This is a genomic window from Pseudomonadota bacterium (genome assembly GCA_039028155.1).
In the GTDB taxonomy this organism is placed as follows: domain Bacteria; phylum Pseudomonadota; class Alphaproteobacteria; order SP197; family SP197; genus JANQGO01.
This window is the reverse complement of record JBCCIS010000001.1, coordinates 1-56,497: the sequence shown is the minus strand read 5'-3', so window position 1 is coordinate 56,497 and position 56,497 is coordinate 1. Positions and strand designations below refer to the sequence as shown.

Here is a 56,497-nt window from a genome sequence, read left to right as displayed (position 1 = left end):
GAACCGAGCGATCGGAGGCGGTCGCGCGCGGCAAACCGCAGGCGACATCGCCGCGGCAAGGCGCGCCGCGACAACGGTTGACCTATAAGGATCAGCGCGAGCTTGACATGTTGCCGAGTCGCATCAGCGATCTTGAAGATCAGATCGCCCGTTGCGAGGCCGTACTGGCGGATGCCGATTTCTATCAGCGTGATCCCGGCGGGTTCGAAGCGGTCAGTGCGGAACTGGGGCGCTGCCGCGACGAACTCAATGCCGCCGAGGAACGCTGGCTGGAACTGGAAGGCCAGCGCGAGGCGTTGTCATCCGCCGATGGTCAGGGTTGAGCAGGCCGCTGCTCCATGACGATCAGGTAGAACGTCTCACCGCTTTCCAGCGCGACAACCTCATGCACCCGACGCAACAGGCCGGCGGCGGCCAGGTCTTCGGGACCGCTGCTGATTGTCGCGACAAAGCGGTGCGGAAAGACGGGTCTAAAAGCGCAGACGCCTGAGACACGGGCGACCTCGGCGCGGTGCTTGGCACGCTCGACCATCTCACCGAAGCCATGGCGTTCGGCGATAGTGACGCGCCCGACCTCGAGAACGTGCAGGTGATACTCGTTGGCCAGTTCGGCGACTTCGACAGCGGTGTCGCGATCGATGCAGGCGAACACGATCTCGCTTGCGTGTCCGGTAATGGGAACCCCCGACAACAGGGCAACGAGCGCGGGAGCGGCTAAGCGACGCGACCTTGCGGCCAATACTCGTACTCCATGCTGCGGGCGGCACGTGCCGCGACATCGGCGCCGTGCAGTCGTTCGATCACAAAAAGCGCCATATCGATGCCGGCGGAAACGCCGGACGAGCAGATGATGTCGCCGTTGTCGACATAGCGCGCGCCTTCCTGCACATCGACATCGGGCTCGATCGCGCGCAGCCAGTCATAGGTCGCCCAGTGGGTCGTCGCCTTGCGACCCTTCAGAAGACCGGCCGCGGCGAGAACCTGGGCGCCGGTGCAGACAGATAGCGTGAGGTCGGTCTCGGCGTGACGCTGCTTGAGCCAAGATGTGATGTCCTGACGTTTGGTCAGGGTGCGCGTCCCCGCGCCACCGGGCACAAGCAGGATCTCGAGGGATGGTAGATCGCCGAAGCCGTGCCGCGGTGTCATGATCAGCCCGCCGGTCGCCGTCACCGGCGCGCGGGTCTCGGCCAACAGAAATACATCGAAGAGCGCTTCTTCATCATCCGTTTCGGCGCACAGAAAGGCTTCGAACGGACCGACCGTGTCGAGCGGCTCGACGCCGTCGAAGACGAAGATGCCGACAGATTTGGTTGCTTGTGTCATCGCGTGATGATGCGCGATCGGTGGGGTTCCGTCTAGTTGTCGCGCGGGTCCAGCGCGTCGCGCAGACCATCGCCCAGGAAGTTCAGACTGAACAGGGTGGCGGTCAGGAAGAGCGCCGGGCAGACCAGCATCCACGGCGCCGTCTCCATGACATCGGCGCCTTCGCTGATCAGCACGCCCCAGCTTGTCATCGGTTCCTGAACACCCAGACCCAGAAAGCTCAGGAACGATTCGAACAAGATGACCTGTGGCACCGTCAAGGTCGCGAAGACAACGACGGGGCCGAGCGCATTGGGCACGATGTGGTGAGCCAGGATACGTAGCGGCGGCGTGCCGAGCGCGCGCGCGGCGCGGACGAAGTCCTTTTCCTTCAGACTGAGTGTCTGGCCCCGCACAATGCGCGCCATGTCGAGCCATGAGACCGCGCCGAGTGCGACGAACAGCAGGTAGATGTCGCGGCCGAAAAAAACCATCAGCAGGATGACGAAGAACATGAAGGGCAGCGCATAGAGTACGTCGACGGCACGCATCATCATGCCGTCGACCCGCCCGCCGACGTAACCGGCGACCGCACCCCAGGTAACGCCGATCAAGACGGCGACCAGGCTGGCGGCAAGGCCGATCGCGAGCGAGATCCTGCCGCCGATCAGGATCCTCACCAGGAGGTCACGCCCATTCGCGTCGGTGCCAAACGGGTGACCGGCACCGAAATCTGGCGGCGTCTGCAGATTGTCCCAGTCAACATCGTCGAGCGCAAAGGGGCTGAACCAGGGCCCGACGATGCAGGCGGCGGCTATGATCAAGAGGACCGTCGCGCCCAGCATGGCGGTGCGGTTGCGCCGCAGCCGGACCCAGGCGTAACCGGCCGGCGACCTGACCGGCTGCCGAAGCAGGGCGTCAGTCATAACGCACCCTGGGATCAATCAGCGGGTAGAGAAGGTCGACGATCAAGTTCAGGATCACGATCAAGACGGCGTAGAAGATCACAACACCCATGACCAGCGTGTAGTCGCGGTTCAAGGCGCCCTGGACGAAGTAGCGGCCCAAGCCCGGAATACCGAAGATCTGCTCGATGACGACGGAGCCGGTGATGATCGCCGCCGTCGCCGGCCCCAGATAGGACACGACAGGAAGCGCGGCGGCCTTCAAGGCATGGTGCGCGACGATACGGGCATCGGACATGCCCTTGGCGCGGGCGGTGCGGATGAAGTCGGCGCGCAAAACCTCCAGCATGCTGCCGCGCGTCAGCCGGGCGACATAGGCGATCTGGGGCAGGGCCAGCGCGATGATCGGCAAGAGAGCGTGAGCCAGGCCGCCCCAGCCGCCGACCGGCAGCCAACTCAGGTAAACGCCGAGCACGAGCGTCAACAGCGGCGCGACAACGAAATTGGGTAGCGCGATGCCGGTCATGGCCAGCGTCATGACGCCAGCATCGACCATGGTGTTGCGGCGCATGGCCGCATAGGCGCCGGCAGCGGTGCCGGCGAGGACCGCGAGGATGATCGCGGCGAGACCAAGTTGTGCGGATACCGGGAACGCGGACCACAGGAGCTCGGTAACGGTGAAGTCCTTGTAGCGAAACGACGGGCCGAGATCGCCGGTCAGAAGGTCACCGAGATAGCTGACGAACTGTTCGCTGAGTGGTGCGTCCAACTTGTAGGCAGCTTCCAAGTTGGCGGCGATTTCGGGTGGTACGCTGCGTTCGCTGTCGAAGGGTCCGCCGGGCGCCAGACGGATCATGACAAAGGCAATCACGATGACCGCGAACACGGTCGGGATGGCGCCGATCAGGCGGCGGATCGAATAGGCGTACACGCTTAGCCGGCCGCGTGGTTGCTGGGTAGGCTCAAGACTCTTCGTCGATCCACAGGAAGCGCGTCGGATGGACATCTTTGACGTTGTTCATCCAGCCCCCGACATGCGGTTTGACCATGTGCTGGGTCGTGTAGTGGTAGATCGGGATCAGGGCGGCGGCGTCCAGCAGCACGTTCTCGGCTTGCGCCAGCATTGCCGCGCGTTCCTCGACATCGGTTCGAAAAGCCGCCGCGCGCACGAGCTCGTCGAACTCAGGGTCGGCGAAGCCGGGCGTGTTCATCGGCCCGGCGTCCGACAAAAACAGCTCCAGGAAGGTGTTGGCGTCGTTGTAGTCGCCTATCCATCCGGCGCGTGCGACCTCAAAGTTCTTTTCGTCGCGCGAAGCCAGATAGACCTTCCATTCCTCGTTGCGCAGCGTTGCCTCGACGCCCAGCACCTGTTTCCACATCGCGGCGATCGCGATGGCGATCTTCTTGTGGTTGTCGCTGGTGTTGTAGAGGATCTCGACGGTCAACGGGTTATCCGACGAATAGCCGGCTTCTTGGTAGAGCGCTTTGGCCTTGGCCTCGCGCTCTTCCTTTGACAACGCGGCGACGTCGGGCACCTGGTGCGTGTAGTTCATGACGCCCGGCGGCACGAAGGCATAGGCCGGCACCTCGCCGGCGCGCGTGATCTTTTCGGTCAGAAGGTCGCGGTCGATGGCCAGGCTCAACGCCTGGCGCAGCGCCGGATTGCCGTTGAACGGCGCCGCGGCGGTGTTAAGTGCGTAATAGTAAGTGCCGAGATAGGGGAAGTTCTCGAACTCGTCGTTCAGATTGTCGATGAGCCAGGCGACCTGATCGGCGGGGACGTCGTAGGTGATGTCGAGTTCGTCCGCCCGGTAGCGTTTCAGCTCCTGGCCGACATCCTCCGTCGGGTAGTAGTAGACCGTCTCGATCTGCACCTCGTCGGCGGCGTGAAAGGCCGGGTTCTTGCTGAGCTTGATGCGATCCTGTGGCGCCCAGTCCTCCAAGACGTAGGCGCCGTTCGACACCATGTTGCCGGGCTTGGTCCATTGATCGCCGTGCGCCTCGACGCTCTCGCGATGCAGCGGGAACGCCATTTGGTGGGTCAGCATATCCAGGAAATAGGGCGTCGGCGCTTTCAAGGTGATCTCAAGCGTCAGATCGTCGACGGCGCGAACGCCGAGCTCATCCATGTCATCGATGTCGCCGCGCGTGATCGCCTCGGCGTTGTTGATGGGATAGAGAATGAAGGCGTAGTCGGCGGCCGTCGCGGGCGCCAGGCCGCGACGCAACGCGTAAACGAAGTCGTGCGCGGTCACGGGGTCATCATTCGACCAGCGGGCATCGGGACGCAGGGCGAATGTGTAGACCAGGCCGTCATCGCTGACTGTCCAGCTCTCGGCCGCTCCGGGCAGCAGACCGGCGTCAGGGCCAAGCGTCACCAAGCCTTCGAACAGATCGCGCTGGATGTTGGCTTCCGACACGCCCGACGAGCGATGAATGTCGAGGCTTTCTGGCTCGGCGCCGTTGCCGATGTGGATGGCGGACGCCAATGCCCATCCAGGCAGCAGAACCAAAAGCGCCAGTGCCGCCCCAACGAACCTACCGAACGCCAATCGCATCACCGTCTCCCGTCACCTCCGAGCCCTCGGTTCGAATCGTAACGGTAAGGCGGACTCCGCGTCCACGGATGAAGCGTCGATTGACGAGGTCCGAAGCTTATTCTTCGGTCACGTTGCCTTCGATGATGGTGAACGGGTGGGTCGCGCCGCCGTTCTCGGACTTCCAGTACAAAGTCCCGTCCATGTCGACGACGGTGTAGCAGTTCTCAGCACCGCCTCTCCATGTCGAGCAATAGTAGCCGCTGTCGTTGATGCGCCACGTGCCCCAATCGCCGGGACTGCCGTCGGCCTTGTAGAGCGTTCGGCCGGTATCGGAGAAGTATTGGATGTAGTGGGTATCGCCCCACATGCCGTCGATCGAGTTCCCGGTCAGCAGTTCCCGCAGTTCCTCACCGCTGACTTCTGCTTCGTTGGCATTGACCGGCCCCACGGCCAGAACAAACAGAACGCCTAAAGCGATCCCAGTACGCGCCCAGGGCATAGAGAATGCTCCCTTGTTCTTGTTGCTGCGTTGCGCCTTGACTATCCCACAGCGGCCAAGGCGGGCGAATCAATACTGTTTGAAATTTCTGACGGCTGACCACCACGTTTGCGGGTGCGGGCTTCGAACAGGCGTTCGCCCATCAAGGGCGGCATCATATCGAGCGCCGACAGAATTCCGACGACATGCGACCGTTGCCGTTGGTTGCGCGCCAGCATGAACCGCACGACCGCCGTCAGGCCGATCTTGATGCCGTTCGACGCGGTGACCGTCTCATCGGCGGCGGCCGTGCCAATCCGCTTCACGGCCGCCATCAAGCGGGCGTCCAGCAGCGAGCGGGCCTTCAGCAGCACCGCGAAGTCCATGGCTTCGAACCGTGAGACATAATTGTCGACCTCGCGGCCCTCCAACCGGTCGAGCCATCGGCAATCGACCGCCATGGTCCGACACAGGACATCATGAACCTTCGACCGCGTTTCCTGGTGGCGTTCAAACGTTCCCGTTTGCTCCGCCTTGAGCAGGAAATCGGTCAACTGAACATTGGCCCATTGGTGATATCGCGCCCGCGGCATCAACGACGTGACCAGCATGATTAGTACTCCAAACCCGGGCCTTAAGATGCAAGAGCTATGCCAGGGTTGGAGGCGTAATCCGGCCCGAAACTGATTCAAACCGGGACGCCAAAGCGTCAGGACGACCGGTTTCGGGCCATTTGGGCCAGATTGGCCCCTTTCGGTCTCAGTGAGACAGGATTTGACTTAAGAACAGCCGGGTGCGCTCGTTCTTCGGATTGGCGAAAAACTCGCTCGGCGGCGCCATTTCGACGATTTCGCCCTCATCCATGAAGACCATGGTATCGCCGACGGTACGGGCAAAACCCATTTCATGGGTCACGCACAGCATGGTCATGCCTTCGTTGGCCAGTTCGACCATGACATCCAGCACTTCCTTGATCATTTCAGGATCAAGGGCCGATGTCGGCTCGTCGAACAGCATGATCTGGGGCTTCATGCACAGGGATCGTGCGATCGCGACGCGCTGCTGCTGACCGCCGGAAAGCTGGCCGGGATACTTACTGGCCTGTTCGGGGATCTTGACCCGCTCCAAATACATCATGGCCGTCTCTTCGGCCTCTTTTTTGGCGATCTTGCGTACCCAAGTAGGCCCCAAGGTCAGGTTTTCCAGCACGGTAAGGTGCGGAAACAGGTTGAAATGCTGAAAAACCATGCCGACTTCGCGCCGAATCGTGTCGATATTCTTCAAATCGTTGGTCAATTCGGTGCCTTCGACCAGGATATGGCCGCGCTGATGCTCTTCCAGCCGGTTGATGCAGCGGATCATGGTCGACTTGCCCGAACCGGAGGGTCCGCAGATCACCACGCGCTCGCCCTGACGCACTTCCAGGTTGATGTCCTTGAGCACGTGAAACTCGCCATACCATTTGTGGACGTGGCGTAACTCCACGGCGTGGCTCAAATTGGGACGCTCTTCAGCACTGGCCATAACAACTCCTCCGTTAGTGCGAATGACCGCGCGTCAAGTCGCGCTCCAGCCACTGGCTGTATTTTGACATGAAGAAACAGAAACAGAAGTAGATGAGGGCGCAAAACACGTAACCCTCAACGAAGAACGGTCTCCATTCGATGTCCTGGAAGGCGACGCGCGTGGTCATCAGGAGGTCGAACAGGCCGATGATGACGACCAGCGAGGTGTCCTTGAAGCCGCCGATGAACGTGTTGACCATGGGTGGAATGGTTATCCTGAGCGCCTGGGGCAGGATGATCTTGCGCATCGACTGCCAATAGGTCAGCCCAAGCGCATCAGCCGCCTCGTACTGGCCCTTGGGGATCGCCTGCAGGCCGCCGCGGATGACCTCCGCCAGATAGGCCGCGGAAAACAGGATGATGCCGACCTGGGCGCGCAGCAATTTGTCGATGGTCAGGCCCTGGGGCAGGAACAGCGGGAACATGACGGATGCCATGAACAGGATGCTGATCAAGGGAACGCCGCGAATAAGCTCAATATATCCGATACATAGAGCCTTGATGGCGGGCATTTCCGAACGCCGCCCCAGCGCCAGCAGGATCGCGATCGGAAACGCGCCGGCGATGCCGAAGGTGGCCAGGAACAAGGTCAGCGGCAGGCCGCCCCACTGGCTCTGGTCGACATAGGTCAGGCCGAAAATGCCGCCCCACATGAGGATGGCGACCGCTGCCAGGCCGACGACCCATCCGGCGATCAGCGGTCTGCCCCAAGCCCGCCGGAAGCAGCTTGTCAGCACAAGGGCCAGGAAGATGATCATGGCGATCAGTGGCCGGTCGTGCTCCTCCCAGGGGTAAACGCCGAACAGGATGAACCGGTACTTTTCGTAGATGAACGCCCAGCAGGCGCCTTCCGCTGCTTTACAGGTGTCTGGCGAGGCATCGCCCCAGACCGAATCGACGAAGGCCCAGGTAATGATGCCGGGGATGGTCTCGATGATGATCCAGACCGCGATGCCGGTCAGGATGGTGTTGAACCAAGAGCTGAACAGGTGTGCCCGAAGCCAACCGATCGCGCCGACCGACTGCCGCGGTGGGCGTACCATTTCGGGACTTTCTATGGCCGAATCTGACACGTCAGCGCTCCACCAGCGCAATGCGCTTGTTGTACCAGTTCATGAACAGCGAGATGGACAGGCTCAAGGTCAGGTAAACCGCCATGATCACGGCGATTCCCTCAATCGCCTGGCCGGTCTGGTTGATTGTCGTGCCGGCGACCGAGACGATGTCGGGATAGCCGATGGCGACCGCCAGAGAGCTGTTCTTGGTGAGGTTGAGATACTGGCTGGTCATCGGCGGAATGATGACCCGCATGGCCTGGGGCAGGGCGATGAAACGCAGGATCTGGCCGCGCCTGAGGCCCAGCGCGCCGGCCGCTTCCCACTGTCCCTTGTTGACCGCCAGAATGCCGCTTCTGACGATCTCGGCGATGAAGGCGGCCGTGTAGAGGGTCAGGCCCAACCACAGCGCTAGGAACTCGGACGAGACATCGACACCGCCCTGGAACGAAAAGCCCTGCAGTGCCGGCGTGTCGATCGAGGTCGGGAAACCGGTCGCCGCCCAGCCCAGGAAGATGAACATCACAAAGATGCCAATCGACGGCCACATGACCGGTTTGGTCTCGCCGGTGGCGTCGTGAATGCGCTTGCTGCGCTTCAGCAGGACCCATGTCACCACGGTGGCTAACAGGATGCCGACAAGCGGACCGAGATAGGCCCAGTCGTCGGGCACAGGCACATTCAGCCCGCGATTCGACAGGTGGAACCCGAGAAACGGCCCAAGCGCGTCCTTCGCCCGTGGCAGTGTCGAGACGATCAGCGAGTACCAGAAGAACAGCTGCAGCAGCAGCGGGATGTTGCGCAGCACCTCGACGTAGATCGAGGCGATCTTGGCGATCAGCCAGTTATGCGATAGCCGCATGACACCGACGATGGTGCCGATGATCGTCGCGAAAAAGACGCCGATAACGGCGACCTTTATCGTGTTCAACAGGCCGACAATCAGCGCGCGCAGGTAGGTGTCGGTCGGCGCGAACGGGACGATCGCTTCGCCGATGGCAAATCCTGACTCAGCATCGAAGAAGCCGAAGCCGCTGGCGATGTTCTGTCGCGCAAGATTGGAAAGGGTGTTGGAGACGAGGAACGCGGCGAGCAGCACGACGCCGCCGACCACGACGATTTGCCAGAAGATCCCGCGAATGACGGGGTCGTTCCAGAAAGCAGGACGCGACGGTTTGACGTCCCCGGGATCGCCCGTATAGCTAGACATGGCGCTAAAGCGTCACCGCCGCCCTGCTTGTCGGCAGGGCGGCGGTTTGGCTTTATTGGTTAACGGATCGGCGGTGCGTACATGAGGCCGCCATCCTTCCACAACGCATTGATACCGCGCTGGAAGCCAAGCGGCGTATCAGCGCCAACATTGGCTTCAAAGATCTCGCCGTAATTGCCGACCTGGGAAACGATGTTATAGGCCCAGGCTTCGTCAAGACCCAGCGCTTCGCCCATGCCGGCGGCTGTGCCGGTCACGCGCTGCACATTGGGATCTTCGCTGTTCATCATGTCGTCGATGTTGCCGGAGTTGATACCCAGCTCTTCGGCCTGCAGGGTCGCGAAAACCGACCACCTAACGACATCGAACCATTCGCTGTCATCGTTACGCACGGCCGGGCCCAAGGGCTCCTTGGAGATGATTTCCGGCAGGATGACATAGTCAGCGGGATTCGGCGCATCGGTGGCGCGGATCGACGCCAGGCCCGACGCGTCTGTCGTATAGGCATCGCAGCGGCCTTCGAAGAAGGCGGTCTTGGATTCTTCAAGACCTTCGAACACCACCGGCTCGAACGACATGCCGGTCGCGCGGAAGAAGTCGGTCAGGTTCTTCTCGGTTGTCGTGCCGGTCTGCACGCAGACAGCGGCGCCATCCAATTCCATGGCCGATGAAACACCCAGATCGGCGGGCACCATGAAGCCCTGGCCGTCGTAGAAGGTGACGCCAACAAAGTCGAGGCCCAGCGTGGTGTCGCGGGTCAAGGTCCACGTCGTGTTACGCGACAGCAGATCGACTTCGCCCGACTGAAGGGCTGTGAAACGCTGCTGCGCGGACAGCGGTACGAACTCGACCTTTGACGCATCGCCGAGCGTGGCGGCCGCCACGACGCGGCAGAAATCGGCATCAAGGCCGGTCCAGTTGCCTTGGCTGTCGGCAATCGAAAAACCGGCAAGACCGGTGCTGACGCCGCAGCGCACGACGTCGCGTGACTTGATCTCGTCGACGGTCGCGCCGGCAAACGCCTGGCTTGCCGCCAAAACAGCCGCGGTTGCCAGTCCCAGAATTTTCAGTGAGGTCATCATTGTCTCCCCAGTTACACCCCAATTCGTGCGGCCCCTTGTTTCTAGTCCGGCCGCTTCGTGTCAGCATAGGCGTGCCTTTTACGCGAGGTCCACCACTTTCTCGGCTTTGAATGGTTCCAATTTTTACTATCTATTCCAGTGCCTTACCGCTGGCCGTCAAATGCCGGGCGGTTGTAAACAGCGCAAACAGGACGCCCGCACTGACCGTCACGGCCAGCAGGCCGTTGGGATTCCAGAGACTCATCGCAAATCCGCCGACGATCGGACCCACGAGTGTTCCCAGCTCATAAGTAAAGATGAATGTCGCGTTCGCGCCGGCCAGTTCATCCTTCGCGAAACGCTGCCCGACAAGCGCCAAGCCGCATGTGTAGATGCCGCCCATGACGCCGCCCCAAATGAAGAGCAGAACCCATCGCAAGATCACGTGATCGATGACGAAGGGCAGCGCGACGGTACCGAGCGCGACCAGAACGGCGAACACGATCAGCAGCAGGCGGCGATTGACGAGATCGACCAGGAACCCGATCGGGTACTGCATCGTGACGTGGCCGAGCGACATGACGATCAGCATGACGATCGCCGATTTTTCGTCGAAACCCAGGCGCTGCACATAGATTACGAAGAATGCGAACAGGCCGCCAAGGACGAAACCGTCGGTCAGTGCCGCGCTCATGGTGGCGGGCGCGCGCCGGATCGCGCCAAAGATGCCGAAACCTTCGGTCGCCTTGATACCCGGCGCCAGGTTGTGGGCGAACACCAGCGGAAAAACGGCTAGCGCCATGGCGGCGCAGATGATGAAAAACGGCAGGTAGCCTTCAGAGCCCACAAAGTAGAGCACGCTCAATCCGGCCAAGTAGCCGCCGGCAAGAGCGGTGACATAGATCCCCATGACCCGGCCGCGAATACGGTCTTCGACAATGGTGTTGATCCAGGTTTCGCTGACGACCCAATGAATCGCGATGCCGATGCCCATGATGAAGCGCAGCGGAAACCACGCCCAGACGTTGTTAAACACCGGGAGCAACGCGAGCGAAAAGATCATCAATACGAAGCCCAGATAGAGCGTTCGCATCGTGCCATAGCGGTTGACGATAACCGGCGCCGCCAGTGTGAAGATCAAGAGACCCAGCGACGCCGACGCCGTGTTGAGACCGATCAAAACGGTATCCGTGCCTCGGCGTTCCAGGATCAGCGCCAGTAGCGGCATGCAAATGGAGAAGGTCAGGGAGGCGGCAAAGGCACTGGCGATGACCGCCGCCAGACTGCGGTAGCGCTCGCCCTTCGACATGGGCCGAGGTGCGTCGGGCTCGCGCTCGATGGGAATGTCGAACCGATCGTCGCTCATCGGCCTGGCTTTCGCGCCTTGACCGACATGACCCGGCCGGCTTGTGGCGGTCGCGGTAGTTCGGCGTGCTGATCCATCAACGCTGCGAAGGCGTTATGAATGTCGTCGCGCATGGGCGCGACTTTTCTCGTCTCGGTGTCGACCGACAAAAACATGATCTCGTTGGTCGCGGCCAGATAACCTTTTTCCGCATGGTACATGCGGTGCAGGTAGTGAAGGCGTTTGTCGTCGATGCCCAGCATCTGACTATCGAAGCGCAGGGGATCGCCTTCGAAGAGTTCACGCTCGTAGGTCACGTGCATCTCGACGATGAAGAAACCGTCGGTGAAATGGCCGTCCTGCCAAATCTGCGGCGTGACAAGCAGGAACAGGTTGTCGGTCGCTAGGTCGAATGCCGTGACGTAACAGGCGATGTTCATATGGCCGTTGAAGTCGATCCACTCGGGTTTCACCCGAACATCGAGATCATCATGCGTGACAAGCGCCGAGCCGGTTGATGGCATGCTCAGGCTTGAACCATGATCGTATTGAAGTAGGCGAGCAGCGACTTGGCGTCCAAGGGTTGCGCGCGATAGCCGACGTAACCGTCAGGGCGGATCAGATAGAGGCAGGCACGATCCGCACCATAGCGACGGTGCAGCGCGGCCTCCGTATCGACAACCCGGATACCGTCCCACGTCGTCGGCAGGGCTTCGTCGCCGGTCGTGATCAAGATCAGGCGGAGCTCGCGAACCACGTCGTCGGGCAGGGCCGACAACACCGCGTCGCGCGCGCCTTCATCACCGTCATCCATGGTCGTACCGGCGAAGAACACCAGGGCATGCGTGGGCCCGCGCAACAGGTCGAACAGGGTGACGGCAGCACCGTCTTGCGGGTCCATGAGATCGCCGTCGGGTGCACGCTGTCCCGGCAGAGGACCATGAGCGAAGGCGCGCGTTCCGCCGCTGCGATGCTCGCTAACAATCGCGCTGTCGCGGTAGCCGACCGCAAGCTGCGAGGCATCGGTGCGCATGCGCTCCTGCACCACTTCCATGCTTGTGAGCAGACCGGCGAGCTTGTCGCGCAGGTGGCGAGCCACAGGATTGCGCAGCGTAATCGCGCGCGTGGCAAAGCCGGTGCTTCGCAGGACGGCCGCGCCGATCGGATGGCGTTCGCCGTTGTAGCTTTCGATCAGCGCATCGGTGGCGCGGCCCCGTATGGCGAGTCCCAGCTTCCAGGCCAAGTTGTAAGCATCTTGAATGCCGGTGTTCATGCCCTGGCCGCCTGCCGGGCTGTGAATGTGGGCGGCATCACCGGCGAGGAACACGTGGTCGACACGGTAGTGATCGACCTGACGCTCGCTGATGCGGAACGCCGTCATCCACGCGGGGTCGCTCACCTTGCCGGTAACCGGCGCTCTTTCATCGATGATCGTCTGCACCATGTCGAGCGTCACGTCGCTGTCCTCGTCGGCCTCATCGGCAATGATGCGGGCTCGGCCGCCGGCCAGCGGCGCGACAAAGAGGAGTCCGTGATCGGTCAAACTCGCGGTGAGCTCGTCGTCTGGCCGGTCCCAGTCCAGTTTCACATCGGCCAGCATGAAGGTCTGTGGGAAGGCATCGCCTTGGAACTCCAGGCTGAGCGCGTGGCGCGTCGTACTGTGTGCGCCGTCGCATCCGACCAGGCAGGCCGCGCGTACCGCCTCTTCGACACCATCGTGTTCGATCGTCGCGGTGACCCCGGCGTCGTCCTGATGAAAGCCGGTCATCGTGGTGACGCGCTCTACGTTGCCGCCCAGGCTCGACAAATGATCTATCAGGATCTGTTCGGTCTTGCTCTGCTCCAGGCTCAAGATATAGGGGAACGGTGAATCGAGCTCGTCCATGACCAGCGAGCTGATGCACTTTCCGTTCGAGAATATGCCGGCGCCATGAAGAATGACGCCGTTGGCGATTGCCTTTTCGGCGATGCCGATGTCTTGGAAGATCTCCATGGTCCGGGCGTGAACGGCGAGCGCCTTGGAGAGCGTGGTCGGACCGTCGGCGCTCTCGATCAGGCGGACCTTCGCGCCGTGACGAACCAGTTCGCAAGCCATGAACAGACCGACTGGTCCGGCGCCGACGACCAGCACGTCGATATCGTTTGTCACCGTCTGGACTCCACTATCCCCAATTCGCGCGCACTCTAGCTTGGTTTGTCCCTTGGATGCCAAGTGAGTCGTGCGGTCGCCGCCCGCTCTCTATCGGTGAGTAGAGCAATTCACCTGATTTGATGTCATCGCGAAGCGATTCCATTGAAACAGGATCTGCTCTATGCAGGAGTTCGGCGCCATTCCGGCGCGGGCAGATCATCCGTGGATAACATCCCTCGCGGTATCGGCTACTTTCTGCTGTCGCTGATCTTCTTCGTGTCGCTCGACACGGTGGCGAAACACCTATCGCAGATCTATCCGCCGATCGAAGTGGCCTGGGGCCGTTACATCTTCGCCCTGGCGATCCTGCCCTTGATCCTGACGCCGCGGCGCATGGTGCAGGCGGCGCGCACGACGCGGCCCGGCCTTCAGCTCTTGAGGTCGCTGCTGCTGGCGATCACGACCTATCTCTTCTTCCTGTCGGTCAAGTACATCCCGCTGGCCGATGCGGTCGCGATTGGTTTTGTCGCACCGCTTCTGACAACCGCGCTCGCCATACCGCTGCTCGGGGAAAAGGTTGGCGCGCGCCGCTGGACGGCGATCGTCGTTGGACTGGTTGGCGCCATCATCATCATGCGGCCGGGCCTGGAGATCCGCCATTGGGCCTACTTTCTGCCCATTGGAACCGCGGTCTGCATGGCGTTCTTCACCATCCTGACCCGCATCCTGGCGCGCCACGATGGCTCGGACACGACGCTCTTCTATACCGCCATCGTCGGCGCGGCGGCGCTCAGCATCGCGGTGCCGTTCGTCTGGGAAACGCCCGCGCCATGGGACTGGGCGCTGTTCGCGCTGGCCGGCATCTTCGGCACCGGCGGCCACTTCAGCCTGATCCTGGCCTACCGCTATGCGCCGGTGTCGCTGCTGGCACCCTTCACCTTCCTGCACATGGTGCTCGCGGTGATCTTCGGGCTGATCTTCTTCGGCAACTTCCCGGACGCGCTGACGCTGACCGGCGCCGCCGTGGTCGCCGGCGCCGGCATCTATGTCTTCAGGCGGGAATCACTGTTGCGGCGTAAGCCCGCCCCAACAGGCGATCAGGGCTGAGGTTCTTCGCCCATCATGCCGCCGATCATCGGCCCCATATCGTTGCCGTTCAACAGGATCTGGCCCTCGGGCGTGAAGTTGAAGGCGTAGTCGTGGACCGAACGGCCGTCGACTTCCGTGCGCGCGCCCATGGACTGCATCATGGTCAGTGTCGTCACCATGTCCTGGGCGTCGGGATCCTTGCCCGCGTCGGCCGATAGGTCCTTGACGGCCTGATCCAAACCGACGATCTGCAGATCGATCGCGCCGACGGCGCCATAGGGCGATTCCGCCGATGCGGCGACCTCACCAACCATGGTCGCGTCGAGCGCTTCGCTGTTGTAGTTGAACGCCTTTATGCGGAAGACGCTGCCGGAGCTGACGAACTGCTGCTGCATGCCCAATCCCAGGAACATCAGCGACATCTCCATCTGCTCTTCAAAGGTCGACGGATCGGCCGCCGCGCCTTCCATCATCTCCATCACCATGGTCATGGCTTGTTCAAGCGGCAGGCGGTCGAACTCTAGAGCGACCTCCATTTCGGTCGGCAGATAGGCGTCCGGCACCTCTTCGTCGGTGGCGGCTTCAAGGCCGGTGTGACCGTAGTTGATCGACATGGTCGACAGCGGTTGATCAAGGTTGGTCAGGCCGACGCCATAACCCATCTCGTCGGCGGCGAACTGAAGCACCCCGTCGCCATCGACAACACGGGTTCCGTTGGCGCCAAACGCGAAGTCGATGCTCTGGATCAGCGGCTGATGCTCAGCAATAAGGGTCCGGAACTCCGCGAAGGCCTGCTGCATCATCTGGCCAATCGCCTTCTGATCCATGGCCGCCGGGTCTTCCGCCATTTCGTACTGCAGGCGCTCGACGTGCTGTTGGAAGGTGGAGAAGAACGCGAGATCGGCGCCTTGGGTATCGGTATCGAACCAGATGTGATCGGCGGTCATGCCGCCTTCGCCCGCGATACTGACGGCCAACGATTCCAAGCCGCCGGTGTAGGGGCCCGACCACTTGCCGGGCGCCGTTTCCTCCATGTTCATCACGGCTGCCGCGCGCTCGATCGAGGCCTCAAACGCCGGCTCGCCGACCGGCTCCGCTTTGACAAGGATGTCGTCGTAAGCGGCGTCCAGCGTGACGAACTGCCCGAAATCCAAATGATAGATGCCGTTAAAACTCTGGCTGCCAAGTGTCGTGCCGCCGACGGATTGACCCTTGTTATCCAGGAACACGGTCTCCTGAGGCAGTTCGACGGTGGTGTTGTAGATGGCGTCACCAACCGGCGTCATGACGGTGCGCGAGTCGCCGATCTCCCAGGCGGCGTCTTCGCCCACCATGTTCAGGCCAAGCAGATCGAGCGTAATGGTGCCGTCGTCGGCCTCGGTGACATCAAGCTCCCAGATCAGATCGGCCTCGGCATCGGGCTGCTCACCCATGTCGACGCTGAGCAGCGCACGTTCGAACCGTTGGCGCATTTGTTCGGCAGGTGTCAGTGGCTCTGCCGGGACCGCTGCAACGGCCGGTTCGTCGGCGTCCGACGCCACATCCTTGGGCACCTGGCCGCTCTCCATCAGATAGGCGAGCAACTGCTCGGCCTCCGGATCGCCGGTATCGGCGACGGTCTGCATCAGCCGCGCTGCCTCGCCATAGTCGACCGGCGTTCCCAACCCCTCTGCATGCATCATGGCCAGGCGCTTGCGCGCGGTCATATGGTCGCGATTGGACGCACCCTGGTAGGACTCAAAGGCCCTTGTGAAGTCCTGCGGCGATCCCTGACCCTTTTCGTACATCTGGCCCATCGCGAAAAAAGCCTCCGCGCTGCCGCCGTCGGCCGCGGTGCGGTACCAGTTGAGCGCCTGCGAGAAATTCTGCGGAACGCCTTCGCCCTGATGATGCATGCGGCCCAGGTAATAGGCCGCTTCGGGGTCTCCCTGACCGTAGAGGATCTCGAACTCCTCATAGGCCGATTCGAATTGACCCGAGTTATAGGCGTTCATGGCCTCATCCATGCCGGCGAAGGCGCCGAGCGAAACCGTGGCGGTGAGGGCGAAACTGACGGAAGCGAGCAGATGTTTCATTGCGATCCCTTGGCGCTTTGATGCTGCGACATCACGGCCGGCGTCGCCTCGGAAGGCGGCGCAGGCCAGCGAGATAGTGATTACCACTACCAATCCGGCGAACGAAGCCATGACGAGTGACGCCGGTCACAAACTCTAGCCGATATCCGATTTATATGACTCCTCACAGCTCTGGCATCGCCGTTCATGGCCGGCGGTGCCGAGGCTCCACCGGATACCGGCCCTGTTCGGTGTTCGGGCTTCCTCAGGGAAGTAGCCGGTCCCGTTGCGCGCCGCTAAGGTCGGGGTCCCCCCAGGGCAGATGCTCTCCACCGATCTGGGCCGCGCGACAGGGACCGGCAACCCTGCCGCCCCCACAAGCCCCATTATCGGATCAGATAGACCTTGGCGACCGTATCGTGGACGTCACAACGTCCGCGCCAGCCCGCCGGGAACCAGGCGGTATCGCCGCCCTTGATCGCGATCTCCTCACCGTTGTCGTGGGTGTAGAGGCACGATCCCTCCAGAAAGTGGCAGAATTCGTCACGCTCGACCTCGCAGCGCCAGCTGCCCGGCGTGCAGCGCCAATAGCCGGCCTCTGGAAAGGCCCCGCCGCCACCCACGATGACCTTGCCGGAAGTACGCGATACGGCCTCGCTGAGCGGCTCGGGCACGACACCCCAGTCGGCCAGGTCGCTCTCGTTCAGGTTGGCGACGTCGGGCATCCGGGGAACTGTCGTGTCGCTCACGACGCGGTGGCCTTGAGAAGGTTATCGAGCGCCTCCGCACCCTTGCGTCGGCCGTCCTGGGCCTGCATGTGCTTGGACAGATCGGCCAGGCGGTTTGCCATCGCCTCGTCGGTCACCATGGTGTTGAGCGCGTTCTCGATATCGCTGTCGGACCAGGTATAGCGTTCCTGCTTCAGGCCGTAGCCGGTTTCCTGGATACGCGAGGCGTTGTCGTGGCCGTCCCAGCAATAGGGCATGATCAGCGCCGGTTTGCCGAAGAACAGGCACTCGTTGAAGCTGTTGTTGCCGCCGTGGTGAATGACCGCGTCGACCTGGGCGATAACCGATGGCTGGGGATACCAGCTTTCGACGTGGCAATTGTCGGGGACCGACTCATAGGCGTCACCGTAGTCGCCGACATTGACCAGCACGCGATAGGGCAGCTTGCCCAGCGTCGCGATCAGGCGCTTCATCAGATCGGTGTCGGACGAGCCCAGGCTGCCAAAGCTGACATAGATCAGCGGCTTGTCGTTGTTCTCCTTGAACGTCGGGACCTCATAGCTCTCTTCGGCGCGGATGCAGCCTTCGAGGTACTGGAACTTCTCCGGGTCCAGGGGATGGCGGCGCTGATAGGCGAGCGGTTTGGGATAGTGCAGCAGATTGAGCCAGGGCGATGATTCGAAGAACTGGCCCAGCGGGTATGGGTCTTCGCCGCATTCCGCCAGGAACTTGTTGAAGTTGTCGTGGATCGGCTTGATCTCGCGATCGAACTTCTCGCGGAACGCCGTGAAGCAGGCCTTGTCGTCGGCGAAACAGCCGGAAAGGTGCGGCGGGATATCCGGATCCTCGATCTCGTTTTCGCTGCACGAGATGATGCGAACCCAGGGCACGCCGTACTGCTTGGTCGCAGGGAACAGGATGACGTTGTCGACGCAGATCAGGTCCGGTTTGATGTCGGCAAGCGTCTGGGGCAGTTCCTTTTCCGCCCACACGGACGTCTCCAGGATCGCCTCCCAGCAGCCCTTGATATAGGTCGAGATCTGATCAATCGGCGGGGTGCGGAAGTTCGGCAGGTGGCCGTTGATGAAGTCGACCCAATACTGCGCCGAGGCCTCGGCATCCATCGGCTCGGACATATGGATCAGCCGCTCCTCGAAGCCGTAGCCGGCGAACACGCCTTCGAAGCCGACATCGGCGACGAACACACAGTTGTGCCCCATGTCGCGGCAAACCTGCGCGATGCCGACGGAGTTTAGCGCCGGGCCGAACGCGGCCTCCGGAAAGAACACGATGGTCTTGCCGTCACTCATGAAGTCCCCCTGGATCTTTAGGTATCGATTGTTGTGTCACGCGCGCAGGACGTGGGCCGCGTCGCGGTCCCAGGTACACCATATCTGGCGTCCCGAAGGCAAGTCGTCTGATGTCAGGCGCCGGCCGTCGAGGCGCGCCGCCAGCCGGTGCGCGCCGCTCTCCAACCGCACGCGCAGGCCGCCGGCGGCATATGTGACGTCGCGCACCTCCAGGCGAACGGCGATCTCAGTGTTTTCGGGCGGATAAAGGGATAGCTCCAAGAGATCGGGACGCAGGCACAAGACCGCCGGCGTACCGGTGGGCAGGTCGGCCGCATTCGCCGGCACGGTCCCCAATCCGGTGACCTCGATCGCGTTGCCATGGGCCGTCCCGTAAAGCAGGTTGACCGGGCCGGTCAGTGTCGCGACCAGGGCGTGTTCCGGGCGGTCAAAGAGTGCGTCGGGCGTGCCCACCTGCAGCAGTCGGCCTTCGCTCATGACGGCGACGCGGTCGGCAACGGCAAGTGCCGTATCGCTGTCGCGTGTCGCGATGATCATGCTGAAACCGGCGCGGCGTTGCATGTCGCGCAGCGTATACATCAGGCTGCCGGCCAGCATGGGATCGAGCGCGTCGAACGGCTGGTCCATCAACACGACCAGCGGCCGTGTCGCCAGTGCGCGGGCCAAGGCAACCTTATGGCGGTCCGACCGGCTTAAGGCATCGGGATAGTCGTTCAAGAGCGACGAGATCTCGAAAAACGCGAGGTTCTCCGCAATGCGTTCCTCGATATCGCGGGAATCAAGTCGATGGGCCTTCAAGCCATAGGCGATGTTCTTGCGCACGGTTAGGTGCGGGAACAACGCATCGCGCTCACCGAGCAGGGCGAACGGCCGCTTGCGCGGCGCGATCTTCGCGAGATTATGGCCGTTGAACGAAATGTGACCGCCGACGACGTCGCCGAAGCCCGCGATCAAACGGATAAGCGACGATTTGCCGGCGCGCTCGGGACCCAAGACAGCGAGGGTTTCGCCGGGCTCAACGTTCAGGGAAACGCCGTCAACCGGCATGCAGCCGCCTTCGGCGCCGGTCACCGACATCAATTCCAATTTGTTGGTCGAGGCCATCACCAAAACCTGCGTCAAAAAGCCGGAATGCGCAATCGAGCGTCGGTCTTCCGGCCGGTGCGCCGCGCGCGTAGACTGCGCCGCCACCATGTCAGCGCCATCGCCTTCTCAAACCATAAACTGGCTCGATCGCCTCTTCGACGGCGACCGCGCCGCACTCGCGCGCGCGATCACAGCCGTCGAGAATGACACCGGCGAAGCGGCCGATGTGTTGCGCGCCGCCCATGGCAGGACCGGCCGCGCGCTTGTCGTCGGGATCACTGGTGCGCCGGGCGCCGGTAAGTCGACCCTGGTATCGGCGGTGATCCGCGAACTGCGCCGGCGCGACAAGACCATCGGCGTCTTGGCCGTCGATCCGTCGAGCCCGTTCACCGGTGGCGCGCTGCTGGGCGACCGTGTGCGCATGCTGGACCATGCCGGCGATCCCGACGTGTTTGTCCGTTCCGTCGCCTCGCGCGGCCATCTGGGCGGATTGTCACGCAACACCGCGCGACTGGTCGACGTGATGGACGCCGGCGGCAAGGAGGTCGTCCTGGTCGAAACGGTCGGCGTCGGTCAATCGGAGATCGAGATCGCCGGCCTGGCCGACATCCGTGTCGTCGTGTGGGCACCGGGCGCCGGCGACGAAGTTCAGGCCGCGAAGGCCGGGATACTCGAGATTGCCGATGTGCTGGTCGTCAACAAGACGGATCTGCCCCAGGCCGTGCAGACAGAGGCAGCCTTGAAGGGCGCCTCGTCCTACCTGCCGGAAGAACGGCGGCCCGTGGTGCTGAAAACAATCGCGGTGCGCGGCGACGGTGTAGGCGACCTCGTCGACACTGTTACAGATCTCGGTGCGCGCAAGGCCGCCTCTGGTATCGATGGTGCGCGCCGGCGCATGGGCCAATTGCTGGTCGCGGCCGTGGCGGACCTGGCCCGCGATCGGGCCCATGGCCTCGAACAAGATGTGCTGGGAACCTTGTGCGACAGCGTGCTTTCCGGCGATGTCGCCTTCGATGATGCGGTCGAAGGGTTGTTAACCCGCCTGACGGAGGGAAGCGACCGGCCATTGTGACCGGCGTGTGTCACGGCTAATCTCGCGCCAACAGAGCGTGAGTGGGGGGACGGCCATCGTCATGGTGGTTCGATTGAGCGGCGCGCGGCGTCGTATTCCCGGTATCGGCGTGATGCTTGGTTGCGCCATTGTTGTGATCGCCGGTCTAGCCGTGTCGCCGGGCGTCCATGCCGGGTATGGCGATGCGCTGTCATGGTATGGCGAACAGGCCGAGGCCGGCGATGCCGAAGCGCAGTATCTGCTGGCCTTCGCGTTGGAGCACGGCGTCCACGACGAGATCGATCTTGAAGCCGCGCGCGCCTGGTATGGGACAGCGGCGGCCCAGGGTCACCCGCGTGCGGCTTATCGCCTGGCCTTGATGCAACTCGAGGGCCGCGGAGGAGCGGTTGACATGGCGGGCGCGGAAGCGAGCCTGACCCCCGCCGCCGATGCCGGTGACACGGCCGCGCAATCGCTGCTCGGTTATCTTCTGGCGCGCGACGGCGATGGCCGTCATGCCGAGGCCTATCAGTGGCTCAGCCTTGCCGCCGATCGCGGCGATGCCTTCGCGGCGACCAACCTGGCCTCGTTAATGAACAGCATGTCCGCGGAGGACATCGCCGACGGCGAGGCGCTGGTCGCCGCCTGGCGCGACACGCACCAGCCTTAGAGCAGATCTCTTTGATGGGATCGCTTCGCGATTCCGTCAAAGTCAGGTGAATCTCCTCTGTTCTTCGATAGGGAGCGGATTCACGCGGTTGGATGCAGCCTTCAACCAGGTCCACTCAACCACGATCCGCTCGCACTCGGCTCAACCTCCGGCGAAATCACGCGCGTTTGAGGTCAATCAGGTGCCCGGCAGGCGAAATCGGGCGTGTTTGCCGCTAGAATGAGCCGATGAAACGCGACTTCCCCTACCGATGCCTGATCCGAATATTGCTTGCCGTCGCCGCCCTGGCCGTGGTGTCGGATGGCGCGCGCGCCGAAGCGGAAACAGTCTTGATCATCGTCGATCAGGTCTATGAGTACCGCGAGCCCTCCCAGATCACCTACACAACGATCGACGATTTCGACCTGCCGGCGCTCGCGCTGGCCGAGGACATGCTGTTCGCCGCGGGCATGGACATTGTCTACCCCGAAGATGACAGTCCCCATGACGTGCTTCTGGAGATCACCATTCGGGGTCGCGCGCTGGGCAGCAGCTACTTTCAGCCGGTCAAGGCGTATCTCTATACGGGCGCGCAATTGGACGGCGCGGTCGTGTTGACATCGTCCGTTGGCGAGACGGCGCGCTCGAACTTCTTGAGCGAGACTCAGCGACAGTTCGAGTTGACGATCAATCTGGGTTACGAGGACCCGCGCAACGCGCCGTTCATCACAACACTCGAACAGCCAGGCGGGCTGGTCGAGTCACTGGCACGTGTCTTCCATCAGGTATGGGGCATGGACGCGCTCGTGCCGTCACTCTATGAGCACGAGCCGGTGATCCGATCCAGTGTCGCCAAGTTCCTTGGCGATGTCGGCGATCCCACAGTGACGCCGGACCTGATCGACGTGCTGATTTATGACGAGGACGAACGGGCACGCTGGGAAGCCGCGTGGTCGTTGGGCCGGATCGGTGACGAGCAGGCGATCCCGTCTTTGATCGACGCGTTACAGGACAGTTCCGACGACGTCCGTTGGTTTTCATCGTGGTCGTTGCGCACCATTACCGGTCAGAGCTTCGGCCCCGATTACGATGCGTGGACACAGTGGTGGTCCGGCGAGGACCTTGCCGCCGAAGGCTGACGAAACCGTAAGTCTGCGTCAGATACCAACCGCACGCGATCTGCATTATCCTGGTGTCATGAAACCGGTCCGTGGAATGCGCCTTGCGCTTGCTGTGGCGGTGACTTTCGGTATCGCACTGATCGTTATCGTGCCCGCAGGCGCGCGCGCCGCCGACGTGCTGCTGGTGATCAACCAGTCCTATGACTATCGCATTCCGCCCGAGCAGGGGTTTCATCAACTCGAGAATTTCGAACTGCCGGTTCTCGAAACCGCCGAAGACATGGTGTTCGAGGCGGGCTTCGATCTCGCCGACCCGGACGCCGGTGGCGCGGCGCCCTACACCATCGAAGTCTGGATCGAAGGCCGGGCGCTGGGCCGAACCTATTTCGAGGCAGACGGCGCCTATCTCTATACAGGCGCGTCAGTCAACGGTGCGGTTCTGCTGAATAGCTCAGGGGGCAACTCCTATTATCAGGAGTTCCAGAACGTGACGCCGATGCCGTTCACCTTGGCGACGGTCAATCTGGGTTACGACAAACCGCAGAACGCACCGTTCAACGATGCGTTCGAAAGGGCAAACGGCTTTGCCCGGGCCCTCGCCGAAGTCATGGTGTCGGCGTGGGGCATTGAATCGGTGGTGCCAAGCGTTCATGTCGCCGAGGTACCGGTGCGCGCCGACATTGCGAGCTTGCTCGGTGATCTCGACGATCCCGTCGTGGTGCCCGACTTGATCGACGTCCTGGCGCTCGATGAGGACGAGCGGGTGCGGCGCGAGGCCGCGTGGTCGTTGGGACGGCTGGGCGACCGGAGCGCGATCAAAGCGCTGATCGAGGGCCTGAAGGATCCGTCCGACGACGTCCGCTGGTTTTCGTCCTGGTCGCTAAGGGAGATCACCGGCGAGACCTTCGGCAAGGACCACGACGCCTGGTCAAGCTGGTGGGCCGCCGAGGGCGAGCAGATCGGCGGCTGAACCGTCAGTCGTTCAGGTCGACGCGTACGGGATCGCCTCCGGTATAGCTTGAAAGTGTCTGCGGCCAGCTGAGCCAGGTCGGCCACAGGTCCGTCTTGTCCGGCATGGATGCCCCGGCCGTCGCGGCCATCATCGCTTCGGCCAGGTCGTCGATACGATCGAGATGGTTCTTCAAACAACCATCATCGAGCATAAGCTGCTCCGGTTCGTCCCAATAGTCCCAGGGCAGAAGTTCGACGCCATAGAGCGAAGCGAGGTCACGGCACACGCTGGCGGCAGCGAACCACAATCCGGATATGCCGATGAACGACACACCCATGGTGTCGGGGTCGAGCTTGCCGGATCGGACGTCGCGCCACGCCTGTGGTGCCGTCATGAACCGTTCGCGCGGGACGTCATCGGCGGGAAATGTCGTGCCCATGTCCGCGATGGTCACCGCGTCCAGTTCGGCATCGACCATGCGCCAGCCGTCCGCGGACCAAACCTCGGCGACCCAGTGATCCTCCAGGAAATCCGGCGTGAAGTAATCGGCGAAGCCGCAGCGGATGCGCGCGTTGTGACCGTGATGGCGCAGGATCGAACAGGTGACCAGCGCGTAGTCGCGGCAGGTGCCGAAGAACCGGTCTTTGGCCGCGCGGCGTTGGGTCAGTGGCCGATCGTCACGTGCGAGCAGGCGGTCAAGCAGCACCGTCATGGAACGGCTCTGCCGGTCGGCATCGTGTTCGGCCGTCATGGTGACATCGCGCTGACCGGCGAGCCATGGGTGCAACACGAAACCGGAGACGATCTCCGGCAGACGCGCGGGGTCGCCGGGCAATTCGGCCAGCAGGTCGGCGTGCCGCCCAGGGTCGGTTGCCGCGCTGTGCAGGGGTTTGGTGGTCTCTATCGTCGTCATGTCGCGGATCCTCGATTGGGTTAAGCGCGACAGGACTATGACCTCAAATTTTTGGGTTTTGTCAACGCCTGCGCCGTCAGACGGTCAGGCCGTTAGATAGTCGAAGGCCGACAACGTGTGCGCCTTCACCACGTGCAGGTAGTCATCGATCGTGACGTTCTCGTCAATGCCCGCGGTACCTTCCGTCGTCGAGCCATAGGTGAAGGCGGGTATGCCGGCGTAACGCCACAGGCGCGCATCGGTCATGCCCAGGCAGACGATGGGATCGGGACGGATACCGGTCAGCGCTTCGGCATTCCTTTGCAGGATCGGCACCAGCGGATGGTCGGGGTCGCACCAGTTGGGATCCAGCATTTCGCCGTGATCGATGCTGGCCTCGGGGTAGCGTGCGACGATCGTCTCGATCGCCGGCATGACATCGGCCTTGGTCAGGCCAATTGGCAGGCGCAGGTCCAACACGATTTCGCAGCGCGCGGGGATCATGTTGTTTTTGATCCCGGCGTTCACCTGCGCGACGTTCACCGTCACCTTGTTCAGGATTTCCGACGCGCCGGCGCCATGGCTGACATCGATGCTTGCCTGGGCCCGGTCGAGGATTGCCGCGACGTTGTCGGAGAGCTGGCCCTCGATCGTCTCGATCTCTGCGAGGTCGCGGATCAGGTCGGCGCCGATGCGGCTGGCGCTCGGCGTCGTGTGACCATAAGCGCCATGATTGCCCGGCGTCTTGATGGTGATGGTCAGCCAGAAGACACCGCGTTCGGCAAAGTAGATAGCGTGAGGTCCCGTGGCTTCCGCCGACAGCAGGCAATCGCCGAGTACGGCGTCGCGATGGTTCTCGACCAGCCAGCGCGCGCCCCACGGCCCGACAGTCTCTTCGTCGGAGACACAGGTCAGGGTCAACCGCCCTTTCAGGCGATCGGCAACATCGTGCAGATAGGCGAAGGTGCGCGTGACGGCGGCGGTGCCGCATTTCATGTCAATCACGCCCCGCCCCCAGACGCGGCCGCCGTCGATATCGCCGGACCAGGGGTCGCGCGCCCACACGCTCGCGTCCTCGACCGGGAACACATCGATATGGCCGTTCAGCACCAGATGCGGTCCGGGGCCCGCGCCGCCCTCGAAACTGGCGACGATGTTCGGCATGTCGGCTTGCGGTGCGATGATCTCATAGTCGATACCGGTGGCATCGAGAAATCCGGTCAAGACGCCGGCGGCATCACGCGTGTCGCCCGGTGGATTGGGACTCCTTGCACGCACGAACTGGCTCAGAAAATCGACGAGCTCATCGCCGTCGTGATCGATCTGGTCGGCTAGGCTTTGGCGCAGCTCGTCCATCTCAGACCGTACCGAGCCCGCGCCTGATCGCATCGAGGTAGTCGTTTTCGAAACGTCTGGCGACGGCGGACTCGCGGGCCAGCGAGTAGCTGTGACAGGCGGCGGGATAGACCCGCATTTCGGTCTTCACCCCGGCCGCCAACAGGCGCCGCGCATAAGCGATGTCTTCGTCGAGAAAGAGGTCGAGCGCGGCGGTCGATACCCAGGTCGGCGGCAACCCGGCCAAGTCTTCGGCCCGCGCCGGCACGGCCGGCGCCACGGCGGGCGCGCCGCCCAGATAGGCCGCCCAGGCGTCCTGGTTGTCCTGGCGCCTCCAGATGTACTCGCCGAGAAGCGGATCACCGGGGGCATCCGGACCGCCGCTGCGTTCGTCCAGCATGGCGTTGACCAGGACCTGGAGGGCGATTGGATAGTCGCCCTGGTCGCGTGCCGTCAGCGCAAGGCATGCCGCCAGGCCGCCGCCGGCGCTCTCGCCACCGACGCCGATGCGCGCGGGATCAATGCGCAGCGCCGCGGTGTCATTATGGAGCCAGGCCAACACGGCATAGGCATCGTCGCGCGCCGCCGGGAACGGGTGCTCGGGCGCCAGCCGGTAGTCGACCGAGACGACGAGGCAGCCGCATTCGGCCGCGATCCGCGCGTTGCGCGGTTCAACACCATCCGGCGAGCCGGAGACATAACCACCGCCATGCATGTGCAGGTAGGCGGGCGCGCCGTCCGGTGTCGCGTCGTGCCGGTAGACCAGACACCGCACGTCGGGCTCGCCGTCCAAGCCCGGGATCCACCGTTCCTCTCGCGCGACGCCCGCGGGCAGTGGCGCCTGTTTCGCCATCGCGTCGTTCAACAGCGCGCGCGTCTTCAAAATGTCGTCCGGCCCGAACGACAGGTCGGGAAAGCCGTCGACCAACGCGAGCAATTCGGGATCGAGAAGATGTCGTGTGCTCATGCCATTCCTTGTTGGTCCGGTGCGCCAACCGGGATCTCCGATCCAGCTGTCGTGCGATGTAGCAGCCGCCGGTAACCGTCATAGTCGTTGACGGCCAGGTGCAGGACCGCGCGATTGTCCCACATCACAAGATCGCCGGGCTGCCAGACCTGGCGCCACGTGAAGCGCGGCTGCGTCGCGTGAGCATAAAGGTAGTCCAACAGGCCTTTGCTCTCGTCAGGCGTCATGCCGGCAAAGCGGGTCGTGTAAGTGGGATTGGCGAACAACGCGCGCCGCCCGGTGGGCTCGTGATAGCGCAGCATGGGATGCGCGCGCTCGACATCGGCGTCAGGATCGCCGGTCGCCACCTCGACGCTTCGCATGCGCCCTTGGTCACCGGTATCGGCAAGCTTGGCACCGTAGATGTGGCCGCTATGCATAACCTTGAGCCCGGCAAGCGTGTCGCGCAGGCTGGGCGAGAGGGCGTCGCAGGCGCCAATCATGTCGGCGAACAGCGTGTCACCGCCGACGGGCGGAAGTTCCAGCGCGTGCAGAATCGAATAGGTCGGCGGCTCTTCCAGATAGCTGAAGTCTGAATGCCACCAGCTGCCGAAGGTCGAGACATTGATCTCGTCGGCCTCTTTCAAGACCGCGATGACCTCCGGATGGTCGACCAGCGGTTTGACGTAGGGAACCTGAACCAACGGCCCGAACCGTTCTGAAAAACGCTTCTGATCGTCCGGTGTCAGGCGTTGATCGCGAAAGACAAGCACGCGGTACGCGTCCATCACCTGCAAGACGGTCGCCTCGCTCTCATCATCCAGGTCGCGCACGTCGAGCCCCTCGATCGTCGCACCGAAGGTTGCGGCCGCTGGCTTGATGGTGAATGCCGCCATGGCGGCGACGCTAGCACGGTTTCAATGCCGCGCCAGTAACCGGACCAAGAAGTCGGAACATACAGAAATGTCTCGCGGGCGCAGCCATCGCCGCGCACCTTCGCGACTGTTAATGAGGCGCCGCGAACAGCGCCGGTGAACCTAAAACAATATCATCCGCCGTCGGGCGAACTGTGCCGAAGCCGGCGCCGGATGATACGGCCGCCGGTCGACACGAAGCCCCAGCGGCGATCAGGCGTTCTTGCGTGTCTGGACGTCGACGCGAATATCCTGCGCCATCGCCTTCAGATCCTGCATGCCCTTGCGCACGCGCACGCCGGCGGCCTTGTTGCCTTTCTCGTAGAACGCCTCGAAATCGGCTTCCAGGCTGGCGACCAGATCGCGGACTTCCTCAAACTTGCTCATTGCTTCAATTCCCCTCCTGCGGTTCATGGATACAACCCCATGCAAGGGCAGAAGTACGGCCAAACTGCGCCGTTCCATAAGCAAAATTGGCGAAAATCCCGGAAAATCTGTGGAAAATTGCCATTTCGGCGTTGTTCTTGTCCTAATTCGGCACGTTTACCAGTGCCGGGCCCCAGACCTAACCCAAGGCGCGTGCCATGGTGTCGGCCATGCGTTTGGCGAAGGCGGCGCCGTCAAGCGGTTGTTCGCCCTCGATGATGCGGGCCTGATCGAGCAGCAGAAACGCCATTTCCTCGACGTCTTTTGAACTGCCATCCTGGCGTGCCTTATCCGCCATGGCGCGGATCAGCCGGTGTTTCGCGTTGATCTCCAGGATGCGCGCGGCATCGCCCGGAGCCTGTCCGGCGGCCTGCAGCATCTTCTGAAGCCGCATGTCCAGATCGCCTTCATCGGCGACCAAACAGCAGGCGCTGTCGGTCAGGCGCTTTGATTCGCGCACGTCCTTCACTTTGTCGCCAAGCGCCAGCTTGACCATGGCGATCAGAGCGCCCAGATCGCCGGACGGCGTCTCGTCTTTCTTGTCGTCGTCGGCCTCGTCGGTCTTCGTGCCGGCGATGGCGTCGAGATCGATGTCGCCGCGGGTCGCGCTGGTGAAGGGCTTGCCGTCGAACTCGGTCGCCGACATCGGCCAGAACTCGTCGACGGGATCGGTCAGCAGCAGCACTTCGACATCGCGGGCGCGGAACGCCTCGATCTGTGGGCTGGCTTTGAGGCTGGCCGGGTCATCGCCGGTGATGGTGAAGATCTGTGTCTGACCGTCCTTCATGCGCTCGACGTAGTCGGCGAGGCTGGTCCAGCCTTCGACCGCGGTCGAGCGGAAGCGCGCGAGCTTCAAGAGCGTATCGCGCTGGTCGGGGTCTTCGTAGACGCCTTCCTTCAGGACCTGGCCGAAGGCTTCCCAGAACGCGACATAGTCGTCGGGCGCCTTGTCGGCTTTCTTCTGCAGTTCGCCGAGGACGCGTTTGACCAGGCCCTTGCCGATCTTCGCGACCACGGGGCTTGCCTGAAGCATCTCGCGGCTGACGTTGAGCGGCAGGTCTTCTGAGTCGACGACGCCTTTGAGGAAGCGCAGCCAGGGCGGCACCAGGCCCTCGCACTCGTCGGTGATGAAGACCTTGTGGACGTAGAGTTTGACGCCGTGGCGGCGTGCCGGATCGAACAGGTCGAAGGGCGGGCGCTCAGGAATGAAGAGCAGGCTGGTATAGGCGATGACGCCTTCGACGCGGTTGTGCAGGGTCAGCCACGGCTCGTCGAAGGCATGGCCGACATGGCGATAGAACTCTTTGTACTGGTCCTCGGTGATGTCCTTCTTGGGTCGCGTCCAGAGCGCCGCCGCCTCGTTGATCTGCTCGGACTTGTCGCCCGCATGCAGCCAGACCGGCAGGCCGATGTGGTCGGAATAGGTCGTGACGATGTGGCGCACGCGACTGGCGTCGGCGAACTCCTTGGCGTCCTTTTTCAGGTGAAGTTCGATCGTCGTGCCGCGCGGCGTGTCGGCGGGCACGGCCTCGACCTCGAAGCTGCCGTGGCCGTCCGACGTCCACTGCCAGGCTTCGTCGGCGCTCGCGTGGCGGCTCGTCACGACGACTTTGTCGGCGACCATGAATGCGGCATAGAAGCCGACGCCGAACTGGCCGATCAGGTTGACGTCCGACTTCTCTTTCTTGGCCTTGTCCTTCTCGGCTTCGGCCAGCGAGGCCGCGAACTTGGCGGTGCCGGAACCGGCGATGGTGCCGAGATTGTCGATGAGCTCCTGGCGCGACATGCCGATACCGTTGTCGGTCACGCTCAGCGTCTTCGCCTTCTCGTCGGTCGCGATGGTGATCTTGAGATCGGGGTTGTCCTTCAGCAGCGCGCTATCCAACTGGGCTTCATAGCGCAGCTTGTCGCAGGCGTCGGACGCGTTCGAGATCAGCTCACGCAGAAAGATCTCGCGCTTCGAATAAAGCGAGTTGACGACGATATCGAGGACACGAGCGACTTCGGCCTGGAAGTCGTGGCGCTCGGCCGCAGCACTATCTGCCATGCGGTTCTCCTTAGAAAATGTACGGTTGCTGAGCGCTATGTAAGAAACCTGTCGGCGGCGTCAAGCAGGCGCTCGGCTGACGCCTTGCCATGTGTGTCGCTGCCGGTGCCGGCCCGCTCCCCCACCCGACCACCCATGGCAGCATCCTAGGGGTGGTCGGGTGGGGGAGCGGGCTGGTGCAGCGCTAGCCGTCATCCTTCTTCGCCAGGCTCGATTCGAGGCGGTGAGACCCCAGCATGGCGAGCACGATGGCGCCGCCGAAAACGTATAGGCCGACATGGACCTCGACGCTGGCCACCATGCCCAGCGTCAGGATGGCGACAACCAGGGCGGCCATGAAGACGTCCAGCATCGACCACTTGCCCAGCATGACGGTCCAGCGGATGGCGCGCTGCACCCCCGGTGAGGCCGGGTTCGACGCGGTCCAGATGCGGAACGACAGGATCAGTTTGACCAGCGGAAAGACCAGGGAAAAGGCCGCGACGATGATGCCGAGCAGGACGTGCCCCTCCGAGAACAGGGCCTCGATGCTGCCGGCGATCGATTTGGTGCTGTCGAAGATATAGAACTTTTCGACCGTCACAGCCGGCATGAACAGCCCGAATCCCAGCAAAACCAAGGCTGCGAGCAGCATCAGGCCGGTCACCGGGTCGCGTTTGACGCCTGTCATGACCCGTCTTTAGGCCAGGGGGCGGCGTGCGCCAAGGCCGATCTTGGCGGGGTGAATACCGCCAACGTGACGGAAGTCACCGATCCGGATTGCTGAATCCCGTAGACTTCCGCGCATGTCACCTTTCTCCCTAGCCGTTGTCTGCGGCGGCCTGATCATCGCGGTTCTTGCGCCCTTCGCCGGCGGTCGGGAACTGCTGGATACAGGCTTTTTTTTCGTGGCCGGCGTGCCGGCCGGCATGGCCATGGCGGCGGTCTTCGCCTGGCGCTGGCCCCAGCGTGGCTGGTCCTATGGCCTCGCCGTCGCCCTTGGCCAGTGCCTGATGACCTTTGTCTTCGCAGGCGCGATTTCCAGCCTTTTCCCGGTGACGCTGTTGCTCTTCCTGGTCCTGGCGCTGCCGATGGCGATCAGCGGTGCCGTGGCTGGCTGGCTGCAACGCCGACATCACGGCCAAAGCCCGGATCTCGTCTCAAACTGATTCGTTCCTGAACTGACCTGCTCTAGAGCAGATCCTGTTTCGATGGAACCGCCTCGCGGTTCCTTCAGGACGGGTGAATCCGCTCTATTCATGGATGGCGAGCGGATTCACCTGACCATGATCCGCTCTAGCAGCCACCATCCCTGGTGGTCGTGAATCAGGGCACACATTTTGTTGTGCTTTGACTTGCAAATGTCACAGTCCGTGACGATCCTATGTCCATGGAGCTCCGTCCTGAGCCCCCGCGTTTGACCGCTGTTCTGGGCCCGACAAACACGGGCAAGACACATTTGGCCGTCGAACGCATGCTGGGTCATCGCACCGGGATGATCGGGCTCCCCTTGCGTCTGCTCGCCCGCGAAATCTATGACCGCATCGTCGCTATGCGCGGCCGCGCCTGTGTCGCCTTGATCACGGGCGAGGAGCGGATCGTGCCGAAGACGGCGCGCTATTACGTCTGCACCACCGAATCGATGCCGCTTGATATGCCGGTCGCTTTTCTGGCAATCGACGAAATTCAACTCGCTGCCGATCCCGAACGCGGTCATGTCTTCACCGATCGCCTGCTCAGGGCGCGCGGGCGCGACGAGACCATGGTCATGGGCGCGGCGACGGCCCGACCGCTGATCAAGAAGCTGGTGCCGGGCGCGGAGTTCATCGTCAGACCGCGCTTCTCGAAGCTCAGTTTCGCCGGCGCCAAAAAGCTCACCCGCCTGCCGCCCAGAAGCGCGGTGGTCGCGTTCTCGGCCGCCGACGTCTACGAACTCGCCGAGACCATGCGCCGCCAGCGCGGCGGCTGCGCGGTGGTGCTGGGCGCGCTCAGCCCGCGCGCGCGCAACGCCCAGGTCGCCATGTATCAGGACGGCGAGGTCGACTATATCGTCGCGACCGATGCCATCGGCATGGGCCTCAACATGGATGTGCGCCACGTCGCTTTCGCCGCGACGCGGAAGTTCGACGGCGCCCGCCCGCGCCACCTGACGGCCGCCGAGCTGGCCCAGATTGCCGGGCGCGCCGGGCGTCACATGAACGACGGCACCTTCGGCCTGACCGGCGCCGTACAGGAACTGCCCGACGCCGATATCCAGGCGATCGAAAGCCACACCTTTCCCGATCTCAAGACCTTCATGTGGCGCAACGCGGATCTGGACATGCGTTCGATCAAGGGGCTGCTGCGCAGTCTCGAAGCGCGGCCCGAGCATCGCGGCCTGATCCGGGCGCGACAGGCCGACGACCATATGGCGCTTGCCGCGCTGGCCCACGATAAGACGATTGCCGACCTTGCGACCAACCGCGACGCGGTCCGGCTGCTGTGGGAGGTCTGCCAGATCCCGGACTTCCGCAAGGTGCTGGCCGACCATCATGTTCGCCTGTTGGCGCATATTTATCGCAGCCTGATGGGCCCCGGCCATCGTCTGGCCGACGACTGGGTGGCGCGCAGCGTCGAGCGGATCGACCGCACCGATGGCGACATCGATACGCTGATGAACCGCATCGCGCACATCCGCACCTGGACATATGTCGCGCACCGCAGCGACTGGGTCGGCGACCACGGCGAATTGCAGGAACGCACCCGTGCCATCGAGGACCGGCTGTCCGACGCGCTGCACGACCGCCTGACCCAACGTTTCGTCGACCGGCGCGCCGCGACCATCGCGCGCCGGCTCAAAGGCGACGGTTCGCTCGCCTCCCATGTCGCCGCCGACGGTGCGGTGACCGTCGAGGGCGAGGAGGTCGGTCACCTGGAGGGTTTCCGGTTTGTCGCCGACAAGGCAGCGAGCCACGGCGACGGCCGCACCCTTTGGACAGCGGCGCGACGTGCCCTGCATCCAGAAATGGCGCGCCGCGTCGCCACCTGCGAGGCGGATGACGACGCGGCATTCGGAACCGGTGCGCGGCTATACGTGCTGTGGCGGGGTTCCCGCGTCGCGCGCCTGGAACCGGGAAGCGATGTGCTGAAGCCGCGCATCGAGGTTCTGCGCAGCGAGTTCTTGGACAAGGCGCTGAAAGACCGTATCGCCGCGCGCCTGCGCGACTGGCTGGATCGCCGGATCGCGGAGACCTGCCGGCCGCTGTTGCGCATCCGCAAGGCCGATATGAAGGGACCGGCCAGAGGCTTGATCTATCAGTTGGTCGAGAATCTGGGTGTCGTCGCGACGCCGGACGTCGCGTCGCTGATCGGCGATCTGGATCGCGACGCGCGTCAGGGTTTGGCGCGGCTTGGCGTGCGTCTGGGTCTTCATGCGGTCTACCTCAAACCCTTCATGTCGTCGCGGCATCTTGATCTGCGCGCGCTGTTATGGGCGGCGCATGGAGGTGACGGCGAGATCCCCAGCGTACCGGTCAAGGGTGAGGTGGCGATTGACGCCGATCCGCGCCTGCCGGCTGCCTTCTACGGCGCGATCGGCTATCAGCGCTTGGGCCCGCGCGCGCTGCGCGTCGACATGGTTGAGCGGCTCGCGGCGCAGGCCCGCAAGGCTGTGCGCAAGGGACGGGTCCCTGTAACGCCGGACCTGATGTCGCTTGCCGCCTCGTCGCGCGAGCAGTTTCCTGCCGTTATGGCGGCGCTCGACTTCCACGTCATCGATGACAAAGACGGTCTGACGATCGCGGCGGCATCCGGTGGACGGCGCGCCCGCCGTCGCCGCCGGCCAACCGCCGCCGATCGTGCATCACCGTTCGCCAAACTCTTGGAACTGGAGAATGCCCGTTGAGCATGGACACCATCCGCATCGACAAATGGCTTTGGTACGCACGCTTCTTCAAGAGCCGCACGCTGGCATCGCGCGCGGTGGCGGCCGGACGTATTCGCGTCAACAGCGAGCGGGTGGTGAAAACCCATGGTTCCGTCAAGCCGGGCGATGTGCTGACCTTTCCCCACGGTCGCGATATCCGCGTCATACGCGTCGTCACCCTGGGCGAACGACGCGGCCCGGCGCCCGAGGCCCGCGAACTCTATGAGGACCTGGCGCCGCCGACACCGCCGACGCCCGATGAACGTTCCGCACCTGCGGGCCGTCGCGAACGTGGCGCCGGGCGGCCGACAAAACAGGAGCGCCGCGCGATCGAAGCGCTGAAGCGACGCGTCGACGGTCGCTAGGTCGTCTCGCGCTCGCGCTTAATCGGCGCTGTCAATCAGACTGACTGTCACCAGAAACCCTTAGCAAGCCTGTGGTTGAAAGGGCGCGGCCGCTCTGACATAACCCGCGCCATGATAGGCCGCGTACGAGCATTATTTGGGCTGGAAGAGGCAGGTGCTGGCGAGCCGGCGGATCCCGAAGAGGAACTGCGGCATGCCGCGGCGGTGATTCTGGTCGAAGCGGCACTGGTCGACGGATTTGCCGCGGACGAAGAGATCAGCGAAGTCCAGGCCTTGATCGCCGACCGTTTTGACCTTTCGGAAGCGCGCGCCGCCGATCTGGTCGAGCAGGCGCGCCCGATCGCGGAGAACGCGGCGGATTACGAGCGTTTCACCAGAGTGATCAAGAACCAGTTCGACGCCGAGGAGCGCATTGGCCTGATGCAGATGCTGTGGCAGGTCCTGCTGGTCGACGGCACGCTGGATGCCTATGAGGACTCGTTGGCGCGCCGCATCGCTGCGTTGCTGCACGTCACGGACCGCGATCGCGCGATCGCAAAAAGGCGTGCGCAAGCCGCTCTCGATGCGGAACCCGCTTGACCTCGTGCGCCAATTGCCTAGATAGCGCTAGCCGCTTGTTGCCGCCGGCCTTGTGTTCTTTGTGGAGGTGCCGATGACCTATGTTGTCGTCGAAGCATGCATCAAGTGCAAACTAACTGACTGTGTCGAGGTCTGCCCCGTCGATTGTTTTTACGAGGGCGAGAACATGTTGGTCATTCACCCTGATGAATGTATCGACTGTGGCGTGTGCGAGCCGGAATGCCCAATCGACGCGATCAAGCCGGATACCGATGACGGCCTGGCCGACTGGCTGGAGCTGAATCGCAAGTATGCCGAGGAATGGCCGAATATCACCCGCCAACAGGATCCGATGCCCGACTCCGACGCATGGCGCGATGTGAAGGACAAAAAGGAGCATTTCAGCCCGAATCCGGGCGGTTGAGCGATGTCGAGTCGCTCTAGCCTGCTCTACACCATAAGGGCCGAGAGCACAGCCAGTTCGGCATTAAGTATCGGAAATTATTAGGTTTTGTTGCCGCCAGCTTCCGAATGGCGACATTTTGTGCTATTCTAAATGTCTGATTAAGCGATCGGAGCGCGAATGGACGGGTCAGCTTCAGGGCTGGCCCGTATCTGTGTGGCGCGGTTGGCGCCAGCAGTAGGATATCGAGCGTTCAGACGGTTGATCGGGCGCGAACTCGGGAGGTTCGCGCAACGACGAGTTCGCGAAAAGCGACCGGTGCATAACAAAACCATTGCGTGAACAGGTGAGAAACATATGCCATCCCAGGACATCAAACTAAGCGTTGGTGATTACGTGGTCTATCCGACTCACGGAGTCGGGCTCGTTCAGTCTCTTGAGGAGCAGACCATCGGCGAAGCCAAGCTCAACATGGTGGTCGTGAACTTCGAGCAGGAGAAGATGGTCCTGCGCGTTCCCGTCCACAAAATCGCGACGTCCGGCATGCGCAAGCTGTCGACAAAGGACGTCATGAAGAGCGCGTTGACGACCCTGAAGGGCCGCGCCCGCGTGCGCCGCACCATGTGGAGTCGGCGGGCCCAGGAGTACGAAGCCAAGATCAACTCCGGCGATCCCGTGTCGATCGCCGAAGTCGTGCGCGATCTGCACACCCGTGTCGGCCAGGCCGACCAGTCCTATAGCGAACGCCAGCTTTATGAAGCCGCGCTTGATCGTTTGTCGCGCGAGCTTGCGGCGGTCGAGGGCGTCGAGCCCGACCAGGCGACGACGAAGATCGAAAAGGTTCTCGAAGCCGCTTGATCTCCCGGTTACGCTGTCGCCCCGTCATCAGTAGCCGGCGGGGCGATGGCGTTTCATGCTGGACCGTACAAAATTTGGAACACTGACCGGCTGGAACCGGGTCTGGGCCGTGCCCGCCATTCATGGCGAGGCCGAGCGGCTGGCGCGCCTGCACCACCAGATCGCTCGCCATTTCCAGCCGCGCGACCGCCTGGTCTACCTTGGGAACTACCTGGGGTACGGCGCCGCTATCCGTGAAACGCTGGACGAACTGATTACATTCCGGCGCGAGGTCATGGCGGTGCCCGGCATGATGCCCCAGGACATCGTCTTCCTGCGCGGCGCCCAGGAGGAGATGTGGCAAAAGCTGCTGCAGCTCCAGTTGGCGCTGAGTCCACACGAAGTGTTGAACTGGATGATGCAGCGCGGAGTCGCCGAGACAGTCGCCGCCTATGGCGTCGACCCTGAGACGGGAATGACGGCGGCGCGCGCCGGCGCCGCGGCCCTGACCCGATGGACTACCGCTCTGCGCGATGTCCAGCGCAGCCATCCCGGCCATGGCGAACTGATGACCCAGCTTCGCCGCGCGGCGGTCACCGAGGAAGGCTCCATCCTGTTCGTCCATGCCGGGCTCGACCCGACGCGTCCGTTGGAGACTCAGCGCGACGCCTTCTGGTGGAACCCCGGCGGTTTCGCCGCCATCCAAGAACCGTTTGGCGGTTTCCGCATGGTTGTGCGCGGCTTCGATCCCGATGGCGGCGGCGTCATGCTGGGCGATCACACGATGACGCTTGATGCCGGCTGCGGTGGTGGCGGCCCGCTGTTCGCGGTCTGCCTCGACCGCGACGCCACCGTCGTTGAGCAGGTAGAGGCCTAGAGCAGATCGCACTCCATCTGAATCACTCGCGATCCGCTCTCCTGTTTCGCCGACGCTTTCGCGTTTGAGAGGTAGTCCACCGTGGCGGTAACCCGTGAAAACACCCTCTACGGTGCGCTGCTGGTCACCTTCGCCGGCTGCTGCTTTGCGTCTGCCGGTCTGTTTGTCCAACTGGCGTCGCGTCATGCCGGCGAGTTCCTTATCTCATTCGGCAGCCTTACTCTATGCGCGGTGATCGTGGTGCCGTTCGCGCTTGCGCGGGGGCGACGTTTCCTGGTTTCCCAGCATACTGGCCTGCTGATTGTCCGGTCGGTGATCGGCGTGATCCAGGTCGTGTCGCTGTTCGTGGCGCTGCAAACCATTTCGCTGGTCGACACGGTTCTCCTGCGCGACGCCGCACCGCTCTGGATTCCGGTTCTTCTTATGCTGTTCTGGAACCAGACGATGCCGAACAAACTTTGGATCGGCATCATCCTCGGTTTCGTCGGCATGGCGCTGGTGCTTCATCCCAGCTACACGACGTTCGAATCCGGCTATCTTTTCGCCATAGGCGCCGGCGTTTTGTTCGCCTTCCAAAGCATCTTGTCGCGCCGCATCGACGAGGTCGGCGAACCGCTTCTAAGGACGACCACCTACATCTTCATCACCGGCTCTGTCCTGATGGCCGTGCCCGCGGCCATGCAGTGGCAGCCCGTGCCAATCGAGACCCTCATCCATATCGCCTTAAGCGGGGTGTGTCTTTTGGCCTCCACGACCAGCCTGGTGTTCGCCTACAACTTCGCCCCGGCCTACGTTCTGGCGCCGTTCGGTTATTCGGCTGTCGTGTTTTCGGCCCTTCTCGACTGGTTGCTCTATGACCATGTGCCGACCGGCTGGACGGTACTGGGCGCGGTTTTGGTGGTTGCAGCCAGCCTTCTCATCATCAGGATGACCCGACGGCAAAAAACAACGAAAGGGTAGACGCCATGAACGCCAAGACCAACGAAGGCCTCGCCATCAATGCTGACCGCCTGTGGGCGAGCATCATGGAAATGGCGAAGATTGCCGCGACAGAAAAGGGCGGCAACTGCCGGCTGGCGCTTTCCGATGATGACAAGGAAGGCCGCGACCTCTTTGTGCGATGGTGCGAGGAGGCGGGCATGTCTTGCACCGTCGACAAGATGGGCAACATCTTTGCCCGCCGTCCTGGCCGCAATGGCGGCGCCAAGCCGGTCTCGACCGGCAGCCACCTGGACACCCAGCCGACCGGTGGGAAGTTTGACGGCGTTTATGGCGTGCTGGCGGGCCTTGAAGTCGTGCGCTGCCTGAACGACGCCGGTATCGAGACAGAGGCACCGATGGAGGTGATCTGCTGGACCAACGAGGAGGGCGCGCGGTTCGCGCCCGCCATGATCGGCTCCGGCGTCTTCGCCGGCGAGTTCGCGCTCGACTATGCCCATGCCCAGGAGGACGCCGACGGCAACACCATGGGCGGCGAGCTCGAGCGCATCGGCTACCTTGGGCCCGAGGATCCGGGCGGTCATGCGCTGGGCCACCACTTCGAGGCCCATATCGAGCAGGGCCCTATCCTGGAGGCGGAGAAGAGGCCGGTCGGTGTCGTCACCGGCGTCCAGGGCATCCGCTGGTACGATGTCGCTGTGCGGGGCATGGAGGCGCACGCCGGCCCGACGCCGATGACCATGCGCAAGGACGCGCTGGTGGCGAGCGCGGAGCTGATCACAAGGCTCGACGCCAACGCGCGCGCCGCCGGCCCCCATGGCCGTACCACGGTCAAGATCAACCACTGCAACCCCGAGCACACGCGCAACACGATTGCCGGCGAAGTCCTGATGTCGGTCGACATCCGCCACCCCGATGCCGAGGCGTTCGCGGGTCTCGACCGGGACATGCGCGCGACCGCCGAAGCGATCGCGGTCGAACGCGGTGTGACCATCGTCGTCGAGGAAATCTGGGTGTCGCCGCCGGTCGCCTTCGACACGGGCTGCGTCGACGCGGTCCGCGGCGCGGCCCGCCTGCTGGGCTATGACCACATGGACATGGTCTCAGGCGCCGGCCACGACGCCGTCTATGTCAGCCGGGTCGCGCCGACCGCCATGATCTTCGTACCGTGCGAGGGCGGCATCAGCCATAACGAGTCCGAGAACGCGACCAAGGACGATCTTGAGGCCGGTTGCAACGTCCTGCTGCACGCCATGTTGGAGCGTGCGTCGGCTTAGAGCAGTTCGCATCCTATCTGAATCGCCTGCGATCCAGATAGAGTGCGTGAAGCCGCTCTAACCATTTGATCGAGAGCGGATTCACGCGATTAGATAAGAGCCACTCAGTGGCTCTGACTAATCGCGATCCGCTCTGGGTTTTCTGCGCTCAGCTTTCGGTGACAATCTTGACCAGCATGCCCGGCTGAAGCTGGCTGTTCGACGTGATGCCGTTCAGAACCATGAAGCGCTCGCGCCGGAAGTCGTCGAAGGCCATGCGCTGGGCGAGGCTGTCGATGGTGTCGCCGCTGCGCACTTCGACGACGCTTAGACGAAGGGGCCTAAGCGCCGCCGCCTCGGCCTGGGACAGGCGCCGGAAGCTGCCCAGCATGCGCCGCATGGGCATTTCCAGGGCCGCGGCGTACTGCGCCGGACTGACGATCATGAAGCGGTAGACGGTGGTGGCGTCCCAGCGAAGCGCGACCAGCCGCAGAGTGATCGGGCCGCTGTTGCCCTGGACCTGCAGCCAGCCGGTCGCGGCTTCCATGCCGTCCATATCGATCTTTTCGAGGTCGTTGACCTCGCGCCCACGCGCCCATTGCTGGGTTAGATAGGTGGTCATGGGCACGTTCTGCTGGGCCTGGGCGCCGTCGAAACGCACGAACGCGCCGTCCTTGTTGAGCGCAAGCACGGCATCGGGCGAGTTCAGCATGCGGAAACCTTCCGGCACGACAAAGGTCATGCGCATGATCGGGTGTGAGAAGGTGCGTCCGCGGATGAAACCCTGTTCCGGGCTGTCGCCGAAGATCATGCCGTCAAGGCGTCTTAGATACTCGTCACGCCCGTTGACCCAGTTACCGCCGCCGCTGCCACTGACCGCCTGGGCCGCCGCGGCAACACGGTCGGGCGTGCGCGGGTGGGTCGAGAACCAGTCGATCTGCGCCTCGCCGTCCTGGAACATGAGCTGGCGCGACAGATTGCTGTTCTCGCCCAGGCTGTTCAGGAAGGTCGACATGGCGATCGGATCATAACCGGCCCGACTCATATAGCGGATGCCCAGTTGGTCGGCCTCGAACTCATGGGCGCGGCTATAGCCCTGGACCCAGGCGAGCGCGCCCAGGCCCGCCATTTCGGTCAATTGCGGGTCACCCACGACGGCACCCAGCGCCACAGCGCCGAGACCGGCGAGGGTCTGCTGGGTAACGCGCTGGGCGGAGTGGCGCGCCGTGACATGGCCGATCTCATGACCGACGACTCCCGCCAGCTCAGCCTCGCTGTTGGCCAGCGCCATCAGGCCGCGGGTGATGTAGACATAACCGCCGGGCAGCGCGAAGGCGTTTACCATGTCGCTGTCCAGCAGGGTGAACGTGAACGACTGCTGGGACAGCTCCGAAACGCTGTGCAGGCGCCCACCCAGCGTCGCGACATAAGCGTTTAGCTGCGGCATCTCCTGGTAGACGCCGAACTCGTTCAGGATCTTGGGGTGCTCCTGCTGGCCGACCCGAACCTCGTCGGACGGCGACATCAAGGTGAACTGCTGTTGGCCCGTCGCCGGGTTCGTGGTGCAGGCGGCAAGCGCGCCGGCGACGGCCAGGATGCCGGCCGCAAGTGTCAGGCGGCAGTGTTTCAGCAATGTCATTCCAAAACCTCGATCTGTTCGGGATGGCTGACACTGATCGACGGCCCGTTGTGCCAGTTGACCCATCCGCGCACCCGGATTCTTTGCCCAGCGAGCGAAGCCAGGTCAATCGTCTCGGTGTCGAACAGCCGGGCATCTTCCGGTGACACGGTGGCCGTCACATCGGACTTCCAGTCGTCGCCGAAGTTCAGAAAGACCCGCCCGTTGACCTCTGCGGCGTCGACAACGTGCCCTTCGACCAGTTCATAGCTATCGACCGGCACCGCGTCGGGATCGCCGGCTTCACGCACCGCATAGAACGACAGGGCCCAGATACCGGCGTCGAGCGCTCTGGCGTCCGCTTCGCGCGCCAGGAGCTCGGACGCCATGATGCGGTTGTCGGGGAAGCTGTAGACGCGCGCCAGGGCGATATCGACCATATGGCCCTGAAGCCACAGGCCGTCGTCGCGGTAGAGATGGGCGAGCCAGCGGCCGTGGCGGTCCATCTGGGTCTGGTCGAAGGCGAGTGTCACCTGGCGGTTGAGGACCGCCTCTTCCAGCGCTGCCTTGGCTTCGTGCGCCAGGGGCTGCTCCTCGAAGTCTTCGCGGCCCAGCGCCAGTTTCGGCGTTTGAATGTTGACCAGGCGCACCTGGCTGCCGTCATCCAGTATCACGGTATCGCCGTCGACCACCTCGACGACGATCGCCGTCGGACCTTCGTGAAGACGCGGATCGACCTGCGCCAATCCCTGGGAGGCGGCGAAAAGGACGAAAATCCCAACCAGGCTGCTCACCAACACCTGTTCCATGACCGCTATTCTATACGTCCTTGGGGCTTTGACGCCTACGCCCTTATCTGTAGGATGCGCCCGCTAGAGCGCGTTCGCCCGGGGTGATAAGGGTTTTCGGGGGAATTTGCGCGCTCGACGGGGGCAACGTCACGAAGGGGTAGGGGAATGCGGTTTTTGGCGGCCGTTTGTGCGCTCGCGATGGCAGCGGTATGGGCCGGGCCCGCCGATGCTGAGGACGACCCACCTTTCCTGGCGGTCTATGGCGGTGCGTCCGACATCTTTGACGATTACACAGCGGCCATGTTCGGCGTCGAGTATCGGTCGGACTTCAAAGACCTGATCTTGACCCCCATGGTGGGTGGTTTCGTGACGACCGATGGCTCGCTCTACGGCTATGGCGGCGTTTACGTGGACTTCTTCTTCGGCAAACGGGTGGTTTTCCGTCCCAGCTTTGCCGTCGGCGCCTATGAAGAGGGCAGCGGTAAGGATCTGGGCGGGGTCGTTGAGTTCCGTTCGGCCGTCGCGCTGGACTGGCGCTTTGATGACCGCTCCAGGCTGGGTATTGAATTCACCCATATCTCGAATGCCAGCATCTATGATCGCAATCCGGGCATGGAGACGCTGACGGTGAACTACTCCATCCCGCTGGACTCGCTTTACTGAGAGCCGACGACCAGACGTCCTTTTTCGCGATTGCCCGGTCGCGCGAGATCGTCGCGCGGTCGCTGAAGGTCGGGTTCGTGGTCGGCACCATGCTGGTCGTCATCAATCAGGGCGACATCATGGTCGAAGGCGATCCCATCAATTGGTTCAAGCTGTGCCTGACCTATTGCGTGCCCTATGGCGTCGCCACCTATGCTGGCGTGCGTGCCAAGCAGGAGGCTTCACGAGCCGCTTAGAGCAGATCGCGTCAAACGGCTCTGGCTCTCAGCCCTCATCGACCAGCAGCGCCTCAAAACAAGATCGGATATCGTCTGGAATGGGCGTTTTGGCCCGCGCTTCCAGATCGAAGTGGACGGTGGTCGTGGTCGCCGTGGCGACAGGATTGCCGCCATCACCGCGATACATGCGCGAGTGATAGGTTAGCGACGAGTTGCCGATTTTGCGCACGCCGCTTTCGATCACCACGGGATCGTTGACGATCATCTCGTCGATAAAGGCGAGATCCGCGCGCACGTCGACAAATCCGCGCTTGTCGGCGCGCAGACGCTCGTTGTTGTAACCGGCGCGGGTCAGCATGTGCCAGCCCGCCTGATCAAACATGGCGTAGTACTGCACCGTGTTCATGTGGCCCTGGTGGTCGCAGTTCCAGGCGGTCACCATGCCGCGATAGGTCTCTATGTAGCCGCTCATGGTGCGAGCTTGGCGCGCGGTGGCCCCCGGCGCAAGCGCGGCTATTCGGATTCCGGCGGCGTCTGGGCGGCGGGTCCGGCGATCCGCGCGATCGATGTCATCAGCGCTTCCTGGTTACCCTGGAGCAAGATGTCCTTGCGGCGCATCTCCTCGGCATGGCGTTCTCGCGTTTCGCTGAGTTCTTTCAGCAACCGCTCGACCTCGCCTTCCAAGCGTTCGAGTTGGCGGCGCAGGTCGCGCGCCCAAGCTTCGGCCAAGTCGTCATAGGCGGCGTTGGCCTGATCGAGTTCCGTGCGGCTCACCGTAGTGTTCGGGTTGGGTGATGGTGCTTCATCGACATTTTGTATAATACGTACAGTATGGTCGAGGTCGTCGCCTTCCTGATAGCCCTCCGCCGCCACGTCGGCTTCCGTCAGGAGTACCAGAACGCGACGTCCTTTTCGCCGTGCCTCAAGAGATCCGCGGCGTATACGCTGTCTTACAGCGCCCTCGCTAATCCCCAGTTGCGCGGCCGTATCCCTGACCGAAAGCTGATATCGAACCTGAGTGTCACTCATCCTAGTGTGCATTTGTATAGTACGTATTAAACGTACTATACAGCATTTGACGCGAGCCGCAAGAAGCTATTTTGCTGCCTGATCGCAGTGGCTTCGTATCGTGCTGCGGCGCGTTGCGTTCTTATGCTGAAGAGCAACGATTAGAATGATGCCGCTTGCATATATTTCTGATGGGACCGTACTGATCTGTTGCCTTGGAACCTGCGGAACAAGACAGGTGGTCGCCGCAGGTGGCAGGATGGACGCCTTACGAGCCGACCTTGACCATGCGGTTTCCCGGAGGACCCAGTGAACCTGTGTGACCTCGACCTCGTCGCCCTCGGCGAGCTTCTCGCGCGCGACGAGGCGAGTAGCCGGGAGGTCGTTGCCGCCCATATCGACCGTCTCGATGCGGTCGAGCCGGCGATCAACGGCATGGTGCAGCAACGGCCCGATTGGTCTCGCGGCATTGCGGCGGATCGAGACCAGGCGCCCTCCTCTGGACCTTTCTGGGGGCTACCCTATGCGGTCAAGGACTGCCTGGAAGTCGAGGGCTGGGTTACGACCTTCGGCACCATGGGCCATGCCGATCACGTCTCCGCCTGCAGCGCCACCGTCGTCAATCGGCTGGACGCGGCTGGCGGTGTCCTTCTGGGTCTGACCAACACGCCGGAGCTCGGCACCTCGATCGAGACCGATAACCTGATCTACGGACGCACGAACAACCCTATCGACCTCGCCCGGTCGCCGGGCGGCAGCACCGGCGGCGGCGCGGCGCTGGTCAAGGCCGGCGCCCTTCCTTTCGTTATCGGCAGCGATTTCGGCGGCGGCAGCCGCAACACCGCCAATTGCTGCGGCCTCGTCGCCCATCGTCCTTCGCTGGGCCGCGTGTCGGCGGCCGGCTACCTGTTCGGCTGTTCCGGCATGAAGGGACAGATGTGCCGCATCGCCCCGCTTGCGCGCAGCGTCCGGGATCTGGAACTGGTGTTTCAGGTCATCGGCGGCGCCGACCCGGACGATCCCAAAACTGACGGGGTCACTGGCCGTCAAGGCGCTCCGCGCGCGGACGGTGCCAGGATCGCCTTGGTAAGCGGCAGTCCGGTAGCGCCGCCAGAGCCGGAGATCGTCGAGGCGATCGAGGCCTTTGGCGCCGCGCTCGGGCCCAAATACCACGTCGAAATGCCGGATCTTCATGCCCTGTTCGCCGAAGGCGGCGACATCGCCTATAGCCTGTTCAGCGCCGATGCCGGCCACCTGCTGCGCCAGGCGGTCGAGGCCGCGACCGGTCTCGATGCCATGTCGCCTTCCATGGCGTTCTGGCTCGAAAGCGTCGGCAAGCTGGACGAGCGACCGGCCGGCGATTTCATTGTCCTGATGAGCCGCTGGGAGGCCTTCCGTCTGACGGTCAACCGGCTGTTCGAGACCTATGACTTTCTGGTCTGTCCGGCATCGCCGACGGTCGCGCCGCATCACGGCGAGACATTCGACGAAGCATACTTTTGGCGGGCGATAGCCTACACGACGCCGTTCTCGTTGACGGCATCACCGGTCCTGGTCGTGCCGGTCGGGATCGGCAGGGACGGTATGCCGTTCTGCGTTCAGATCGTCGCGCCGTCCTGGGCCGACGAAGATCTGCTCGCCTTCGGCCGCTCGCTCCAGGAAGGCGAGGGCGAGGCCCGCGCCCTGATCGAGCGCGCACTCGCTGTTCCGGTTCAGGTCGGCTGATAGACCGGCAAGGGCCTTAAGACGCCGCAGCGACCTTGGTGTTGTAGGTATCCCACAAACCGCCGGTGTCGAGGTGCCCGTAGGACTCGTCAAGATAGGCGCGCGAGGCCTCGAGACTGCGCGCAACAGCCTTGAGGTCGGCATCCAGCAAGACGCCATGGCGTTTCAGCACCCGCCCGGCGATGAGCACCGTATCGACGTCGCGACCATTGGCCTGCAGGACGGCGATCTGTTCGGGCTCGGCGCCGGACATCATGCCGACCCGCTCGCGCGACAGCAGGATGATGTCGGCCTGCTTGCCGGGCGTCAGGCTGCCGATCCTGTCATCCAGGCGCAGCGACCGAGCGCCGCCCATGGTGGCGATCTCCAGCATGTCGCGGCTCGTGAGCGCCACATCCGTCGGCGCGATGCCCTGCTCATCTAACAGCCGCGCCCTGGAGCCGCGCCCGACTTTGAGCGTCATCTGCATGTGGCGAAACATGTCGCCCGCCAGACTACCGACCGAATCGGCGCCCAGGCTCACCGACACGCCATGCTGAAGGGCGCGCCACGTGACGGGGTCGGCGCCCTGGCCAAGCTCGCTTTCGACTGACACCACGATCTTGACGCCCGTGGCCGCCAACGTATCGAGCTCCTCGTCGGTGAAGCTCTGACCGTGGGAAAACAGAATGTCCGGTCCCAGAAGGTCATGGTCCCGCAGGTTATCGACAAGGGTCGCGCCCTTGCCCAGCGCACCGGATCCCGCATGGGTGGTCACCGTGCGCACGCCAAGCTCGCGGGCGAGCCCCAGATCGTGCTCCGCACAGGCAAAGGGCAGGAACTCCAGATTGCGGGCGGTCATGCCCATGGTGATGAGGCCGTCGTCGCTGGACAGGCGGCCGTTGCGCAGGCGCAGCGCCTCGTCGCGATGCCAGGGCAGCGTGGGCGACAGCGACTCGGCACCGGCGGTGCCCTCCAAATCGGGCGGCCCTTCAAGACCATAGGCGAAGACCGCGCGCAGGCCGCTCTTCTCGAGGGCGTCCAGACTGGCATCGGCAAGGCTTTCGCGGACGCTGCAATCGTGGAAGTCCAAGACCGTGGTGACGCCGGCATCGATGGCGTCCAGCGCGCCGGCATAGGCTGCGATGTGGCTGTCTTCTGGCCGGTAGAGCGGCCGGCGGCCCCAGAACGTCTCGACCAGATAGCTCGACCACGTGCCGTCGGAGATAAAGCCGCGCAGCAGTGTCATCCAAAGATGCCGGTGGCAACAAACCAGGCCCGGCATGGCGATCATGCCGCTGGCATCGATTGGCTCGGCATCTTCGACATCCAGCTCGGTCTCGATCGCGGCAATGTGGTCATCGTCGATCAGGATGTCGGCGTCTCGCTGGGTGCCGATCTCCGGGTCGACGGAGATGACACAGGCGTTCCGGATGATACGTCTCGCGCCCATGGTGCCCCCCGTAATTCGCTGCTGCGCCTGTTCCCGAGAACCTAGTCGACGTAAACGCCGCACGCTACGTCATCCACCTTCAATGTATGGCATCGACCATATGGCGATTGATGCGGGCGCCGCCAGCCACTAGCGTGCGGGGGCAAGGCAAAAAACGTCACGGGGGAGAAACATGCCTGATCCGAAGTCGGGGGAGTTGCGCGGCAACCGGAACCTGAAGCGTTTGGGCAAGATCTCCCAGACCAAACAAGAAGAAGAGATCGCCAGGACCCTGGAACTGGGGCTGGAGGCCGCGGACTCGATCCACGACCGGACGATCTCGCTGTTCAGCCGCGGCCACCTGCCGGCCTTTGCCGGGATCAATACCTTCATGAAGTCGACTTACTGCGAGGACATCAAGAAGGTCGGCGACTATGAGGCGGCCTTTGTCGGCGTGCCCTTCGATACCGGCACGACCTATCGCCCGGGGACGCGCTTCGGGCCCCAGGCGGTCCGGCGCATCTCGGCGGTCTATGACGGTTATTCGGTCGACGGCGGTGTCGACCTGCCCGAAGAGCTCGACATGTGCGATGCCGGCGACATCTTCGTCATCCCCGGCAATATCGAGAAGACGTTCGATCAGGTGAGCCTCGCGGTTTCCCATGTCTATACGTCGGGCGCCTTTCCGATCCTGGTCGGCGGTGACCATTCGCTGGGCTATCCGAACGTGCGCGGCATCGCGCCTCATATCGACGGCAATGTCGGCATCATCCATTTCGACCGTCACATCGACATGGCCGACATGGATATGGACGAGCGCATGCACACGACACCCTGGTACTGGACATCCCACGGCCATGAGAGCGTCGACAGGAGCTCTTCGCACCACGCTCATACCCACATGCACGATGTCGGACTTGCCAACTGTCCGCCGAAGAACCTGGTTCAGATCGGCATCGGCGGCTGGTATGGCTCGCGCCGCGGCTCGGAAGTCGCCAACGAGCGCGGCACCAGCGTCATGACCATGACCGATGTCGAAGAGCTCGGTACCAAGAAGGCTGCCGAGATGGCCTTGGAGCTTGCCTGGAAAGACGCCAAGGCGGTCTATCTCTCGTTCGATATCGACTCCATCGATCCCGGTTTCGCGCCGGGCACCGGCACGCCGGAACCCGGCGGCTTTATGCCGCGTGAGGCGCTTGAGATGGTCCGCCTGATCGCGCGCGAAGGTCTGTGCGGCATGGAGGTGGTCGAGGTCTCGCCACCCTACGACGTCAACGACAACACCGCGCAGCTCGCCTGCCGCGTGATCCTGGATACCCTCGGCACCATGGTCGTCGAGGGCAAGATCGGCCACCGCGACCGCGTGATGTCCGACTAACGCCAACCCACCAACCCCAGAAAGGAAGAACTCGATGACGCTTTTCACCCGTTCGATCGCCGCCTCCCTGGCTACGGTTCTGCCGGGCCTGTTCGCCCTCTCCGCCCACGCCCACGATGCGGCGGGCGCACCCCATTGGCACTTTGGCGATGCCGTCATCGAAGCGTTGCCCCTGATCGCTGCCGCCATCGGCCTGGCGGCTCTCGTCGCCTTTGTGATCAAGCGCGGACGTGATCGCCGCTGACATCAGGCTCTAATGGCGCGCACCCCCTTGGATGTGGCCCAAGGGGGTGCGCAGCCTGCACCTGTGCGAGAGCGGATCATGATTACTGGGAACCGTTTGACGGTTCCACCTGATCATGTGAATCCGTTCTCTATCTATGCGTAGAGCAGTTTCACCTGTCTTGATGTCATCGCGAAGCGATTCCATCAAAACAGGATCTGCTCTAGGGTGACGACGCCGAACGAGCGACGTCGCGATGGCCATGGCACCTCAAATCGAACAATCTGTCTGCGCCGCCTTTGACGCGGCGCCGACGGCCTTGCGTCTGCGCATGTTGGCCCTGCGCGATCTTATCTTCGAGACGGCTGACGCCATGGATGGCGTTGGGCCATTGACGGAGACACTGAAATGGGGCGAGCCGGCCTATCTGACCGAGGCATCGAAAAGCGGTAGCACGATCCGGATCGGCTGGAAGAAGGCTTCACCGACGCGCTACGCCCTCTACTTCAACTGCAATACCAGCCTGATTGAAACGTTCCGCGCCCAGTTTGGCGATGATCTGACGTTCGAGGGCAATCGCGCCATCGTCTTCGACAAGAACGATGCCCTGCCGAGCGCGATGGTGGCGTCGTGCATTGCATCGGCGCTGACCTATCACCGCGACAAGAAAGCGGCATCCTGACGCGGCCTGCCGCCATGGCCGATCCAACGGTGCAACCACGACGTAAACGGCGATCATGACGGTTGAACAAACGGGACAACCATGCGCCTGGATCACAGGCGCCAGTTCGGGTCTGGGCGCGGCTCTGGCGCGGCGCATGGCGGAGGACGGCTGGCACGTCGCTGTGTCCGCACGCCGCGCCGCCGCGCTGGCTGAGGTGGTGGACCAGTCGGCGGGGTTGAAGGGTGACATCCATGCCTATCCGCTCGACGTCACGGATCGCGCCGCCGTGGCGGCGACCGTCGCGTCGATCGAGCGTGACTTCGGTCAGATCGATCAGGCGGTCCTGAACGCCGGCACACATGAACCGGTTGCGGCCGCATCCTTAGATGCCGGGACGTTTCGAACGCTCATCGATCTCAACTTGATGGGCACTGTCCATTGTCTGGAGGCGGTGTTACCCCAGATGATCGCGCGCCACGGCGGTTCGATCGCCATCGTTGCGTCGGTCGCCGGTTATCATGGCCTGCCCAGCGCCGCGGCCTATGGCATGACCAAGGCGGGCCTGATCAATCTCGCGCAGTCCTTGAAGCCGGAACTGGACGGCTACGGTGTCCATATGCAGATCGTTAATCCTGGTTTCGTGCGCACGCCGTTGACTGACAAGAACACCTTCCCGATGCCGTTTCTGATGGAGCCTGACAAGGCCGCCGAAGCGTTCTATCGGGGGCTTCGCTCCACCCGTTTCGAGATCATCTTCCCCCGCCGGCTGGCTTGCTTGTTGAAGCTTCTCGACATGTTACCGCCGCGGCTCGCCTTTGCGGTGACGCGACGCTTGGTGCGTGCGACGTGATCGACGAAACAAAGCTGGAAGAAGCGGTTGCCGCCTATTGCAGTTTCTTCGAGACGTTGAAGCCGGAGACGCTTCAATGTCTCGATATGCTCTGCCATCCCAATGTGCGGTTTCGCGACCCCTTCAACGATGTTGTGGGGGTCGCCAGCTTTCGCGCCGCGCTTGGACGGATGTTCGAGGATACGCGCGAACCCGCGTTCGTCATTACCGACCGGGCGATCTCGCACCGCACGGTCTATCTGCGCTGGACGTTTTCGTTCCGCTCAAAGAAGACGGGCGCACCCTGGACAATCGATGGCATGAGCGAAGTGCACTTTGACGACACAGACCGCGTTACCCAACATCTCGATCACTGGGATTCAGGCAGCCAGTTTTACGGACGCCTGCCGGTCCTGCGACACGTCATAGGCATGATACGCCGCCGCCTTGCCCTGAAGGATTGACGATTGTTTCCATCGCTTCGGCGCCGTCACCAGCGGTCGACAGGTCAGCCGCCTGCTTGACGAAGACCAGCACAACCTCGCCCAGTCTGAAGCCAAACTTTGTAACGTCGGCGCGGTTGATCAACACGCCATCGGATTGCAGAAACAGCCAGTCGTCAAAGGTAACGTGCCAGGTTCGCGTTCCCACATTGAGCGCGAAGCGATAACGCCAGTTTAGCGTATTGGCGTGTGCGCGACCGCTTGCCGCGCCGATTACGCCGTCGGCGCGGCCGCTATAGGTGCCATCGCCGATCTTCTCGATCGTCCAGATCCGCCGCTCTTTTTCACCGTCGTCGTAGACGAAATCCTCAACCAGCGTCAGCGTCTCATCATCCCACGTACCGTCGATGGAGACGTTGAATTGCCGGCGCACGACGCCAAAGCGGTCGCGAAACAACCCCCACGCTGTTGTCCGGCCGGCAAAGTACTCTTCAATCAGAAGTGGCGGCCAGTGTGCGGTGTTGTTCTTGTTGTTCATTGGGCGAAGGACCGGCAAAGACGTCGGCGTTGTTTCCAGCACAGCATATGAAGTCATACGGGTCGCACCTGTTAGACGATCACTCATCGGGTTAGGGCTCTCACAGGCTACTGGTTCGTGAGCCTCAGTCGCGCGACAGGGCGGTCTGCAGCACGTCGATCCGTCCGATGTTGAAGCCTGCCTCGCAGTAGATCAGATAGTACTGCCACATGCGCCGGAACCGTTCGTCGAAACCAAGCGTTTGGATCTGTGGCCAGGCGGTGTCGAATGCACGCCGCCAATACGCCAGCGTTCGAGCGTAGTCGGGACCAAACCTCTCTGTCTCCACGCGCGTCAGGCCGGCTTGCTCGGCCTCGGCGTGAAGCCGCGTTGGGGAAGGCAGCATGCCGCCGGGAAAGATGTACTGCTGGATGAAGTCGACGCTGCGCCGATAGGACTCGAAATACGCTTCATCGATAGTAATCGACTGCAGCGCCGCACGACCGCCGGGGCGCAGCCGGTTGCGCAGCGTTTGGAAATACGCCGGCCAATAGGTTTCGCCAACCGCTTCGACCATCTCGATCGAGACGATACCGTCATAGGTGCCGTCGGTGTCGCGATAATCCTGCAAGCGCAGGTCGACCTTGTCGTTCAGCCCCTCGTTGTGCAGGCGTTCGGCGGCAAAGGCATACTGGGCCGGTGAAATGGTAATCGCGGTAACCCGACAACCTATGTTGCGCGCTGCCCAGCTGCAGAATCCGCCCCAGCCACAGCCGATTTCCAACACACTATCGTCGGTGCCAATCCGCGCAAGGCGTGCGATGTTGCGGTACTTGTTGTCCTGGGCGTCCGCGATCGATTGGTCGGGGTGATCGAACATCGCCGATGAGTAGGTCATCGAACGATCGAGCCATTGGGCGTAGAAGTCGTTACCGAGATCATAATGATGGGCAATGTTGCGCCGTGCGCCACGCCGCGAGTTCGGCCGCAGTTTGTGCGCCACGCGCTTCAGCACGCGCGTCCAGCGCTGTTTGTCGAGAGCGCCGAGCAAGGCGGCCTGGTTCTTGATCATGAGGTCGACAAGTGCCGCGAGGTCCGGCGTGTCGACATCGCCGTCCATGTAGGCTTCGGCGAAACCCATCGTGCCGCCGAACAGCAGGCGGCGATAGGCACGGGGATGGTCAATCTGCAAGGCCGCGGTCGGACCAGGCTTTGGGCCTTTGAACAGCCGATCGACGCCATAGGGCAGGGTGATGACCAGTTCCCCGGCTTCGATACGTTCGGCCATGGCGAGCACCACACGCTCAGCGAGGCCGCTACCGGTGTTGGTGCCGTAGTCGATTTGGGTTGCCATGATTGTCTTCTATCTCATTCCGCGGCCTGGCCGAACCGCGGCACGACATGGGTAACGGCATCGGCCGGCGCGTCGGGACGGGGTTCCACGACCGCGCCCTTGCGCCACAGGCGGAAGGCATGCCAGTGGATGGCGGCGATAACCTTCAGCGTCATCAGCGGATAACTGATAAAGGCACGGATGAGCGAACGGTCACGCAGGGTCACGCATGTGCCGGTCTGGGCGGCGAGCAGCAATTCGCCGTCATCGGTCCACTGCCGGATCAGGACAGACAGACGTTCACCCGGCTCGGTCAGGCGAAAGTGATAGGTCGCGTTCATGGTGATGAACGGTGAGACATAAAACCGTTTGGCGCATGACTGGCGAACCGTCTTGCCCACCGTATGACCGGCGTCGACGGGGATCAGATAGCTGTGCCGTTCGCCAAACGTGTTGGAGACTTCGTAAAGAACGGCCTTCAATCGCCCGCTGCTGTGATGGCAAAACCAGATCGTCAGCGGATTGAAGACGTAGCCAAGTATGCGCGGGAAACACAGAAGGCGCACCGGCCCGCCGTCGAGATCAATGCCGGCGTCGTTAAGTTGCGTATCGAGCCATGGTCTAAGCGCGCTGCCGTCGCGCGGCCCGTGATCCCTGTCCATGAAGCTGAAGATGTTCCACCGGTTGTGCGAGAAGAGACGCAGGCGCCGGGACAAGCGGGGCAGGGCATCGAGGTCGATAAACAGCGAGAAGATGCGAAAGTCCAAGCGGTGGCGGAACGGTATCAGCCGCTTGTGCATGACACGCCCGAAGTAAAGGCAGGACGGTTCTTTCTTCTTGGTGACGACAGCTGCCATCGCTCTGCTATTCCGCGGCCATCGCCGGTGTCGCGGGCATGACGGCTCGCCAGGCAGGGCTCATGGGTGTCACGTCGTTGGCCCAGGGCGGCGTCACGCCGAACGCCTCGGCGACCGCAATGCCGGCCTGAAGGCCGTCCTCGTGAAAACCATAACCGCAATAGCTGCCGCAGAACCAGATGCGATCGTAACCCTGGATGGTCGGCAGTTCGTGCTGCGCGTCGAGCGCCGCCTTGTCGAATTGCGGGTGATGATATGTGAACGCGGCATGGGTCAGATCGCGCGACGGTTGGCGCTCCGGGTTAAGCGTAACGAACACGTCGTGGTTCGTTGGCAGCCGTTGCAATCGGTTCATCCAATAGCTGACCGACACCTGGTCGAGATCATCGAGACAGCCGTCGCTCATATAGTTCCAGCTTGACCAGGCGCGGCGGCGGCGCGGCATCAAAGCAGTATCGCTGTGCATGACGGCGTCGTTTTCTTGATATCGGAAGGCGCCGAGGATCCGGCGTTCCGCGTCACTGGCGCCGTCGCCGAGCATGGCGAGCGCCTGGTTCGCATGGGCCGCGACGACAACCTCGTCAAAACGCTGTTCGTGACCGGTATTGTCACGCACGAAAACACCGGCCGGTGTGCGCCGCAGCGCGGTGACCGGTGTCGCCAGGTGAACGTTGTCGCGGAACGGCGCGGCGAGCGCGTCCACATAGTTGCGGCTTCCGCCCAGGACGCTGCGCCATTGCGGCCTCTCGCCCAGACTGAACAGGCCGTGGTTTTCGAAGAACTGCACAAAGGTGCGGGCCGGAAAGTCCAGGATGTCGGTGAGCTTGGACGACCAGATGGCGGCCGCCATCGGCAGGATGTGGCGGCGCGCCAGGAGATCTGAATAGCCGCCCTGACGAAGCAGGTCGCCAAGCGTCATGGCGTCGAGATCGTGGCGGGCGGCGAAGCTGGGCGCGCTCCGGTAGAACCGAAGGAGATCGCGTACCAGTTGCCAGAATGTGGGGCGCAGGACGTTACTTGGCTGCGCGAAGAGCCCTCGGCTGCTGCCGGCGTATTCGAACCTGCCGCCATTCAACGAGATGGCGAACGACATGTTACTGGCCACCGTTGCCACATCGAGTGCATCGAACAGGCGGGTCAGATGCGGATAGTTGTGCTCGTTATAGACAATGAAGCCGGCGTCGACCGGGACTGTCTCGCCATGGAGTGCGACATCGACCGTATTGGCGTGGCCGCCAAGCCGCCCGGCGCCCTCATAGAGGCTGACGTCGTGCCGGCGGCACAAAAGCCAGGCCGCGCTGAGGCCGGCGATACCGCCACCGATAACCGCAATCTTCATGAAGAGTCGTTCCTCGGGCCGATTTTGGGCCCAGCAACCGGACCTTCTTGATCTCGAAGGCGCCGGGCGTTCCGCAATGGTTTGTTCGGTTGCGTATACGCCATCCCCGGGATGCCGGATCAGCCCGTGTCCGCCAGTCAGTTACCCGTATTGACCGAACTTGCGTCCAGGCTCATTGACCGGTGATCCGCTGGCTGACTGGCAGCGTAGGTAGGCCTGTAAATGTGGGAGGAAAACTGTGCAAAGTGCACTTGCGGTTGAGTCAGCGGCAGCTTTGCCCGCGCGAAAGGCGACATTGGTGCTGGGAACGGTGCTGATGAAGGAAAAACGTCCGTTGCCGACCGCTGAGGCCGAGGTTCAGCCGACGCCCGAAGAACTTATGCACGCAATCGCCGTGCGCCGCGACCGGACTGCTTTTGTTGAGCTCTACCGGCAGTTGGGACCGCGGGTGAAGGCGTTTTTGATGCGGCAGGGCGCCGACAAGGAATCGGCCGAAGACGTCACCCAGGAGGTCATGCTGACGGTCTGGCGGCGTGCCGAACAATATGACCGCAGCAAGGCGGCGGTCAGCACCTGGGTGTTTACGATCGCGCGTAACCGTCGCATCGATAGCCTTAGAAGGACACGTCGGCCAGAGATTGACCCAGAAGATCCGGCGCTGCTGCCCGAACCGGCACGGGCTGCAGATGACGTGGTGGACTTGGCGGAGCAGGGCCGTCTGTTGCACGCTGCTGTCGCCGAATTGCCGGAAGAGCAAGAACGACTGCTGCGCATGGCCTATTTCGAGGACAAATCGCACAGCATGATCGCTGAAGAGCTAGAGCTGCCCCTTGGTACCGTAAAGTCGCGTTTGCGCTTGGCTATGGCTAAACTGCGTCACGCGCTGGAGACCCCCGCATGAACCCGAAACATCATCCTGGCGACGATCTTCTCATGGCCTATGCGGCTGGCTCGTTGGACGAGCCGCTAGCCCTGGTCATTGCAACCCACCTGGCGCTATGCCCGCGCTGCCGCGCCGAAGTGAAGCGTATGGAAGCCCTGGGCGGCGTTATGCTTGAACAGCAGGACGCCGCACCCCTGGACGAAGGCGGCATCGACCGCATTCTCGCGCGTCTTGACGAACCCGAAGACGATGCGCCGCAGGCCGCGCCTGAAACCGACGGCGATATCGACATCCGCGTGCCGCGCCCGCTGCGTGACTATTTGAACGGCGACATCGAACAGCTCGATTGGAAGTCGTTCCGGGGATTGCAGAAGGTTGAGCTGCTGACGGAAGCCGAGGGTTTTCACACCCGACTGATGCGGATCAAGCCCGGCACCGCGATGCCGTCGCATACCCACGAGGGTACCGAGCTGACCTTGGTGCTTGCCGGCGGCTTCAGCGATGAGACCGGACATTTCGTGCGCGGCGACGTCGCCGAATGCGACGCCTCTGTCGAACATCGGCCGATTGCGGACGAGGGCGAAGACTGCATCTGCCTAGCGGTGACCGACGCGCCGCTGCGCCTGACCGGCCCGGTCGGACGGATGCTCAATCCGTTCCTGGATATCTAGCCGGGTTCGTCGCTAGCTCGGCTGGGACTGGCTACGCGCTAGGCGATACCCAGCTGCTTCTTGCGGTTTGCCGACCACTCGGTGATCAGGCGGTCAACCGCCAGACCCATGAAGGCGACACACAGCCCGAGCACGATGCCCTTGCCGGCATCGGCGAAGGTCAGCGCACGGAAGATCTCCTGGCCTAAGTCCGTCGTACCGATGAAGGCGGCGATGATGACCATGAAGAGCGAGAACATGATCGTCTGGTTGATGCCCAGCATGATCTCCGGGATCGCCAGCGGCATGCGCACCTTCCACAGGATTTGGAACGGTGTGCAGCCCGACACGATGGCGGCCTCGATGGTTTCCGACGGAACGTTCCTCAGACCAAACGTCGTGTAGCGCACGATCGGGATGCTGGCATAGATGACGATCGCCGCAATGGCGGCGACGTCGCCGACCTTGAACAGCATGATCACGGGGATCAGGTAGATGAAGGACGGGAAGGTCTGGAAGGTGTCGCAGACCAGCTGGATGAAACGCGAGCGCCACACCGTGATCATGCTGTTCAAGGTCGGCGATGTCGCGGCGATCGCGGCGATCGTTATCTATGCCAGCATTCCGATCGTGCGCT

60 protein-coding genes (1 of these 60 cut by a window edge) are annotated in these 56,497 nt (G+C 62.9%); 25 read left to right on the top strand and 35 right to left on the bottom strand.

What is annotated here, in order from left to right; genetic code table 11:
- A protein-coding gene (locus AAF563_00300) for an ATP-binding cassette domain-containing protein (protein ID MEM7119680.1) crosses the window boundary here: on the top strand, positions 1-323 show its 3' end. It extends 1,498 nt beyond the left edge of the window; 323 of the gene's 1,821 nt are visible here — the last part of the coding sequence; its start codon lies off the left edge, out of view; the stop codon is at positions 321-323.
- Here AAF563_00300 and AAF563_00295 read toward each other — a convergent pair.
- From AAF563_00295 to AAF563_00230, 14 genes are all read right to left on the bottom strand, one after another.
- Complete coding sequence (locus AAF563_00295) at positions 314-691, bottom strand: hypothetical protein (protein ID MEM7119679.1); 378 nt, start codon at positions 689-691, stop codon at positions 314-316. The genes AAF563_00300 and AAF563_00295 overlap by 10 nt on opposite strands.
- A 23-nt stretch (positions 692-714) precedes the next feature.
- Complete coding sequence (locus tag AAF563_00290; protein MEM7119678.1) at positions 715-1,323, bottom strand: DJ-1/PfpI family protein; 609 nt, start codon at positions 1,321-1,323, stop codon at positions 715-717.
- 32 nt (positions 1,324-1,355) lie between these two features.
- A complete protein-coding gene (locus AAF563_00285; GenBank protein MEM7119677.1) occupies positions 1,356-2,228 on the bottom strand; it encodes an ABC transporter permease subunit in 873 nt (290 codons plus the stop codon).
- Entirely contained in the window at positions 2,221-3,138 is a 918-nt protein-coding gene (gene oppB / locus AAF563_00280) for an oligopeptide ABC transporter permease OppB (GenBank protein ID MEM7119676.1), read from the bottom strand. The genes AAF563_00285 and oppB overlap by 8 nt, the downstream gene beginning before the upstream one ends.
- 31 nt (positions 3,139-3,169) lie before the next feature.
- Positions 3,170-4,765, bottom strand: a complete 1,596-nt coding sequence (locus AAF563_00275) for a peptide ABC transporter substrate-binding protein (protein ID MEM7119675.1) — start codon at positions 4,763-4,765, stop codon at positions 3,170-3,172.
- Positions 4,766-4,862: 97 nt separating this feature from the next.
- Complete coding sequence (locus AAF563_00270; protein ID MEM7119674.1) at positions 4,863-5,246, bottom strand: hypothetical protein; 384 nt, start codon at positions 5,244-5,246, stop codon at positions 4,863-4,865.
- Positions 5,247-5,287: 41 nt separating this feature from the next.
- Complete coding sequence (locus tag AAF563_00265) at positions 5,288-5,836, bottom strand: hypothetical protein (protein MEM7119673.1); 549 nt, start codon at positions 5,834-5,836, stop codon at positions 5,288-5,290.
- A 148-nt stretch (positions 5,837-5,984) separates the two neighbouring features.
- Positions 5,985-6,749, bottom strand: coding sequence for an amino acid ABC transporter ATP-binding protein (locus AAF563_00260; protein ID MEM7119672.1), 765 nt, complete (start codon positions 6,747-6,749; stop codon positions 5,985-5,987).
- 13 nt (positions 6,750-6,762) lie between these two features.
- Entirely contained in the window at positions 6,763-7,833 is a 1,071-nt protein-coding gene (locus AAF563_00255) for an amino acid ABC transporter permease (GenBank protein MEM7119671.1), read from the bottom strand.
- Positions 7,834-7,864: 31 nt separating this feature from the next.
- A complete protein-coding gene (locus tag AAF563_00250) occupies positions 7,865-9,055 on the bottom strand; it encodes an amino acid ABC transporter permease (protein ID MEM7119670.1) in 1,191 nt (396 codons plus the stop codon).
- A 59-nt stretch (positions 9,056-9,114) separates the two neighbouring features.
- Entirely contained in the window at positions 9,115-10,134 is a 1,020-nt protein-coding gene (locus AAF563_00245; GenBank protein ID MEM7119669.1) for an amino acid ABC transporter substrate-binding protein, read from the bottom strand.
- A gap of 133 nt (positions 10,135-10,267) precedes the next feature.
- The gene (locus AAF563_00240; GenBank protein ID MEM7119668.1) at positions 10,268-11,482 is read right to left on the bottom strand and encodes an MFS transporter; all 1,215 of its coding nucleotides are present in this window, start codon (positions 11,480-11,482) and stop codon (positions 10,268-10,270) included.
- Complete coding sequence (locus AAF563_00235) at positions 11,479-11,985, bottom strand: thioesterase family protein (protein MEM7119667.1); 507 nt, start codon at positions 11,983-11,985, stop codon at positions 11,479-11,481. Before AAF563_00235 ends, AAF563_00240 begins: the two co-directional genes overlap by 4 nt.
- A 2-nt stretch (positions 11,986-11,987) precedes the next feature.
- Positions 11,988-13,610, bottom strand: coding sequence for an FAD-dependent monooxygenase (locus AAF563_00230; GenBank protein MEM7119666.1), 1,623 nt, complete (start codon positions 13,608-13,610; stop codon positions 11,988-11,990).
- A 204-nt stretch (positions 13,611-13,814) separates the two neighbouring features.
- On the opposite strand from AAF563_00230, the gene AAF563_00225 reads away from it, so the two are divergent.
- Entirely contained in the window at positions 13,815-14,699 is an 885-nt protein-coding gene (locus tag AAF563_00225; protein ID MEM7119665.1) for a DMT family transporter, read from the top strand.
- Here AAF563_00225 and AAF563_00220 read toward each other — a convergent pair.
- The 4 genes from AAF563_00220 to AAF563_00205 all read right to left on the bottom strand — a co-directional run bounded on the left by AAF563_00220 (position 14,690) and on the right by AAF563_00205 (position 19,877).
- On the bottom strand, positions 14,690-16,756 hold the full coding sequence (locus AAF563_00220; protein MEM7119664.1) for a tetratricopeptide repeat protein: 2,067 nt from the start codon (positions 16,754-16,756) through the stop codon (positions 14,690-14,692). The two genes, AAF563_00225 and AAF563_00220, sit on opposite strands and share 10 nt — an antisense overlap.
- Positions 16,757-17,121: 365 nt before the next feature.
- On the bottom strand, positions 17,122-17,460 hold the full coding sequence (locus tag AAF563_00215) for a cupin domain-containing protein (GenBank protein MEM7119663.1): 339 nt from the start codon (positions 17,458-17,460) through the stop codon (positions 17,122-17,124).
- Positions 17,461-17,480: 20 nt separating this feature from the next.
- On the bottom strand, positions 17,481-18,773 hold the full coding sequence (locus AAF563_00210) for a glycosyltransferase (GenBank protein MEM7119662.1): 1,293 nt from the start codon (positions 18,771-18,773) through the stop codon (positions 17,481-17,483).
- A gap of 36 nt (positions 18,774-18,809) precedes the next feature.
- Positions 18,810-19,877, bottom strand: coding sequence for an ABC transporter ATP-binding protein (locus AAF563_00205; GenBank protein MEM7119661.1), 1,068 nt, complete (start codon positions 19,875-19,877; stop codon positions 18,810-18,812).
- 88 nt (positions 19,878-19,965) lie between these two features.
- On the opposite strand from AAF563_00205, the gene meaB reads away from it, so the two are divergent.
- The 4 genes from meaB (at position 19,966) to AAF563_00185 (ending at position 23,650) form a co-directional block, all read left to right on the top strand.
- Entirely contained in the window at positions 19,966-20,931 is a 966-nt protein-coding gene (gene meaB, locus AAF563_00200) for a methylmalonyl Co-A mutase-associated GTPase MeaB (protein MEM7119660.1), read from the top strand.
- A 61-nt stretch (positions 20,932-20,992) separates the two neighbouring features.
- Positions 20,993-21,580 (top strand): tetratricopeptide repeat protein, encoded by a 588-nt coding sequence (locus AAF563_00195; protein MEM7119659.1) that lies wholly within the window; start codon positions 20,993-20,995, stop codon positions 21,578-21,580.
- Positions 21,581-21,807: 227 nt separating this feature from the next.
- Positions 21,808-22,698 (top strand): HEAT repeat domain-containing protein, encoded by an 891-nt coding sequence (locus AAF563_00190; GenBank protein MEM7119658.1) that lies wholly within the window; start codon positions 21,808-21,810, stop codon positions 22,696-22,698.
- Positions 22,699-22,774: 76 nt separating this feature from the next.
- Positions 22,775-23,650, top strand: coding sequence for a HEAT repeat domain-containing protein (locus AAF563_00185; GenBank protein ID MEM7119657.1), 876 nt, complete (start codon positions 22,775-22,777; stop codon positions 23,648-23,650).
- Between the two features lie 4 nt (positions 23,651-23,654).
- Here the strand turns inward: AAF563_00185 and AAF563_00180 are convergent, their stop codons facing one another.
- The 7 genes from AAF563_00180 to AAF563_00150 form a co-directional block, all read right to left on the bottom strand.
- Complete coding sequence (locus AAF563_00180; protein ID MEM7119656.1) at positions 23,655-24,545, bottom strand: transglutaminase domain-containing protein; 891 nt, start codon at positions 24,543-24,545, stop codon at positions 23,655-23,657.
- An 84-nt stretch (positions 24,546-24,629) separates the two neighbouring features.
- Positions 24,630-25,880: a M20/M25/M40 family metallo-hydrolase gene (locus AAF563_00175; protein ID MEM7119655.1), complete on the bottom strand. Its 1,251-nt coding sequence runs from the start codon at positions 25,878-25,880 to the stop codon at positions 24,630-24,632.
- Between the two features lies 1 nt (position 25,881).
- Positions 25,882-26,826, bottom strand: a complete 945-nt coding sequence (locus tag AAF563_00170) for an alpha/beta hydrolase (GenBank protein MEM7119654.1) — start codon at positions 26,824-26,826, stop codon at positions 25,882-25,884.
- Positions 26,823-27,701, bottom strand: a complete 879-nt coding sequence (locus tag AAF563_00165; GenBank protein ID MEM7119653.1) for a TauD/TfdA family dioxygenase — start codon at positions 27,699-27,701, stop codon at positions 26,823-26,825. The genes AAF563_00170 and AAF563_00165 overlap by 4 nt, the downstream gene beginning before the upstream one ends.
- A gap of 231 nt (positions 27,702-27,932) precedes the next feature.
- Complete coding sequence (locus AAF563_00160) at positions 27,933-28,106, bottom strand: histone H1 (protein MEM7119652.1); 174 nt, start codon at positions 28,104-28,106, stop codon at positions 27,933-27,935.
- 178 nt (positions 28,107-28,284) lie between these two features.
- Entirely contained in the window at positions 28,285-30,192 is a 1,908-nt protein-coding gene (gene htpG, locus AAF563_00155) for a molecular chaperone HtpG (protein ID MEM7119651.1), read from the bottom strand.
- 184 nt (positions 30,193-30,376) lie between these two features.
- Positions 30,377-30,862: a paraquat-inducible protein A gene (locus tag AAF563_00150; protein ID MEM7119650.1), complete on the bottom strand. Its 486-nt coding sequence runs from the start codon at positions 30,860-30,862 to the stop codon at positions 30,377-30,379.
- 115 nt (positions 30,863-30,977) lie between these two features.
- Between AAF563_00150 and AAF563_00145 the strand changes: the two genes are divergently transcribed.
- From AAF563_00145 to AAF563_00105, 9 genes are all read left to right on the top strand, one after another.
- Positions 30,978-31,340, top strand: a complete 363-nt coding sequence (locus AAF563_00145) for a hypothetical protein (protein ID MEM7119649.1) — start codon at positions 30,978-30,980, stop codon at positions 31,338-31,340.
- A gap of 248 nt (positions 31,341-31,588) precedes the next feature.
- Positions 31,589-34,054 carry a helicase-related protein gene (locus tag AAF563_00140; GenBank protein ID MEM7119648.1) on the top strand — a complete coding sequence of 822 codons (2,466 nt, stop codon included), beginning with the start codon at positions 31,589-31,591 and terminating at the stop codon, positions 34,052-34,054.
- Between the two features lie 2 nt (positions 34,055-34,056).
- Positions 34,057-34,440, top strand: coding sequence for an RNA-binding S4 domain-containing protein (locus AAF563_00135; GenBank protein MEM7119647.1), 384 nt, complete (start codon positions 34,057-34,059; stop codon positions 34,438-34,440).
- Positions 34,441-34,551: 111 nt separating this feature from the next.
- Positions 34,552-35,019, top strand: a complete 468-nt coding sequence (locus AAF563_00130; protein MEM7119646.1) for a TerB family tellurite resistance protein — start codon at positions 34,552-34,554, stop codon at positions 35,017-35,019.
- 73 nt (positions 35,020-35,092) lie between these two features.
- The gene (gene fdxA, locus AAF563_00125; GenBank protein MEM7119645.1) at positions 35,093-35,422 is read left to right on the top strand and encodes a ferredoxin FdxA; all 330 of its coding nucleotides are present in this window, start codon (positions 35,093-35,095) and stop codon (positions 35,420-35,422) included.
- 336 nt (positions 35,423-35,758) lie between these two features.
- Positions 35,759-36,259, top strand: coding sequence for a CarD family transcriptional regulator (locus tag AAF563_00120; protein MEM7119644.1), 501 nt, complete (start codon positions 35,759-35,761; stop codon positions 36,257-36,259).
- Between the two features lie 55 nt (positions 36,260-36,314).
- Positions 36,315-37,115, top strand: a complete 801-nt coding sequence (locus AAF563_00115; GenBank protein ID MEM7119643.1) for a hypothetical protein — start codon at positions 36,315-36,317, stop codon at positions 37,113-37,115.
- 81 nt (positions 37,116-37,196) lie between these two features.
- Positions 37,197-38,075 (top strand): DMT family transporter, encoded by an 879-nt coding sequence (locus AAF563_00110; protein ID MEM7119642.1) that lies wholly within the window; start codon positions 37,197-37,199, stop codon positions 38,073-38,075.
- Positions 38,076-38,080: 5 nt separating this feature from the next.
- The gene (locus AAF563_00105) at positions 38,081-39,331 is read left to right on the top strand and encodes a Zn-dependent hydrolase (protein ID MEM7119641.1); all 1,251 of its coding nucleotides are present in this window, start codon (positions 38,081-38,083) and stop codon (positions 39,329-39,331) included.
- 148 nt (positions 39,332-39,479) lie between these two features.
- On the opposite strand, the gene AAF563_00100 is transcribed toward AAF563_00105, so the two are convergent.
- Positions 39,480-40,949, bottom strand: a complete 1,470-nt coding sequence (locus AAF563_00100; protein MEM7119640.1) for a M48 family metalloprotease — start codon at positions 40,947-40,949, stop codon at positions 39,480-39,482.
- Positions 40,946-41,737, bottom strand: a complete 792-nt coding sequence (locus AAF563_00095) for a thermonuclease family protein (protein MEM7119639.1) — start codon at positions 41,735-41,737, stop codon at positions 40,946-40,948. Before AAF563_00095 ends, AAF563_00100 begins: the two co-directional genes overlap by 4 nt.
- Positions 41,738-41,884: 147 nt before the next feature.
- On the opposite strand from AAF563_00095, the gene AAF563_00090 reads away from it, so the two are divergent.
- Both AAF563_00090 and nrtS read left to right on the top strand, forming a co-directional pair.
- Positions 41,885-42,382 (top strand): acyloxyacyl hydrolase, encoded by a 498-nt coding sequence (locus AAF563_00090; protein ID MEM7119638.1) that lies wholly within the window; start codon positions 41,885-41,887, stop codon positions 42,380-42,382.
- The gene (nrtS, locus tag AAF563_00085) at positions 42,379-42,618 is read left to right on the top strand and encodes a nitrate/nitrite transporter NrtS (protein MEM7119637.1); all 240 of its coding nucleotides are present in this window, start codon (positions 42,379-42,381) and stop codon (positions 42,616-42,618) included. The genes AAF563_00090 and nrtS overlap by 4 nt, the downstream gene beginning before the upstream one ends.
- Positions 42,619-42,646: 28 nt before the next feature.
- Here the strand turns inward: nrtS and AAF563_00080 are convergent, their stop codons facing one another.
- Both AAF563_00080 and AAF563_00075 read right to left on the bottom strand, forming a co-directional pair.
- On the bottom strand, positions 42,647-43,072 hold the full coding sequence (locus AAF563_00080; GenBank protein MEM7119636.1) for an acyl-CoA thioesterase: 426 nt from the start codon (positions 43,070-43,072) through the stop codon (positions 42,647-42,649).
- Between the two features lie 41 nt (positions 43,073-43,113).
- Positions 43,114-43,473 carry a hypothetical protein gene (locus tag AAF563_00075; GenBank protein ID MEM7119635.1) on the bottom strand — a complete coding sequence of 120 codons (360 nt, stop codon included), beginning with the start codon at positions 43,471-43,473 and terminating at the stop codon, positions 43,114-43,116.
- Between the two features lie 444 nt (positions 43,474-43,917).
- Here AAF563_00075 and AAF563_00070 point away from each other — a divergent pair, with 444 nt between their 5' ends.
- Positions 43,918-45,333 (top strand): amidase, encoded by a 1,416-nt coding sequence (locus AAF563_00070; GenBank protein ID MEM7119634.1) that lies wholly within the window; start codon positions 43,918-43,920, stop codon positions 45,331-45,333.
- 16 nt (positions 45,334-45,349) lie between these two features.
- Here AAF563_00070 and AAF563_00065 read toward each other — a convergent pair whose 3' ends face one another.
- Complete coding sequence (locus AAF563_00065; GenBank protein ID MEM7119633.1) at positions 45,350-46,765, bottom strand: amidohydrolase family protein; 1,416 nt, start codon at positions 46,763-46,765, stop codon at positions 45,350-45,352.
- Positions 46,766-46,937: 172 nt separating this feature from the next.
- Here AAF563_00065 and AAF563_00060 point away from each other — a divergent pair, with 172 nt between their 5' ends.
- The 5 genes from AAF563_00060 to AAF563_00040 all read left to right on the top strand — a co-directional run bounded on the left by AAF563_00060 (position 46,938) and on the right by AAF563_00040 (position 50,302).
- Positions 46,938-48,122 (top strand): agmatinase family protein, encoded by a 1,185-nt coding sequence (locus AAF563_00060; protein MEM7119632.1) that lies wholly within the window; start codon positions 46,938-46,940, stop codon positions 48,120-48,122.
- Positions 48,123-48,156: 34 nt separating this feature from the next.
- Complete coding sequence (locus AAF563_00055) at positions 48,157-48,366, top strand: hypothetical protein (protein ID MEM7119631.1); 210 nt, start codon at positions 48,157-48,159, stop codon at positions 48,364-48,366.
- Between the two features lie 241 nt (positions 48,367-48,607).
- Entirely contained in the window at positions 48,608-49,027 is a 420-nt protein-coding gene (locus AAF563_00050) for a DUF1801 domain-containing protein (protein MEM7119630.1), read from the top strand.
- A 55-nt stretch (positions 49,028-49,082) separates the two neighbouring features.
- Positions 49,083-49,859, top strand: a complete 777-nt coding sequence (locus AAF563_00045; protein MEM7119629.1) for an SDR family NAD(P)-dependent oxidoreductase — start codon at positions 49,083-49,085, stop codon at positions 49,857-49,859.
- The gene (locus AAF563_00040) at positions 49,856-50,302 is read left to right on the top strand and encodes a nuclear transport factor 2 family protein (GenBank protein MEM7119628.1); all 447 of its coding nucleotides are present in this window, start codon (positions 49,856-49,858) and stop codon (positions 50,300-50,302) included. The genes AAF563_00045 and AAF563_00040 overlap by 4 nt, the downstream gene beginning before the upstream one ends.
- On the opposite strand, the gene AAF563_00035 is transcribed toward AAF563_00040, so the two are convergent.
- The 4 genes from AAF563_00035 to AAF563_00020 form a co-directional block, all read right to left on the bottom strand.
- Positions 50,262-50,876: a DUF3833 domain-containing protein gene (locus tag AAF563_00035; protein ID MEM7119627.1), complete on the bottom strand. Its 615-nt coding sequence runs from the start codon at positions 50,874-50,876 to the stop codon at positions 50,262-50,264. The genes AAF563_00040 and AAF563_00035 overlap by 41 nt on opposite strands.
- A 67-nt stretch (positions 50,877-50,943) precedes the next feature.
- Positions 50,944-52,152, bottom strand: a complete 1,209-nt coding sequence (locus AAF563_00030; GenBank protein ID MEM7119626.1) for a cyclopropane-fatty-acyl-phospholipid synthase family protein — start codon at positions 52,150-52,152, stop codon at positions 50,944-50,946.
- A gap of 14 nt (positions 52,153-52,166) precedes the next feature.
- On the bottom strand, positions 52,167-52,988 hold the full coding sequence (locus AAF563_00025) for a DUF1365 domain-containing protein (protein ID MEM7119625.1): 822 nt from the start codon (positions 52,986-52,988) through the stop codon (positions 52,167-52,169).
- A 7-nt stretch (positions 52,989-52,995) separates the two neighbouring features.
- A complete protein-coding gene (locus AAF563_00020; protein MEM7119624.1) occupies positions 52,996-54,327 on the bottom strand; it encodes an FAD-dependent oxidoreductase in 1,332 nt (443 codons plus the stop codon).
- A 298-nt stretch (positions 54,328-54,625) separates the two neighbouring features.
- Between AAF563_00020 and AAF563_00015 the strand changes: the two genes are divergently transcribed.
- Positions 54,626-55,228, top strand: coding sequence for a sigma-70 family RNA polymerase sigma factor (locus tag AAF563_00015; protein ID MEM7119623.1), 603 nt, complete (start codon positions 54,626-54,628; stop codon positions 55,226-55,228).
- Positions 55,225-55,881, top strand: a complete 657-nt coding sequence (locus AAF563_00010) for a ChrR family anti-sigma-E factor (protein MEM7119622.1) — start codon at positions 55,225-55,227, stop codon at positions 55,879-55,881. The genes AAF563_00015 and AAF563_00010 overlap by 4 nt, the downstream gene beginning before the upstream one ends.
- A gap of 38 nt (positions 55,882-55,919) precedes the next feature.
- Here the strand turns inward: AAF563_00010 and AAF563_00005 are convergent, their stop codons facing one another.
- A complete protein-coding gene (locus AAF563_00005; GenBank protein MEM7119621.1) occupies positions 55,920-56,456 on the bottom strand; it encodes an ABC transporter permease subunit in 537 nt (178 codons plus the stop codon).
- Positions 56,457-56,497: the final 41 nt, after the last annotated feature.

Excerpts from the sequence above, each read along its gene's own strand:
- AAF563_00290 (MEM7119678.1), bottom strand. The coding sequence starts at position 1,323 with ATGACACAAGCAACCAAATCTGTCGGCATCTTCGTCTTCGACGGCGTC.
- AAF563_00285 (MEM7119677.1), bottom strand. The coding sequence starts at position 2,228 with ATGACTGACGCCCTGCTTCGGCAGCCGGTCAGGTCGCCGGCCGGTTAC.
- AAF563_00275 (MEM7119675.1), bottom strand. The coding sequence starts at position 4,765 with ATGCGATTGGCGTTCGGTAGGTTCGTTGGGGCGGCACTGGCGCTTTTG.
- AAF563_00270 (MEM7119674.1), bottom strand. The coding sequence starts at position 5,246 with ATGCCCTGGGCGCGTACTGGGATCGCTTTAGGCGTTCTGTTTGTTCTG.
- AAF563_00265 (MEM7119673.1), bottom strand. The coding sequence starts at position 5,836 with ATGCTGGTCACGTCGTTGATGCCGCGGGCGCGATATCACCAATGGGCC.
- AAF563_00260 (MEM7119672.1), bottom strand. The coding sequence starts at position 6,749 with ATGGCCAGTGCTGAAGAGCGTCCCAATTTGAGCCACGCCGTGGAGTTA.
- AAF563_00255 (MEM7119671.1), bottom strand. The coding sequence starts at position 7,833 with ATGGTACGCCCACCGCGGCAGTCGGTCGGCGCGATCGGTTGGCTTCGG.
- AAF563_00250 (MEM7119670.1), bottom strand. The coding sequence starts at position 9,055 with ATGTCTAGCTATACGGGCGATCCCGGGGACGTCAAACCGTCGCGTCCT.
- AAF563_00245 (MEM7119669.1), bottom strand. The coding sequence starts at position 10,134 with ATGACCTCACTGAAAATTCTGGGACTGGCAACCGCGGCTGTTTTGGCG.
- AAF563_00240 (MEM7119668.1), bottom strand. The coding sequence starts at position 11,482 with ATGAGCGACGATCGGTTCGACATTCCCATCGAGCGCGAGCCCGACGCA.
- AAF563_00235 (MEM7119667.1), bottom strand. The coding sequence starts at position 11,985 with ATGCCATCAACCGGCTCGGCGCTTGTCACGCATGATGATCTCGATGTT.
- AAF563_00220 (MEM7119664.1), bottom strand. The coding sequence starts at position 16,756 with ATGAAACATCTGCTCGCTTCCGTCAGTTTCGCCCTCACCGCCACGGTT.
- AAF563_00215 (MEM7119663.1), bottom strand. The coding sequence starts at position 17,460 with ATGCCCGACGTCGCCAACCTGAACGAGAGCGACCTGGCCGACTGGGGT.
- AAF563_00210 (MEM7119662.1), bottom strand. The coding sequence starts at position 18,773 with ATGAGTGACGGCAAGACCATCGTGTTCTTTCCGGAGGCCGCGTTCGGC.
- AAF563_00205 (MEM7119661.1), bottom strand. The coding sequence starts at position 19,877 with ATGGCCTCGACCAACAAATTGGAATTGATGTCGGTGACCGGCGCCGAA.
- meaB (MEM7119660.1), top strand. The coding sequence starts at position 19,966 with ATGTCAGCGCCATCGCCTTCTCAAACCATAAACTGGCTCGATCGCCTC.
- AAF563_00195 (MEM7119659.1), top strand. The coding sequence starts at position 20,993 with ATGGTGGTTCGATTGAGCGGCGCGCGGCGTCGTATTCCCGGTATCGGC.
- AAF563_00190 (MEM7119658.1), top strand. The coding sequence starts at position 21,808 with ATGAAACGCGACTTCCCCTACCGATGCCTGATCCGAATATTGCTTGCC.
- AAF563_00185 (MEM7119657.1), top strand. The coding sequence starts at position 22,775 with ATGCGCCTTGCGCTTGCTGTGGCGGTGACTTTCGGTATCGCACTGATC.
- AAF563_00180 (MEM7119656.1), bottom strand. The coding sequence starts at position 24,545 with ATGACGACGATAGAGACCACCAAACCCCTGCACAGCGCGGCAACCGAC.
- AAF563_00175 (MEM7119655.1), bottom strand. The coding sequence starts at position 25,880 with ATGGACGAGCTGCGCCAAAGCCTAGCCGACCAGATCGATCACGACGGC.
- AAF563_00170 (MEM7119654.1), bottom strand. The coding sequence starts at position 26,826 with ATGAGCACACGACATCTTCTCGATCCCGAATTGCTCGCGTTGGTCGAC.
- AAF563_00165 (MEM7119653.1), bottom strand. The coding sequence starts at position 27,701 with ATGGCGGCATTCACCATCAAGCCAGCGGCCGCAACCTTCGGTGCGACG.
- AAF563_00160 (MEM7119652.1), bottom strand. The coding sequence starts at position 28,106 with ATGAGCAAGTTTGAGGAAGTCCGCGATCTGGTCGCCAGCCTGGAAGCC.
- htpG (MEM7119651.1), bottom strand. The coding sequence starts at position 30,192 with ATGGCAGATAGTGCTGCGGCCGAGCGCCACGACTTCCAGGCCGAAGTC.
- AAF563_00150 (MEM7119650.1), bottom strand. The coding sequence starts at position 30,862 with ATGACAGGCGTCAAACGCGACCCGGTGACCGGCCTGATGCTGCTCGCA.
- AAF563_00145 (MEM7119649.1), top strand. The coding sequence starts at position 30,978 with ATGTCACCTTTCTCCCTAGCCGTTGTCTGCGGCGGCCTGATCATCGCG.
- AAF563_00135 (MEM7119647.1), top strand. The coding sequence starts at position 34,057 with ATGGACACCATCCGCATCGACAAATGGCTTTGGTACGCACGCTTCTTC.
- AAF563_00130 (MEM7119646.1), top strand. The coding sequence starts at position 34,552 with ATGATAGGCCGCGTACGAGCATTATTTGGGCTGGAAGAGGCAGGTGCT.
- fdxA (MEM7119645.1), top strand. The coding sequence starts at position 35,093 with ATGACCTATGTTGTCGTCGAAGCATGCATCAAGTGCAAACTAACTGAC.
- AAF563_00120 (MEM7119644.1), top strand. The coding sequence starts at position 35,759 with ATGCCATCCCAGGACATCAAACTAAGCGTTGGTGATTACGTGGTCTAT.
- AAF563_00115 (MEM7119643.1), top strand. The coding sequence starts at position 36,315 with ATGCTGGACCGTACAAAATTTGGAACACTGACCGGCTGGAACCGGGTC.
- AAF563_00105 (MEM7119641.1), top strand. The coding sequence starts at position 38,081 with ATGAACGCCAAGACCAACGAAGGCCTCGCCATCAATGCTGACCGCCTG.
- AAF563_00100 (MEM7119640.1), bottom strand. The coding sequence starts at position 40,949 with ATGACATTGCTGAAACACTGCCGCCTGACACTTGCGGCCGGCATCCTG.
- AAF563_00095 (MEM7119639.1), bottom strand. The coding sequence starts at position 41,737 with ATGGAACAGGTGTTGGTGAGCAGCCTGGTTGGGATTTTCGTCCTTTTC.
- AAF563_00090 (MEM7119638.1), top strand. The coding sequence starts at position 41,885 with ATGCGGTTTTTGGCGGCCGTTTGTGCGCTCGCGATGGCAGCGGTATGG.
- AAF563_00080 (MEM7119636.1), bottom strand. The coding sequence starts at position 43,072 with ATGAGCGGCTACATAGAGACCTATCGCGGCATGGTGACCGCCTGGAAC.
- AAF563_00065 (MEM7119633.1), bottom strand. The coding sequence starts at position 46,765 with ATGGGCGCGAGACGTATCATCCGGAACGCCTGTGTCATCTCCGTCGAC.
- AAF563_00060 (MEM7119632.1), top strand. The coding sequence starts at position 46,938 with ATGCCTGATCCGAAGTCGGGGGAGTTGCGCGGCAACCGGAACCTGAAG.
- AAF563_00055 (MEM7119631.1), top strand. The coding sequence starts at position 48,157 with ATGACGCTTTTCACCCGTTCGATCGCCGCCTCCCTGGCTACGGTTCTG.
- AAF563_00050 (MEM7119630.1), top strand. The coding sequence starts at position 48,608 with ATGGCACCTCAAATCGAACAATCTGTCTGCGCCGCCTTTGACGCGGCG.
- AAF563_00045 (MEM7119629.1), top strand. The coding sequence starts at position 49,083 with ATGACGGTTGAACAAACGGGACAACCATGCGCCTGGATCACAGGCGCC.
- AAF563_00035 (MEM7119627.1), bottom strand. The coding sequence starts at position 50,876 with ATGACTTCATATGCTGTGCTGGAAACAACGCCGACGTCTTTGCCGGTC.
- AAF563_00030 (MEM7119626.1), bottom strand. The coding sequence starts at position 52,152 with ATGGCAACCCAAATCGACTACGGCACCAACACCGGTAGCGGCCTCGCT.
- AAF563_00025 (MEM7119625.1), bottom strand. The coding sequence starts at position 52,988 with ATGGCAGCTGTCGTCACCAAGAAGAAAGAACCGTCCTGCCTTTACTTC.
- AAF563_00020 (MEM7119624.1), bottom strand. The coding sequence starts at position 54,327 with ATGAAGATTGCGGTTATCGGTGGCGGTATCGCCGGCCTCAGCGCGGCC.
- AAF563_00010 (MEM7119622.1), top strand. The coding sequence starts at position 55,225 with ATGAACCCGAAACATCATCCTGGCGACGATCTTCTCATGGCCTATGCG.